This is a genomic window from Limnobacter sp., from assembly GCF_964228395.1.
Lineage (GTDB): Bacteria > Pseudomonadota > Gammaproteobacteria > Burkholderiales > Burkholderiaceae_B > Limnobacter.
The window spans coordinates 1-52,010 of record NZ_CAXQZX010000041.1 but is presented as its reverse complement, the minus strand read 5'-3'; the positions used below and the strand labels follow the sequence as shown (position 1 = coordinate 52,010).

The window sequence follows — 52,010 nt, the reverse complement described above, 5'->3', positions numbered from 1 at the left end:
GTTTTAACCTGCCCCTTGCCCTGGCAGCTTGGGCAAGGCTCGCAAAGCAAATGGGCCAGGCTTTCCCGGGTGCGTTTGCGCGTCATTTCGACCAGGCCCAGCGCAGAAAACCCGGTCACGCTGGTGCGTGCTCGGTCGCGGTCCAGAGCGCGTTGCAGCTCGGCCAACACTGCTCTTTTGTGCTCATCACCAGTCATGTCAATGAAGTCAATCACGATGATGCCGCCCAGGTTGCGCAAACGCAGTTGGCGGGCAATGCTTTGTGCGGCTTCCAGGTTGGTTTTAAATACGGTTTCTTCAAAATTGCGCGCGCCAATGAAGCCACCGGTGTTCACATCGATGGTGGTGAGCGCCTCGGTTTGGTCAATGATGAGGTAGCCGCCAGACTTCAGCTCCACTCGCCGACCGAGGGCTTTTTGCAGTTCATCTTCGATGTTGTACATCTCGAAGAGCGGGCGCTCACCCTGATGCAGTTGCAGGCGGTCTTTGACCTCGCTGGCGTAGGTGGCTGCAAACACCTCCAGGTTTTTGAAGGTCTCTTTGGAGTCAATCAAAATGGCCTGGGTGTCGCTGCTCACCAGGTCGCGCACCACGCGCTGCGCCATGGTGAGGTCTTCGTAAATCAGGCTGGGTGCGGGTTTGCTTCGGGTGAGTTCTAACATTTCGCGCCAGCGGGTGCGCAGGTAATTCACATCGGCCACCAGTTCTTCATCGGTGGCTTCCTCTGCATGGGTGCGAATAATAAAGCCGCCGGTGTTTTCGGGCAGCAGTCGGGTGAGTTTGGCGCGCAACTCTTCGCGTTCGTCTTCATTTTCAATGCGTTGAGACACGCCAATGTGCGGGTCTTGTGGCAAATGCACCAGCATGCGACCTGCCAGGCTGATTTGTGTGGTCAGGCGTGCGCCCTTGGTGCCCAAGGGGTCTTTGCTCACCTGCACAATGATGGTTTGCCCTTCAAACACCATTTTTTCAATGGCGGGTGGTGGCGTGGTGCCTTGGCGCGATTGATGGTGGTTGTAGGTGCGGTGCTCCCAGAGGTCGGCCACATGCAAAAACGCGGCGCGCTCCAAGCCAATGTCGACAAAGGCCGACTGCATGCCAGGCAACACCCGCACCACTTTGCCAAGGTACACATTGCCCACAATGCCACGTGTGGAGGTGCGTTCAATGTGCAGCTCTTGCACGGCCCCATGCTGAACAATGGCCACGCGCGTTTCCTGGGGCGTGACGTTCACCAGAATTTGTTCGTTGATCATCCCGTTGCTTCTAATGCTTTAAATCGATTGTTTTGGCGTGCTTGATTGGGCCGCCGATTGGATGTGGCGCAGCAGTTGGCCTGTTTCAAACAGCGGTAACCCCATGATGCCAGAATGACTGCCAGAAATGTGGCTGACGTATTGCCCGGCAATGCCCTGAATGCCATAGGCACCGGCTTTGTCGAAGGGCTCACCACTGGCGATGTAGGCTTGTATGAATGAATCGGGTAAATGCGTAAACCCAACCTGAGAGCTTTGCACCGCCAGGGCCACGTCGGCCAATGCGCCATTGCGGCCAAGTTTGGCCACTGCCACTGCCGTGTGCACATGGTGGATGGTGTTGCTCAGTTGCTTGAGCATCAATTCGGCTTGCTGTGGGCTCTCGGGTTTGCCCAGTATGGTGTGGTGCAGCGCCACGGTGGTGTCTGCGGCCAACACGATGCCGCTTAGCCCCTCGGCTTGCATGGCTTGTAAGGCGGTTTGCAATTTCAAGCGGGTGACGCGCTCCACATAGGGCAGGGGGGCTTCGCCAGCTTGTGGGGCTTCCAGTGCTTCTGCTTCGGCGCTGCCCTGCGCCAAATACACTTGCACGGTGAGCCCCAGGGTTTCCAGCAGGGCTTTGCGCCGAGGGCTTCGCGAGGCCAACCAAATTGTTTCGGGCAGGCCGCATTGGGATGGGTGCACGGGGGTGTTGGGCATGGGGATTACTCGCGGTGGTAGGGGTGGCCCACAACAATCGACCAGGCGCGGTACAAGGCTTCCACAGCCAACACGCGAGCCAGGGCATGGGGCAGGGTGAGGTCAGACAGCCGCCACATGCCCTGGCACTGCGCCTTAAACTGCGGGTCTAGCCCATCGGCGCTGCCTATCACCAGGTACAGGCTTTCGCTGGCGTCATGCCATTTTAAAAGCTGTTCAGCCAAGGCTTTGCTGCTCAAGCGTTCGCCGCGTTCGTCAAGCGCCAACACGCGGGCACCCGCGGGAATGGCGGCACGAATGCGTTCAGCTTCTTTGGCCAACACCAACTCAACCGGCTTGCCGCCGCTGCGGTCCTCCGGTTTAAGCTCTTTGATCGTCAGTTTCCAGTCGGCCGGGAAGCGCTTTTGAAACTGCTCCACCGCCTGCTGGGCCCACGGTTCTATTTTGTGGGACAGGGCAATGATATGCAGTTTCAAGAGTACTGGTTGCTCAAGGCGTCTTGCCCGTGAGGGAAGAAGTCGATGCCTGGCTGGGGCTTGCTCAGGCTGTGGGGGTTGAGCTTCACGCGCACAGGTTTGCCGCCCCAAATTTCTTCAAGGTTGTAGTACTGGCGAATGGCCGGTTGCATGATGTGCACCACGATGTCGCCAAGATCCACCAGCACCCATTCGCCGGTGTCCTCGCCTTCGACGCTTAGCACCTCAAAGCCGTTTTCTTTGGCTTTTTCGCGCACGTTGTTGGCCAGTGCGCGGGTTTGGCGGTTGTTGGTGGCCGAGGCCATCACGACGCGATCAAACACACCAGTGAGTTTGGTTGTGTCGAACACGGCCACGTCTTGGGCCTTGATGTCTTCTAGCGCGTCAATCACAACGCGCTGCAGTTTGCGCAAATCCATGAAATGTCTGGGAAAAGGTAATGGCCTGAATTCTAACAACTTTCAGGGCTGAGGGCGACCATAGATTGGGTTGCGCATCAGGTATTCGTAGACCGGGCCCGGCAGGCTGGCTTCAATGCGATAGCGTGCGGTTTCGGCCACCTCTGGGTTGCCCGATTGCATCAACTCGAATTGACGGCGTATGTGGGTTGAGCTGACGTTCACGGCGGGCATGGGAATGCGAAACAGGCGGTTGTGGACCAGGTGGCTTTTGAGCGCATCCGGCACCTTGAACTCGCCATGCTGCAGGCGATCTACAACGCCTATGCGAGCATAGTCAAACAGGCTGCGCCAATGCTTCCAACTGGTGAGGTTGTCCAGTTGGTCGGTACCAATCACAAAAGAAAATGCGTGGTCGGGAAACTGGTCGCACAGGTGTTCTAGCGTGTCGACGGTGTAGGTGGGCCCGCTGTGTAGCAGTTCGTGAGCTTCAAGGCGCCATGAGTGCACGCCTTCAATGGCGAGTTCTACCATGCGGCGGCGGCTTTCAGCCGGGGCCAGTTCATCGTCGGGCTTTTGCCAGGGCTGCCCCGCAGGTAAAAACCACACCTCATCGGCCATGCACTGGGCCTGGGCCGAGCGAGCCATTTGCAAATGGCCCAGGTGCACGGGGTTGAACGTGCCGCCGATGATGCAGATTTGGCGAGAGGTGCTCACACCCAGTCCCGTTCAACCAAAAAATCAGTGTAAAGCCTCGCCTCTGCGCTGCCCGCCTCGGGTTTCCAGTCGTAGCGCCACTTCACTTGCGGTGGCATGCTCATCAAGATGGATTCTGTGCGCCCACCGCTTTGCAGGCCAAACAGCGTGCCGCGGTCAAATACAAGGTTGAACTCCACGTAGCGGCCACGGCGGTAGGCCTGAAAGTCTCGCTCGCGCTCGCCATAGGGGGTATTCATGCGGCGCTCGACAATCGGCAGGTAGCCTTTCAAGAAGGCATCGCCCACGTTGCGGGTGAGGGCAAAGCTTTGTTCAAAACCCAGCTCTGAGAAATCATCGAAAAACACGCCGCCCACGCCTCGCGGCTCTTTGCGGTGCTTGAGATAAAAGTACTCATCACACCATTTTTTAAATGCGGGGTGGTAATGCTCCCCAAAGGGCGCCAGCGCATTTTTGCAGCTTTGGTGGAAGTGGCGCGCATCTTCTTCAAAGCCGTAGTAGGGGGTTAAATCCATACCGCCGCCAAACCACCACACAGACTCGCCTTGCACCGTGGTGGCTGCAAACAGGCGAACATTCATGTGCACGGTGGGCACATAGGGGTTGCGGGGGTGAAACACCAATGACACGCCCATGGCCTCAAAGCTGGCGCCAGCCAAACCTTGGCGGCTGGCGGTGGCCGAACCAGGCAATTTGTCGCCCATCACATGGCTGAAATTGACCCCGCCACGCTCAAGCAAGGTGCCTTCTTCAACCACGCGGCTGCAGCCGCCCCCGCCCTCGGCCCGCTCCCAGGCATCGCTTAAAAAAGCCTTGCCTTCAAATTGGCCTATGCCTTCGATGATGTTGGCCTGCAAACCCTGCAGGTAATTTTTGACATCTTGAAGTTGCTGCGGGGTCATGGTGCAAGCAATCCCTGTGTGTTTATTTGCGGTTAATGGCTCGATGGCCAATGTCGGTGCGGTATTGCATGCCGTCAAAACTCACGGTGTTCACCAATTCGTAGGCTTTGGCCTGCGCCTGCCGAACAGTGTCACCCAAGGCGGTGGCACACAGCACACGGCCGCCCGAGGTTATGGCTCTGCCTTCCTTTTCGACTGTGCCAGCATGAAACACGACCGCTTCGTCGCTGGGCTGGGCACGCAAGGTGATTTGGTCGCCGGTGCGTGGGGTTTGCGGGTAGTTTTGTGCAGCAATGACCACGCCCAGCGCGGTGCGGCGGTCCCACTCGGCTTCCACCTTGTCCAGGGTGCCGTCGATGGCGTGGTCAAGCAAATTCACGAAGTCGCTCTTTAGGCGCATCATGATGGGCTGTGTTTCGGGGTCGCCCATGCGGCAATTGAATTCGAGCACCTTGATGTCGCCCTTGGTGTCAATCATCAACCCGGCGTACAAAAAGCCGGTGTACACCAAGCCGTCTTTTTTCATGCCAGCAATGGTGGGGTTGATCACCTCGCGCATGACGCGGGCGTGCATGGTGGGGGTGATCACCGGGGCGGGGCTGTAGGCCCCCATGCCACCCGTGTTCGGGCCTTGGTCACCATCGAGCAGCCGCTTGTGGTCTTGACTGCTGGCCATGGCCAAGGCATTGGTGCCATCCACCATCACGATGAAACTGGCTTCTTCGCCTTCCAAAAACTCTTCAATGACCACGCGGGAGCCCGCGCTGCCCATGCTGTTGCCCAGCAGCATGTCGTCAATGGCTTGGTGTGCCTCTTGCAGGGTCATGGCCACCACCACCCCTTTGCCAGCGGCCAAGCCATCGGCCTTGATCACAATGGGTGCACCTTTGGCGTCCACATAGGCGTGCGCCTTGGTGGCATCGGTGAAGGTTTCGTATTCGGCGGTGGGAATGTTGTGGCGCTTCATGAACGCCTTGGCGTAGTCTTTGGAGCTTTCAAGTTGGGCGGCCAATTTGGCCGGGCCAAAAATACGCAGCCCACGCTGGCGGAACAAATCCACCACCCCGGCAGCCAGGGGAGCCTCTGGGCCAACCACGGTCAGGTGCACGCTTTGTTCTTGCGCAAAGTCGGCCAGTTTGGCCAGATCGCTGATGGGCACGTTTTCCATTTTGGGTTCCAGGGCGGTGCCGCCATTGCCGGGGGCCACAAACACCTTGTTTACACCCGGCGTTTGGGCAATACGCCAAGCCATGGCGTGCTCACGGCCGCCGGAGCCAATCACCAAAATTTTCATGGGGTTGTTGTCCTTATTCGTTGATGACCACGTTGGTGTACACCTGCTGCACGTCGTCTAGGTCTTCCAGCATGTCCAGCAGCTTTTGCATGCGTGCGCCGTCCTCGCCTTCCAATTCGGTCTCGGTGGCGGGTTTCATGGTGATTTCTGCGTTTTCTGCATTCAGCCCAGCGGCTTCAAATGCGGTCTTCACGGCATGGTATTCCGGCACCGGGCAGGTGACTTCAATCATGCCGTCTTCATGGGTGATCACATCGTCTGCGCCGTTTTCAAGGGCGACTTCCATGATGTGGTCTTCGCTGCTTCCCGGGGCAAACATGAATTGCCCGCAGTGTTTGAACATAAAAGCCACCGACCCATCGGTGCCCAAATTGCCGCCGTGCTTGGTTAAGGCGTGACGCACTTCGGCCACGGTGCGCACGCGGTTGTCTGTCATGCAGTCGATGATCACGGCCGCACCGGCCACGCCGTAGCCCTCGTAGCGAATTTCCTCGTAGTTCACGCCTTCAGCCTCACCCGTGGCTTTGGCGATGGCGCGGTTTACGTTGTCTTTGGGCATGTTGGCCGCAGCGGCTTTGTCCAGGGCCAAACGCAAACGGGGGTTGGCATCGGGGTCGCCGCCGCCTTGGCGGGCAGCCACGCTGACCTCACGAATAATCTTGGTCCAGATTTTTCCGCGCTTTTCATCCTGCCGATTTTTGCGGTGCTGGATGTTGGCCCACTTGCTATGTCCTGCCATGGTTAACTTTCTTTAAATGAATCAAAGAGGTGCAATTTTACCACTGCACCAGCACAAACGCTGTTGAGCGCTCGGGTTTCCATGGCCATAATCAAGCGGCGTATTCGGTTTTATTGACGTAATTTTTTCAATTCGGGAGATACCGTGAGTTTGATTAAAGATTTCAAAGCTTTTGCCATGAAAGGCAATGTGATCGACCTGGCCGTGGCCGTGATTATTGGCGGGGCCTTTAGCGGCATTGTCAAAAGCCTGGTGGACGATGTGATCATGCCCATTGTGGGCCGTATTTTTGGGAAGCTGGATTTTTCCAATTTGTATTTGCCCCTGGCCCAAGTGCCTGAGGGGGTTGCACCCACGCTGAGCGCAGTTCGTGAGGCCGGCATCCCTGTATTGGCGTACGGCAGTTTTGTGTCGGTGCTGATTAACTTCATTATTTTGGCTTTTATTATTTTCATGATGGTGCGCCAGGTGAACAACCTGACCAAGGCCTTGGCCAAAGAAGAGGCCGCTGCGCCGGCTGCCCCTGCGCCCACGCCAGAAGACATCGTGTTGCTGCGCGAAATTCGTGATGCACTGCAAAAGAAAGCCTGAGTTTAGACTGGCAACTCCAGCCTGTACGGGTTAAACTAACAAGCTGAATCTGGAGAGAAACCGGCGCAAACCTGTGCCGGTTCGCCGAAGGCGCAATCCCCATGAACGCTCAGGCCACCGTACAGGTTCAAGAATACAAATCTGGAGAGCGCTGAGCGCGGCCACCTGCCGCGTGTGTTCAGCCGCCGAAGAGGCAAGCAGCCCACCACAGCTGTGAATCTTTCAGGCAAAAGGACAGAGAGGGGCTCGCTGGCACCACCGGGTGCCAAGGCCCTCACCTCTGTTTGGAGTATTTGTCATGAAAGCAATCGTTCTGGGTGCCGGTGTGGTTGGCACCACCTCCGCATGGTTTTTGAAAAAAGAAGGCTATGACGTCACCGTGGTGGACCGTCAGCCGGCCGCCGGCATGGAAACTTCCTTTGCCAACGGTGGGCAAATTTCGGTTTCTCACGCCGAGCCCTGGGCCAATCCTGGCGCCCCCAAAAAGGTGCTGAAGTGGCTCATGAAAGAAGACGCTCCCCTGTTGTTCCGCTTGCGCGCAGATGCCCGCCAATGGCGCTGGGGCATGCAGTTTTTGCGTGAATGCACACCCGAGCGCACCCGTCACAACATCATTCAAATGGTGAACCTGGGTACTTTCAGCCGTAGCACCTTGCAAGAGCTTCGCGCCGAAACTGGCATCGAATACAACTGCCTCACCAAGGGCATTCTGCACTTCTACACCAACCCACAAGAATTCGAGGATGCGCTAGAGCCCGCGCAGATCATGCGTGAGTTTGGTTGCGATCGCAAAGTGATTGACGCCAACGAAGCCGTGCGTCTTGAGCCTGCATTGGCCAGCATCAAAGACAAAATTGCGGGAGCTACTTACACCGATGCCGACGAAAGCGGCGATGCACATCGTTTTACCCAAAACCTGGCTCAGTTGGCGGCAGACCGGGGTGTTGAGTTTAAGTACAACACCACCATTCTTGGCTTGGACATGGAAGGTGGCCAAATCAGTGGTGTGCGCGTGCGTGGCACCGATGGGCAAGTGCAGGTGCTCAAAGCCGACAAATACGTGTTGTGCATGGGCAGCTACAGCCCCATGCTGGTCAAAGACCTGGGCGTGGACCTGTTGATTTACCCAGCCAAGGGCTACTCGGCCACCCTGCAAATCACAGACCCCAGCAAGGCACCCTCGGTCAGCCTGACCGACGACGAGTACAAGCTGGTGTTTAGCCGTTTGGGCGATCGCTTGCGCATTGCGGGCACCGCCGAATTGAACGGCTACAGCACCAATCTTAACGAAGTGCGTTGCAAAGCGATTACCCGTCGCGTGATGGAGTTGTTCCCGGGCATGGCCGACCCAGAGCAAGCCGTGTACTGGACTGGCTTGCGCCCAGCCACGCCGTCGAACGTGCCCTACATTGGTTTGTCGAAAATCCCCAATCTCTACTTGAACACTGGCCAGGGCACCTTGGGTTGGACCCACTCGTGTGGCTCCGCCCGTTCTGTTGCGGCCATCATGGCGGGCAAACAGCCCGAGGTTGAATTTGCCTTCACCGGAATTTCTTCCAAGAAGGGCGAGCCTTTGGCCGTTGCCTAAGCCCCGTTTTTGCTAACATCAGCGCATTCGTCACCCAGAAGTGCCTAAAAGGATGCGCTGATGTCCAGCAAGCCAAGCCACACCCCCGGGGCAGAACCTGCCCCCGCCACCAATTTCCTGAAAAACATCATCGAGCAGGACCTGCAAAAGCCGGAATACCAAAACCGGCCTTGGGCTGGCCGGCCCGGTGGTGCCGATGTGCATGCCGGTGCGCCAGCAGACCCAGCGCCCATTCGCTTGCGCTTTCCCCCAGAACCCAATGGTTACCTGCATGTGGGTCATGCCAAGGCCATTTGCATCAACTTTGGCCTGGCCAAAGAGTATGGCGGCGCTTGCCACATGCGCTTTGATGACACCAACCCCGAAAAAGAAAGCGAAGAATTTGCTGACTCTATTCTGGATGCCGTGCGTTGGATGGGCTTTGGCTGGGAGCAGGGGGGCGAGTACAACCTGTACCATGCCAGCGATTATTTTGAGTTCATGTACCAGGCGGCTGAATTCCTGATTCAGGCCGGTTTGGCCTATGTGGACGAGCAAAGCGCCGAAGACATGCGCGCCAATCGGGGCACACTCACCCAGCCTGGTGTCGACTCACCATTTCGCAATCGCCCCGCCCAAGAAAGCCTGGCTCGCTTTCGCGCCATGCGGGCGGGTGAACTGGCCGATGGTGCCGCTGTGTTGCGCGCCAAAATTGACATGGCCAGCCCCAACATGAACATGCGCGACCCCGCCATTTACCGAATCAAACGGGCCAGCCACCACCGCACGGGCGATGAATGGTGCATTTACCCCATGTACACCTTTGCGCACCCCATTGAAGATGCCTTGGAGCGAATCACCCACTCCTTTTGCACCCTGGAGTTTGAAGACCAACGCCCCTTCTACGATTGGTTGCTTGCCAATTTGGCCCGCGAGCACACCCTGGCAGATGGCGGCAAGCTTTCGCCACTGTTGGCTCAGCCTCTGCCCAAGCAAATTGAGTTTTCAAGGCTCAACCTCACCTACGTGGTCACCAGCAAACGCAAGTTGCAGCAACTGGTCACCGACGGGCGGGTGAGCGGCTGGGATGATCCCCGCATGCCCACCATCGTCGGGCTGCGTCGCCGCGGTTATACCCCTGAGGCCCTGCAATTGTTTTGTGCCCGCATTGGCGTGTCCAAGGCCGACTCCTGGATTGACTACGCAGTGTTGGAAGGCGCGTTGCGCGACACCCTCGACCCCGTGGCGCATCGCGCGGTGGCGGTGCTCGACCCCATCCCGCTCATTTTGGACAATGTGGACGACGACTGGGCCGATCTGTGTACGGCTCCCGTGCACCCGCACCACCCGGAGTGGGGCGTGCGTCAGTTTACGATTGGCAAACGCCTGTGGATTGAGGCCGAAGATTTTCAGGAAAACCCCGAGAAAAAATTTTTCCGCCTGTACCCTGGCAACCGCGTACGCTTGCGTTACGGCTATGTGATTGAATGCACTGGCTGCGACAAAGACGAAAACGGCAAGGTGACGGCCGTGCACGCGCAGGTGTTTTTGGACAGCAAATCGGGCACCCCCGGGGCAGACAATTACAAGGTCAAGGGCAACATTCACTGGGTGGACGCCGAAGACGCACTGCCTGCCACCGTGCGCCTATACGATCGCTTGTTTACTGAAGAACATCCTGATGCGGGCGGCAAAAACTTCCTGGACAGCCTCAACCCCAATTCGCTTACCGAGGTAAAAGCCTATTTGGAAGCAGGCCTGCGCGACGCCTGGGTGGGTACTGTGTACCAGTTTGAGCGCCATGGCTACTTTGTGGCCGACATGAAAGACCACACCAACGATGCCCCGGTGTTTAACCGCACGGCCACCCTGAAAGATGGCTGGGTGAAATAGAGCAGGGTCATTCCCAAGAAATCCGGCAATGTTTTGCCGGGTTTCATCGGGTACACTAGGGCTCACTTGTGTATTCCCGAGCAGCATGGCAGGCAACCCCAACTACAACATTCGCGGCGCATTACTGACCATCCTCAATGGCATGGCGCCCGATTCCAAACACGATGCAGACATCGCACACCTTTGTCACCTCATGGAGTGGTTTAGGGAGGCGGGTGCGGATTCTGATTTCGAGATTGATCGGCGTTTTAACATGATCGCCGAGGCCTTGGAGCGCTCCAACGACCTTCGTTTGAACGTCAAGGGCTACCTCGAACAGTTTTTAAAAGAATCGCGTTATCGCTACACCTTCGCCGAACTGGGCATCTTGGGCAACGAAACCTTTGGCCAGGCCATGAAGAACCGCATCTTCCAGCGGCTGTTGCCAGCCACGGTGGAGGACAAAACGGTTCGGGAATCCCTCAGCCTCATGTTCACCAAGCCCAACGACCACGAGTGGCTGGAAAAAATCAGCGTGGGCAGCTGGGAGCGGCTGTTCCGGGTGCTGGAGTGGCTGGACCCAGCCATGCCCTTGTGGATACGCATTCAGCACGAAATGCTGGAAGCCATGGAAATGTTGGCGGTTCGTATTGCGGCCACCGGCATCGATTCCGAGGTGGTGCGATGCCTGGGCATATCAGACAGGCACACCTCGCCCTTTGTGGAGCAGTTGCTTGAGTTGCGCAGCCTGATTGCGCAGGCGCACGAAAAGTTGGGCAATCAAGCGTCGCTCGAGGATTTGGGTGACCATTTGGATGTGCTGCTTGACCAGTGCACCAAGCAAATCAAGAAGGCCTACGCGCAAGCGCGCGTGCAGGGCATTTCGGTGACCCTGAGTATGCAATTGATCCGCTTGGAGCAATCCATCGCCCGCATGCGCCGCCTGTTGCAACTGATTGGCGCATTGCCTTCCGAAAGCCGGGTGGCCAGCTGTGTTCAGTTTTTGTGTCTACTTACCCGAGAGGAAAACCGCAAGCACTCCATTGGCGACCTGTGGACCAGCATGACCGACAAGCTGGCCCTGCGCATCACCGAGCACGCCAGCCAAACCGGTGAAAAATACGCCACCGAAAGCCGGGCCGAATACTGGAAAATTGGCCGCGCCGCCATGGGTGCGGGTGTGGTGATTGCGTTTTTGTCTTTGTTCAAGGCCATCATTTCGGGCTGGCATTTGCCGCCTTTTTGGGAGGCGGTGTTTTTTAGCCTCAACTACGGCATTGGCTTTGTGATTATTCACATTCTGGGCTTCACCATCGCCACCAAGCAGCCTGCCATGACTGCAGCGCGAATTGCCGCAGCCATCGACGGGGCCAATGGCAAACTGAGTTCGGCAGACCGGGTGGTGGAATTGGTCACCCAGGTTGCCCGCACCCAGTTCATCGCCATTTGGGGCAATGTGATCCCTGCGTTTTTAACGGCATTGCTGGTGGCCGCCGGGCTTACTTTGCTGTTTGGGGCCTCACCGGTGAGTGTCGACAAAAGCAATGTCATGCTGTTGGAATTAAATCCGTTTTTGTCGGGGGCTTTGGCCCATGCAGCGATTGCCGGCATATTCCTGTTTTTGGCTGGGGTGATTTCGGGGTATTACGACAACTTGTCCATTTACCACCGCATTCCAGACCGCTTGCGCAAAGTGGCTTGGCTACGCAAACGCCTGGGGGTGGTGCGTCAGGAAAAACTTGCCGATTATCTGGGCAAAAACACGGGTGCTTTGGCCGGCAACTTCTTTTTTGGTTGCATGCTGGGTTCGGCGGGCTTTGTGGGGCTAATTTTGGGTTTGCCCATTGACATTCGCCACATCACATTCTCTGCGGCCAACTTTGCTTACGCCATTCAGGCGCAAGAGTTTGCTTTGAGCGCCGCTGCGCTGCTGCTGGCAGGCGGGTGTGTGTTGGCCATAGGCATGGTGAACTTGGGGGTCAGTTTTGCGCTGGCTTTTTACACCGCTTTGCGAGCACGTGGCGTGCGTGGTCTGGAGGGCTTTAAGCTCACCGCCCGCGTGGGTCGCCGATTCATCAACAGCCCTGCCGAGTTTTTTTACCCGCCACGGGTGGTGGGCACTGAAGGGGTTGATGGAACGCCAGCGCCACAAGCCAATGCGCAACAGGAGCAGCCTCAGGCACAAGCAGCAGACAAGGCTGCCAACGCCCGCAGCAGCGCTTAAGCTGCGTCTTCGGGACGGTTAAAGCCTTTTTTCCACTGCACATCCCGCACGCCGTGTTTGTGGTGTATCCAGCGAGCGGCCACAAACAAAAAGTCTGACAAGCGGTTTAGGTACAGCAGCAGGTCATCGGGTATGGGTGACTCTTCCCGCAGGTCGACCAGAACGCGTTCGGCCCGGCGACACACCGTGCGCGCAATGTGCGCATAGGCACTGGCGCGCATGCCCCCGGGCAGAATGAATTCATCCAGCCTGGGCAGCGGCTTGTTGAACTCTGCAATTAGCTGGTCCAGCCGGGCCACTGCTTGCGGTGGAAACACGTCAAAACCCGGCATGCACAGGGCTGCACCCAGGTCGAACAGGTCGTGTTGTATGCGCGTTAGCTCGGTGGCCAATGGCTCTGGCAAGGGCTCAGTGAGTAGCAGGCCCAAGTGCGAATTCAGTTCATCAACGTCGCCCATGGCGTGAACCCGCAGGTTATTTTTGGCCAATCGGCTGCCGTCGGCCAGGCCGGTGGTGCCATCGTCGCCAGTGCGGGTGGTGATGCTGGATAGTCGTTTGCCCATGGGTGTATGCCGTGATCTGAAAAAGTGCGAAATTCTTGGTGGCATGTGTGCAACCCGTATTGAGTGGTCGCCAGCACAGGCCTATACTTTGGAGTTTAACGCAGGGGTCCTGGCAAATCGGTTTGCCGGGTGAGAAAAACCCTCACACCTGTGCAGATAATGCTGTTTGCAGGAAGCGTTTCTTCAAGGCGCAGTCTCCGTGTGGGTCGGGCCGGGTTGAATCCTTCGCAGCAGCATTGGTTTAAACCCCGGCAGCAACAACGCCATCAGGAGTATTCATGAGCGCCAATCCCGATTTTCTAGCCGCCACCGCCCGTGTCGACGAGGCCGCTGTTCAACCCTTGCCCAATTCCCGCAAAGTGTATGTGCAAGGTTCGCGGCCCGACATTCAGGTGCCCATGCGCGAAATTTCGCAAGCCGATACCCCCACCGCGTTTGGCGGCGAGAAAAACCCGCCTATTTACGTGTACGACTGCTCTGGCCCCTACACCGACCCCAACGCAAAAATCGATATTCGCTCGGGCCTGGCCCCGGTGCGCGCCCCCTGGATTGAGGAGCGCGGCGACACCGAGGTGTTGTCTGGTCCCAGCTCTGAATATGGCATCGAGCGCTTAAACGACCCCAAGCTGGCCGAACTGCGGTTTAATCTGACCCGCAAACCGCGCCGTGCCATGGCTGGCAAGAATGTGACGCAAATGCACTATGCGCGCCAGGGCATCATCACCCCTGAGATGGAATACATTGCGATTCGAGAAAACCTGCGCCGCCAGGAGTACATCGAAAGCCTGAAGGCCCAAGGCGGCAAAACCGGCGAAAAAATGGCCCAGCTGTTGATGCAGCAGCACCCAGGCCAGTCGTTTGGTGCGGCCATTCCAGAGCAAATCACGGCCGAGTTTGTGCGCGAAGAAGTGGCGCGTGGAAGGGCCATCATACCGGCCAACATCAACCACCCTGAGCTGGAACCCATGATCATTGGCCGCAACTTCCTGGTGAAGGTCAATGCCAACATTGGCAATTCGGCGGTCACTTCTTCCATCGGTGAAGAAGTTGAAAAAATGACCTGGGCCATTCGCTGGGGTGGCGATACGGTGATGGATTTGTCCACCGGCAAACACATCCACGAAACCCGCGAGTGGATTTTGCGCAACAGCCCCGTGCCCATTGGCACGGTGCCCATTTACCAAGCCCTTGAAAAGGTCAACGGCAAAGCAGAAGACCTCACTTGGGAAATTTTCCGCGACACGCTCATTGAACAGGCCGAGCAGGGCGTGGATTATTTCACCATCCACGCGGGCGTTCGCTTGCAGTATGTTCCCCTCACGGCCAACCGCATGACCGGCATTGTGAGCCGTGGCGGATCCATCATGGCCAAGTGGTGTCTGGCGCACCACAAAGAAAGCTTCCTGTACACGCACTTTGAAGACATTTGCGAGATCATGAAGGCCTACGATGTGAGCTTTTCACTGGGCGATGGCCTGCGCCCCGGTTCCATTTACGATGCCAACGATGAAGCCCAACTGGGCGAGTTGCGCACCCTGGGCGAACTCACCCAGATTGCCTGGAAGCACGATGTGCAGGTGATGATCGAAGGCCCGGGCCACGTGCCCATGCAGCTCATCAAAGAGAACATGGACATTCAGTTGAAAGAATGCCACGAAGCCCCGTTTTACACTTTGGGCCCGTTGACCACCGACATCGCCCCGGGCTACGACCACATCACCAGCGGCATCGGTGCGGCGCAAATTGGCTGGTATGGCTGCGCCATGCTGTGCTATGTCACCCCCAAAGAGCACTTGGGCCTGCCCAACAAGAAGGATGTGAAAGACGGCATCATCACCTACAAAATTGCCGCCCATGCGGCCGACCTGGCCAAGGGGCACCCAGGCGCCCAGGTTCGCGACAATGCTCTGAGCAAGGCGCGTTTTGAATTCCGCTGGGAAGACCAGTTCAACCTTGGCCTGGACCCAGACACCGCGCGTGAATTCCACGACGAAACCCTGCCCAAGCAGAGCATGAAAGTGGCGCATTTCTGCTCCATGTGTGGCCCGCATTTCTGCTCCATGAAAATCACGCAAGATGTGCGCGAATACGCTGAAAAACTCGGCATGAACGAGCAAGATGCGCTTAAAAAGGGCATGGAAGAGAAGTCCATCGAGTTTGTAAAATCGGGCGCCCAGGTCTACCACAAGCTGTAAAAGCATCGGTTTGCCCAGCCTTGGCGTGCTCAGGCCCCATTTGGGTGCGCCCACAAGGGCAAGCTGCTGTTTTTTTTGAAAAATTGACACCGCTTCAAATGCTTTGTAGCATTGGGCGGTGTTTTTTTTTAATAGGAGTGCTCGGGCCTTTCCCGACCCTTTATGGACAGTTCCAGTTGTCGAAGTTGCTCCAACTTCTACCCCTCGCCCAGCGCGAATCCCCACACATCTTCCGGTTTTTCTCTCATTTCGCTCAAGGTTCCCGCCACACGCGCCGATGCAGGCCGATTTGTTGCGCTTGAATCCATTTCTAGTGGAGCTGCAACATGGAAGTGCTAATTTTGATTGGTCTGATTGTGACCAATGGCTTGTTTGCCATGTCCGAAATCGCTTTGGTCACTGCCCGCAAAGCCCGCTTGACCAAATTGGCCGCTGAAGGCGACTCCGCAGCCGCCGTGGCCTTAAAGCTCGGTGAAGACCCCACCAAATTCTTGTCCACCATCCAGATTGGCATCACCTCCATCGGTGTGCTCAGCGGTATTGTGGGTGAGGCCGTGCTGGCCAAGCCCCTGGCCTTGTGGATGATCAGTGTGGGTCTGGAGGAAGGCACAGCCAATGTGGCGTCCACAGCCCTGGTGGTGGTGGGCGTGACTTACTTCTCGATTGTGGTGGGTGAACTGGTGCCCAAACGCTTGGGGCAAATCAGCCCCGAGGCCATTGCACGCCTGGTGTCGCGTCCCATGCAGGTGCTGGCCATTGCCACGCGCCCCTTTGTGCTGCTGCTGTCGGTGTCCACCCGCGGTTTGTTGCGCGTGATGGGCGTGAAAGAAAACAACGACAGTGGCGTGACCGAGGAGGACATTCACGCCATGCTGGACGAAGGCTCGGTGTCTGGGGTGATTGAAAGCAGCGAACACGCCATGTTGCGCAATGTGTTCCGCTTGGACGATCGCCAACTGGGCTCGCTCATGATTCCGCGTTCAGACGTGCTGTACCTCGATATTCGCCTGCCCCAGGAAGAGAACCTGAAGCGAGTGATCGAATCGGAATATTCGCGATTCCCTGTGGTTGATGGCAGCTTGGACAAACTGCTGGGCGTTATTCATGCCAAGCAGGCCCTGGCCTATGCTGCACAGGGCAAAATGCCCGACTTTTCCAACAACCTTCAGCCTTGCGTGTTTGTGCCAGAAACCCTCACTGGCATGGAATTGCTCGATCAATTCCGTGCCAACAGCATGGACATGGCCTTTGTGATCGACGAATACGGCGAACTGGAAGGGCTGGTGACCCTGCACGATTTGATGGAAGCCCTCACTGGCGAATTCAAACCCCGCAACGTGGAAGACTCTTGGGCTGTTCAGCGAGACGATGGCTCGTGGTTGCTCGATGGGGCCATTGCCATTCTTGAATTGAAAGACACCCTCAACATCAAGACCGTGCCGGAAGAAGAAAAGGGCCGGTACCACACCCTCAGTGGCATGGTGATGTTGTTAACAGGCCGCCTGCCTGCCACCGGCGACAGCGTGGATTGGGAGGGTTGGCGTTTTGAAGTGGTGGACATGGATCACAAACGAATCGACAAGGTGCTGGCCAGCCGGTTACCTGAGCCCATTGAGGGAGAGGTGATTGGTGATGATGGCTAATTCGTTCAAGTCCCGTGCTTAAAATAAAAACGGTCTCAAAAAGAGGCCGTTTTTTATCGTAGCATGGGCCGGGTGCCCCAAAGCAGTTTTTCTTGCATTTGCCGATTGTTGCTGGCTGCCTCCGGGCTTGTGCTGTTGGCAGGGGCTTGCGGATTGGCGGTGCCAAACAGACCTTTGAGTGGGCCCACTTCGCTTTGGCTGGCAGCCACAGCGTCCGCTTGCTCTTGTTGTGTGATGATTTCGCCAGTGTAGGGGTCAATCAAGATGTCGTTCCCACCAGATGAGCCATTGTTGGTGGGCGGTGGAGTAAGCACCACAGGGTTGCTGGTGGTTGTCCTAGAGGTTGGAGTGGACTGCGCGGCGTTGGCCGAATTGCTGTTGACGGTGCGAGCAGCTTTGCTTACATGGGTGGCCTGTGCTTCGGCTTGCCCCGGGGTAAGAGCCAGTTGAGCACAGCGTTGTGCTGGCAGCTGGTTCATTTCGGTCACCATGTTGAACACGGCCTGTTCAATGACCATGCGCACGGCTTTTTGGATGGGCTCTTGCGTGCGCTCAGCCGAAGCAACGTCCACCAGGCCATCGCTAAACAGGCGGAAGTACCCCCCGTTTAATTCGGTTCCGATGATCTGTTTTTGCAGGCTCTGCACATTCACCACTTCGAGGGTTTTGGTGTTGACCACGCGCAGGTCTACGGCGACATTCATCACAAAATAGCGCGCTGCCGCACCAATGAAGCGGATGGAAGATTCAACGCTGCCACTTCGGATGTTGTAGTTCACCTCGGTGATTCCACCCACGATGTGAAAGTCTGACCCGGGCAGTGAGCCCGAGAAAATGCGGCGATGCGCATTGCTGCCTGGTTCGTCAGTGATCAGCTTGTTGTCTGAGTATTTAAGCTCCATGTCTGCAATGGAGGGGTCGAAACGCTCCACCATGGGCACGCCCGCCTTGGCCAGTGCTGAAATCACCATGAGCGCTGCACCTTGGGTGATGCGTTTGCCGTTGGTGAGGTCTTCTTTGCCAGTAAAGTCGCTGACCCTGCCCACCGCAAAGCGTTTGGCCCCACCCGGTGACTGCCCAAGCATGGGCCGAACACATTCCAGCGAACGGCTGTAGCGGGTTTTGTTTTCGACCACGCTTGCGCCATCAAAGGCAGTCACGTAATCGGCTTCGTTGAACGACGGCAAGGTGGTGCAGGCGCTGCTTAAACAGGCCAAGGCGGCCAGCAGGGCTTTTGGGGGAATGGAGGTGGGAAGCATGCGTGGGCCTTTGCGGACTTAAAAACCACCGTCGATGGTGGCGCGTTGTGAGCCGTTGTTGATCTGCGTGGCGTTGATCACCACAGTGTTGTTGTTGCCCTCGGTTTGGACGTTGATGAGGTTACCGATGGCCGTGGCTGCAAAGCCCCAACCGGGCGATTCAACTGAGGTGCGGTTGAAACGAGAGTCGCGGGTGACGCCGGCGGGTGAGTCGATGTCAGTGACGTTGCGCATACCGAAGGGGGTTTCGAAGGAGCTCACATTGCCCTCAAAGGTTTGGGCCAGGCTGGTGATGTGAAACAAAAGTGCGAACGGCAAAACGAGCAGATGCCTCATGGGGGGTCCTCAAGTAAAGAATGTTGCGCAGCAGGTGCTTGCCTGGCGCTTTGTTGCTCAAGCCTTGGGTTTAAGCAAGGCTTGAGAAGGTTCCTTATGGACGGCGCACGCCCACGGAAATGTTGTTGCCAATGGCGCTTGCATTGGCTGTGAGCTTGGTGGGGTCCCAGCGGTATTCCACCAGGGCGTTTACATTGCCCACGTTGCACTGGGCCAGAGACAGCTCTGCCAGGCTTGTGTTTTCAAGAGACAGGTTGATGTTGTTGCCCACGGCGATGGATTCCAGGGCCACGGCACCAGTCACTGACTTGGAATGCAACTGCAGATCAACCGAAGCCAGCTTGTCGCCCATATTGCTTTGGGAAATGTGACGAACCGGGGCTTTGGCCATGTTGCTGAGGTCGATGCTGACGTTGTTGCCAATGGCTGTGGCGTTGGCTGAAATGTTGCCTTTGTCGCGCATGATCACGTTATTGAGGTCGACCACCGCTGCGCTTTTGCCAGTGTTGGCTTGCACAATGATGCCGTTGTGGTTGGGGCTGAGGTAGTAGCTGGTGTCAAAGTTGACCTCGACGCCGACTTCGACCTTGCAGTCGGGGCCGGTGCAGGTGGCCGAGGCCACGCCGTGTGCAGACAGCATGGCGAGCAGCAGCGCAGTGGTTTTAAAGGGCTTTGTAAGCATGAAGAGTTCTCCGGAAGTTTGGACCTGGCTCACCAAAATGGGCCATGCATTCAATAAATGCCTAGCTTGTGTGGCGGTTGTTCAATAAAAGTTCTCGAGCGAGCTTGGGTCTGCAATTCAGTGGGGGCTTTGCCCAAAACACAGGCATTTGGGGCGTGGGCGGAGTAAAATGTCGGTTTTGTGACGTGGTGTGTGTATTGTGAACACGGTCGAGATCAAGCCTGTTGAATTTGATTTGCCCAGCCAGGCCAGCCCGGCCAGCAGTTGCAAGCCCTCCCAAGCGTGGGCCAGGGTGCCGCAGCAGCCCGCCCCAGAAGAAAAAGCCCAACTCAAAGCCGAAATCAAAAGCCTGTTGAAAGCCCGGGATGCCGTGCTGGTGGCCCACTATTATGTGGATGCCGAGTTGCAGGATTTGGCCGAAGAAACCGGCGGTTGCGTGTCCGATTCCCTGGAGATGGCTCGTTTTGGGCGCGAAAGCAAACAGGCCAATCTGGTGGTGGCCGGTGTGCGCTTCATGGGCGAGACCAGCAAAATTTTGAACCCAGAAAAGCGTGTGTTCATGCCCGATCTGGATGCCACCTGCTCGCTTGACCTGGGGTGCCCCGCCGCTGAATTTAACGCCTTTTGCGATGCACACCCCGATCGCACCGTGGTGGTGTACGCCAACACCAGCGCTGCGGTGAAGGCCCGAGCCGACTGGATGGTGACCTCCAGCATTGCCTTGGACATTGTGAGCCACCTGCATGCACAGGGCAAAAAGTTGATCTGGGCGCCCGACCGGCACTTGGGCAAATATATTCAGGCACAAACCGGTGCCGACATGCTGCTATGGCAGGGCTCTTGCCTGGTGCACGATGAATTCAAGGCCGAAGAGCTCAAGCTTTTAAAAGCGCAGCACCCCGAAGCCATGGTGTTGGTGCACCCTGAGTCGCCTGCCGATGTGGTGGCCTTGGCCGATGTGGTGGGTTCAACCACGCAACTGATTCGCGCCACCCAAACCCCTGGTGTAAGCACATTTATTGTGGCAACCGACAACGGCATTTTGCACAAAATGCGGCAGTTGGCCCCCGGCAAAACCTTGATTGAGGCTCCAACCGCGGGCAACGCGGCCACTTGCAAAAGCTGCGCTCATTGCCCCTGGATGGCCATGAATGGCCTGCGCAACCTGCGTGATGTATTAAAAACAGGTTTTGACACCGGCTTGGGTGAGGTGCAAGTGGACCCCACCCTGGGTCAACAGGCCTACCGTTGCATCGATCGCATGCTCAGCTTTGCCAAAACCCACGGAATTTCCGGGCCGCGTGGCCAAGGGCGTCTTGAAGCAGCCCACAAAGGGGTGGGGCCCGCATAATGAAAAATGAAATTTTCAGGTCGTTTGGGCCTGCCTTGGAATTGGCCTTGCTGGACAACGTGCAGCGTGCCATCACCGAAGACCTGGGCAACACCGATTGGACCGGCCTTTTGGTGCCAGAAAACAAGCCTTGCGCTGCCCATTTGCTGTGTCGCGATGCCGCGGTGGTGTGTGGGCAGCCTTGGTTTGATGCCGTGTTTGCAGCCCTCTGCCCGTCGGCCACCGTGCATTGGCTGGTCCAGGAAGGCGATTGGGTGCAGCCGGGCACTGTGGTGTGCAAAATAGAATCGCTTGCAAGGCCTTTGCTCACGGCAGAGCGCTCGGCCATGAATTACCTGCAGTTGCTCAGTGCCGTGGCCACTCGCACCCGCCACTTTGTGAAGCTGGTGGAGGGCACCCAGGCCAAAATTCTAGACACCCGAAAAACCTTGCCCGGCATGCGCCTGGCTCAAAAATACGCGGTGCGTGTGGGTGGAGGCCTGAATCAGCGCCTGGCCTTGTATGACGGCATTTTGATCAAAGAAAACCACATTGCAGCCGCGGGAGGCATACCCCAGGTGCTGGCCAATGCCAAGGCTTTGGGCGCAGCCCATGTGCCGGTTCAAATTGAGGTTGAAAACTTGCAGCAACTGGAAGAAGCGCTGGCCGCCGGTGCTGTATCGGTGTTGTTGGATAATTTTGACTTGCCCACCATGCGCGAAGCGGTCAAACGAACCGCAGGCCGCGCGTTGCTGGAAGCCAGCGGGGGGGTGAACGAATCCACCGTGCTGGCCATTGCACAAACCGGGGTCGACCGCATTTCGATTGGTTCGCTCACCAAAGACATTCAAGCGGTGGACTATTCACTGCGTGTGCTTGATTAAGCGCGACGCAGTGCTGCCCGGGCCCGGTCTAGCCCCGTTTTTTGGCCCTTTGCAGCACCGTTGGAAACGCCTTGGGCAGGGTATTGGGGTAGTCGGCACTAAAATGCAGGCCGCGGCTTTCTTTGCGGCTGAGGGCGCTGGTCACAATCAAATCGGCCACGTCCACGAGGTTGCGTAGCTCCAGAAGGTCACGGCTGACGCGGAAGTTGCTGTAGAACTCCAAAATTTCCTCGCGCAACAGTTGAATGCGGTGCTGCGCACGCTCCAATCGCTTGTCGGTTCGCACAATGCCCACATAGTTCCACATGGTTTGGCGCAGCTCAGCCCAGTTGTGCGAGATCACCACTTCTTCATCGGGGTCGGTTACCCGGCTTTCATCCCAGTCGGGCAGGCCCATGGTTTCGCGATGGGGTTTGCTCAAAATGTGCCGCGATGCGGCCTGGCCCAACACCACGCATTCCAGCAGGCTGTTGCTGGCCAGGCGGTTGGCGCCGTGCAGGCCGGTGTAGGCCGTTTCGCCCACCGCATACAAACCCGGAATGTCGGTGCGGGCATGCTGGTCGGTGACCACGCCGCCACAGGTGTAGTGTGCCGCGGGCACCACAGGAATGCCCTGCTTGGTGATGTCGATGCCAAGCTCCAGACAGCGCTTGTAAATGGTGGGGAAGTGCTTCTTGAGCTTGTCGGCGGGTTCGTGGCTGATGTCCAGGTACACGCAGTCCAGGCCGCGTTTTTTCATTTCAAAGTCAATGGCCCGGGCCACCACGTCGCGCGGAGCCAGCTCTGCGCGCTCATCGTGCTCGGGCATGAAGCGGGTGCCATCGGGCAACTTGAGCAGCCCCCCTTCACCACGCACGGCCTCGGTGATCAAAAAACTCTTGGCGTAGGGGTGATACAGGCAGGTGGGGTGGAATTGGATAAATTCCATGTTGGCGATGCGGCAACCTGCGCGCCAAGCCATGGCAATGCCGTCGCCGGTGGCTGTGTCTGGGTTGGTGGTGTAGTTGTACACTTTGCCCGCTCCCCCGCAGGCCAGCACCACGTAGGGGCAGGTGAGGGTCAGCACGCGTTGGCTGTTTTCGTCCAGCACATAGGCCCCCAAAATGCCAGCCTTTTTTTCGTTCAAGCGGTCGCCTGTGATGAGGTCGATCACCATGTGGTGCTCAAACAGGGCGATGTTGGGGTGATTGCGGGCTTTGGCTTCCAGCGTGGTTTGCACTGCATCGCCCGTGGCGTCGGCCACATGCAGAATGCGGCGCCGGCTGTGCCCGCCTTCGCGGGTCAGGTGAAAGCCATGGGGTTCGGTGTTGCTGGGGCCTTCTTCGTCTTCCCGGGAAAAAGGCACACCTTGCTCAACCAGCCAGTCAATGGCACTGGAGGCGTTTTCAAGGATGAACTGCACGGCGTCCCGCTCGCACAGGCCGCCCCCGGCCACCAGGGTGTCTTGCACATGCTCTGCCACGCTGTCGGCCGGGTCGCGCACGGCGGCAATGCCGCCTTGAGCCCATCGGCTGGCTGAGTCGGACACCGAACGTTTGCAGATGATGGCCACTTTCAGTTTGTCTGCCAATTGCAAGGCGGTGGTTAGGCCAGCCAAACCACTGCCGATGATGGCGACGTCGAATTGATTCATTTTCAAGATGCTGCTTTGGGTATGAATGCTCACAGCAACATCATATCCAAGGCGGTGTGGCCGTGCTTGGCTTAAACCACATTTTGATCGATTGGCACCTTATTTGACGCAGGCTGCAGCAGGGCGGTGTGGTTGCCCACCAGGTGCTTGATGCGGAATTCATCGAAGGGCATGGGGCGTGACAGCCAGTAACCTTGCAGGTAGTCGGCGCCCAGTTGGCGAACCAGTTCGTATTCAGCCTGGGTTTCCACGCCCTCGGTGGTGACCACCAGCCCCATGATGTGGCCCATTTCGATGGTCGATTCCAAAATGATTTGCCCATCGGTGTCGCGGTCTGCACCCTGCACCAGCGAGCGATCAATTTTAAGCTCAGTGACTGGAAAGCGCTTCAGGTAAGCCAGCGAGGAGTAGCCGGTGCCAAAATCGTCAATTGCAATTTGAAAACCCATGTCCGAAAACCGGCCCAACACGTCCAAGGCCTGTTCGGGGTCGCGCATGGCCGCACTCTCGGTGATCTCAAGCATCAAGTGGCGGGAGGCTTCGGGTTGCAGCCGGTGTAAGCGCGCCACGTACTGCACCAGAGAGAGGTCTTCCACATCCAGCGCAGACAGGTTCAGCGACAAGCGAAGGTTTTGATGCACGCACAGGGCTGCAATGTCGTAGGCTTTGCGCAGCACCAAGCGGGTGATTTCTTTGATGAGCCCGGTTTGTTCGGCCAGTTCAATGAAGCCGCCCGGGGCAATCAGCCCTTTGTTGGGGTGATTCCAGCGCAACAGCAACTCAGCCTGGTTGATGCTGTTGTTGCGCAGATTAAGTTTGGGTTGTACGTAAAAGCAAAACTGCTCGTGGGCAATGGCGTCGCGCAGTTGTGCAATCAGTTGCAGACGGTCTGCGGCGCGTTGTTCAAAACGCGGCTCAAATTCCAGCCAGGTTTGGCGGGTTTTTTTGGCCAGCTGCCGGGCAATTTCTGCCCGGCGCAACAGGGCCTCTGCACACTGCCCATGTTCAGGGTAATGGGCAATGCCTGCATGGCCTTGAAGGTCCAGTTTGTGATGGCGAAGGCGAAGTTCGCCCTGCAGCAGGCGCAGCATGGGAAACCGCGCCAGTTTGATGGCCAGCAGTCGCCGGGGTATGACCACGCAGAATACTGAGCCTTCCACCCGGGCCAATACCACGTTGTCCCGGCACACGCGGCGCGCTTTGGTGGCCACCCGAATCAAAATTTGGTCAGCCACCTCGTGGCCCAAGACCTCTTGAATGGCATCCATGTTGTCCACGCTCCAGGTGAGCACAGACAGGGGTTCACGCGCCCGGTGGGTTCGGTCGCTTAAGGCCAGTTGCAGGTACGCCCGGTTGAACAAGTGCGTGAGTTGGTCTTGGTACGCCGTGCGCCGAGCCTGCTGTTCACGCTCTTGTAGGTGTTGGGCGGTTTGGTTGATGGCATGCACCAAGGCGTTCACAGCCGACAATTTGCCAAATTGAAGCCGCACATCGAAGTTGCCTTGGGACAGTTGCTGTGCGCAGGTGGTCAGGTCGTATAAGGGTTTTAATACCCAGGCGCGCACTTTACGAAGCAGCCACCATGCAAAGGCCAGGGCCACTGCGCTAAGCCACAGGCCGTGTTCAACTGCGCTCAGGGCTGAAAGGTTGGGTATGTAGGGCATGGGCTTGCTTGTGGCAATGCATTGAAGGCATTACAACAAAGCAAGCTTGGCTTGGGCATACCGCAAGCGGGTTGCGTTGGCCGTGGTTCAGGCGGCTTGGGATTTGCGTTGGTACAGCAGGTCCCACACGCCGTGACCCAGTTTCAGGCCACGGTTTTCGAATTTGGTCAGAGGGCGATCATCGGGCCGCGGCGAAAACCCCTGGCCTGCCATGTTGGCCCAGTCTGGGGCGGCTTCAAGCACCTCCAGCATGTGGTGTGCGTAGTTTTCCCAGTCGGTGGCGCAATGTAAAACGCCATTGGGTTTCATTTTGGTGGCCAGTTTGGCCACAAACTCAGGTTGAATCAGCCTGCGTTTGTGGTGCTTCTTTTTACGCCATGGGTCTGGAAAATACAGCAGCACTTTGTCCAGGCTGGCATCGGGGATCATGTCTTGCAGCACCTCGACCACGTCGTGGGAGATGATGCGAATGTTTTGCAGCCCTTGTTCTTCAATTTTTTTAAGCAGGGAGCCCACGCCAGCGGTGTAAATTTCAACGCCCAGGTAATTGACTTGTGGATGAGCAGCCGCAATTTTTGCCGTGGTTTCGCCCATGCCAAAGCCAATCTCGAGCCAGTTGGGGGCATTTCTACCCCAGCGTTGCGCAAAATCGATGGGGCTTTGTGGCGCGTAGGCAATGCCCCACACCGGCATGCCCTGTTCAACCGCGCGTTCTTGAGCGCGGGAAATGTGCCCGCGGCGTTTAACGAAGCTGCGAATGTGTTTGTTGCGAAACGGGTTGTCGTCTTCGGCTTCTGGGGGGGGTGGTTGGGTGTTGCTTGGGGTCATGGTTTGCTGGGGGAAATCACACCCTCGGTGGGCGAGGATGGGCTGGCGGTGTAAAACTTTTTTGGCATTCTGCCCGCCAAAAAGGCTTGGCGACCTGCTTCAGTGGCCAAGCGCATGGCACGCGCCATTTGCACAGGGTGCTGAGCCTTGGCGATTGCGGTGTTCATGAGCACGCCGGCACAACCCATTTCCATGGCAATCGCGGCATCGGAGGCGGTGCCGACCCCGGCGTCTACAATCACGGGCACTTTGGCTTTTTCAAGAATCAGATGGATGTTCCAGGGGTTTAAAATCCCCATGCCAGAGCCAATGAGCGAGGCCAGTGGCATGATGGCTTTGCAGCCAATGTCTTCCAGTTTGCGGGCGGCGATGGGGTCGTCAGAGCAATACACCATGACATCAAAACCATCGGCCACCAGTTCTTTGGCGGCCACCAGGGTTTCGTCCATGTCGGGGTAGAGGTTGTTGGGGTCGCCAAGTACTTCGAGCTTGCACAGGTTGTGGCCGTCCAAAAGTTCGCGGCCCAGGCGCAGGGTGCGCACAGCATCTTTGGCGGTGTAGCAGCCTGCCGAGTTGGGCAGGTAGGTGAATTCGCTGGGAGGCAAGTATTCGAGCAGGCTTGGCTCATCGGCATTTTGGCCGATGTTGGTTCGGCGTATGGCCACAGTCACGATTTGGGCGCCGCTTTCTGTGATGGCTTGGCGGGTTTGTTCCAGGCTGGCGTATTTGCCGGTGCCCACCAAAAGCCGGCTGGTGAATTCTCGCTGGCCAACGCGCCAGGTGTCTTGGGTGCTGCTCATGAATCACTGCTCCTTGGGTTTGGGCTTAACCACCGCCCACCGCCACCACGATTTCCAGTTCGGCGCCCGCAAGCAAGGGCGTGCTGGCATGTTGGCTTTTGGGCACAATTTCACCGTTCATTTCAACCGCGATTCGCTTGCCTGCCAGTTGCAATTGCTCAAGCAGGTCGGCCACGGTGCTGCCGGGGGCCATGTGCTGAATTTTGCTGTTGACTGTAACCTGAATCATGGCGCGAACGAATGAGCTTGTGAGTTTGTTACCATCCCAATATTGTCGCACTTTAGCGTTGCAAATTCGGCAGGCAGCGCACATTCGAGGTACCCATGCATTCAACCGTTCACTTGCTCAAAAGCACTTCATTCCCCCGGGTAACGCGCCTGAAGCTTGACACCCTGCAAGTGAACCTCGGTTACCTGTGCAATCAAAGCTGCACCCATTGCCATGTGAATGCAGGCCCCAATCGCACCGAGCTGATGCAAGACGAGCAAGTGGATGGCCTAATTGCCCTGATGCAGCAAGGCTGGGTGAAACAGCTTGACCTCACGGGCGGTGCACCCGAGATGAACCCAAGGTTCAAGCGTTTGGTGGCGGCGGCCAGACAGGCCAATGTGCACGTGATTGACCGTTGCAACTTAACCATCCTGAGCGAGCCCGGTTACGAGGACCTGGCGGAATTTTTGGCGGATCATGAAGTCGAGATTTTTGCGTCCCTGCCGTGCTACCTGGAAGACAACGTCGACAAACAACGTGGCAAAGGCGTGTTTGATGCCAGCATTCGTGGTCTGCAATTGCTCAATGCGCGCGGTTATGGCGAGCAATTGTCGCTTAACTTGGTGTTTAACCCACAAGGCCCCGTATTGCCGCCCCCACAGGCCAGCCTGGAGGCTGATTACAAGCGCGTGTTGTTTGACAAATTTGGTGTGCGTTTCAACAACTTGGTGACCATCACCAACATGCCGATTGCACGGTTTGGCAGCACCCTAATTAGCAAAGGCACCTTTGATGCCTACATGAACACCTTGAAAGGCGCATACCGGGAAGACAATTTGAAGGCTGTGATGTGCCGCAGCCTGGTGTCGGTGGACTACCAGGGGGTGCTTTACGATTGCGACTTCAACCAGCAACTGGGCTGGCCCATTCGCGATGCCAATGGCCGCGCACTGACCCTGGCCGATTTGGGACGCAACAGCCTGGATTCGATTGACGTGGTGGTGGGTGACCACTGCTACGGCTGCACGGCGGGTCAGGGCAGCAGTTGTGGTGGCGCCTTGGCCGCTTGAGGGGTGCTGGTGCCCGACTTGGGCATGGCAGCCAGCGGTTGGCTGCTTGATATCAATCGTTTGGCCAGCATCAGCGCTTGTTCAGATTCGGTGGAGGCTGCCTCTGCGTAGTGCTCTATTTGCTTAAGAAGGTTGCTCCAGGCGGTTTGGTTCACAGCCATGTACTCGGCCAAACGGTGAGATTCGTGTTGGCCCATGTTGATTTTTTGGCTGGCCAGCACCAAGCCCTCGATGGCTTCTTTCAGGGCCTGTTGGCTTTGCTCCACCAGGTGCTGCAGCTGGGCATTGCGATCAGGCTCCGACAGGCTTAACTCCATCTGTGAGTCGTCGAGCCGAGTGAGCAACTGGCGACTTACCTCGCCGGCTTTGCGAAGCCCTTGGGCGGCGCTGCGAATGTCCCCACGCAAACCCTCCAATTGGCTTTGCATGATCTCCATGTGGGAGTCGGCCCGTTGGTTGCGCTGTTCACTGTTTAGCGCTGTTTTGGCCACCTGCGTGCCTTGGGCTGACAGTTGGTGGAAAGACCTGGCGAACTGCAACACCGTTTGCCCACTGTGGCGAAGCTCCTCCAATTGTTGGCCAATTTGCATCAGGGTGGTGCGATGCTCCAGTTGCTGGTTTTTGTTCAATGCGTTCAGCACGCCTTGAAGCGCTTGGTGCGCGCCGGCCAACTGGTTTTGTTGGGCTTCCTGAGTTTGAAGTGCGCGTCCAAGCAGGTGTATGCGGTGCTTCAATGCGCTGGTTTTGCGCAGGCTCCACCAGTTTAAGCCCAGGGCAGTGCTGGCCAGGCCGAGCAGGATGGCCAAACCATAGGCCACCAACAACAGGCCGTTTTGCCCCTGCTCTACATGCTGCTGAAGCGCCGCCAATTTGGGCAGGGTGTCCAGGCGCAGTTGGGCTTCTGCTTTGGCAATGCTTTGTGCATTGGTATTCACGCCCGCCACTGGCCGCGAGAGTGTCTCGATGGATTGAGTGAGCAACAACTGCAGGGTTTGGCGATGCAGGCTGCCAAACCAGTCGCTGTGGCCCTCGCGGGCGATAAACTGGCCAAACCCCAACAGTTTTTTAAGAGCCTGTGGGGCCAAGGCGTCGGTTTGGCCTTGGTTGAGTGTGTTTAATTCTTGATGCAGCGCCGCATGCACCGCCGCAATGTGGGCCAAGTGCTGTTGCTTTTGAAGGTGGCCTTGGACATGCATCCACATGGCAAACATCAGAACCAGAAGCGCAAACACCCCCATGACCAGGGCGCCTTGGCCCAACTGCCGCACAAACTTGGGCCTGACCGGGGTGGGGGCATGGTCTTCAAATGAAGGGCCTGGGCCAGGTGTTTGTGCGGTCATCAGTCCTCAAAAATTAAATTTGGGTCATCTCGAAATCTTCTTTGCGGGCGCCGCACTCGGGGCAAACCCAGTTGGGTGGCACATCTTCCCATTTGGTGCCTGGGGCAATGCCTTCTTCAGGCAAACCGGCCGCTTCATCGTATACCCAACCGCAAATCAAGCAAATCCAAGTGTTCATTCTGAGTACTTCCAAGAAAATTTTTTTCAACGGGTGGATAATACTGAGTTTGGCAGGCAATCACAAAGCCTGCGGGTTTTTTTGGGTTTTTCAATGCTTCAGCACAGGCCTTTGGTTTTGACGTTTTCGGCCTCGGACCCCACAGGTGGTGCGGGTTTGCAGGCAGACCTGCTGGCTGTTTCTGCGCTGGGTGGGCACGCACTCACGGTGGTCACCGGGCTGACCGCACAAAACACCCAAGGCGTACTTCGATTTGAGCCGACCACCGCCGACTGGGTGGCTGCCCAATTGGATGCTCTGTTGACCGATTCCCTACAACCCTGTGCATTCAAAGCCGGTGTGCTTGGCAGCCAGCATGCCGTAGACGCCCTGCTGGGTGTGAAGGCCCGTTGGCCCGGTGTTCCATTGGTGGTGGACCCCGTTCGTGCTTCGGGGCGGGGCGATGGTTTTGGGGCCGAGGCGTTGTTTGAGTACCTCAAAACGGCGCTGTTTCCTGTGGTGGACGTGTTGACCCCCAACTGGCCCGAGGCGCAGGCTTTTACCGGGCAAAGCCAGCCTGAAGCCGCTGCCCAAGCGTTGCTGGGCATGGGCTGCAAAGCGGTGTTGCTGAAGGGTGAGCACTTGCCTGGCGGGCAGGTGGTCAATTCTTTGTACACAATCAATGCCGCCCCGGTGGTTTGGCCCTGCGAGCGGTTGCCCGGGCAATACCATGGTTCGGGGTGTACCCTGGCCAGTGCATTGGCCACCTTGCTTGCCCTGGGGCAGCCTTTGGAACACGCCACAGGCTTGGCCCTGGACTACACCTGGCACACCTTGGCGCACGGATTTGATGTGGGTGAGGGGCAGGCCATACCCGACCGATTATGGAGAGCGAAGCCATGAACAACGCAGCGCGCATTGAAGGCGTCTATGCCATCACGCCGGAGCTGGGTGGGGCGTGGACCGAGGATGCCTTGCTCGAATGTGTGCAAGCCGCTTTGCAAGGGGGGGTGAAGTTGCTGCAATGCCGCCAAAAAGCATGGGCGGAGCCGCAGTTGCGGGGCTTGGTGGGGCAATTGTTGGGCCTTTGCGAAACACATGGCGCCGGCCTGATTGTGAACGACGCGCCCTCGGAATGGTTGGCGGCTTGGCCGCAGGCCTGGCAGAACAGCCCCAGCCTGTTGGGCTTGCACCTGGGCCAGCACGATGAGCCTATTTCCACCGCCCGCGCTCACTTGCCCCTGCCTTGGGTGCTGGGGGCTTCTTGTTACAATCGCATCGAAGTGGCCCAGCAGGCGGTGGCCCAGGGTGCAAGTTATGTGGCTTTTGGTGCTGTGTTTGCAAGCCCCACCAAACCGCAAGCAGTGCGGGCGCCCTTGGCCTTGTTTCAGCAAGCCAGCGCGTTGGGGGTGCCCAGTGTAGCCATTGGCGGCATTGGCGTGGTACACCTGCCTTTGTTGAAGGCCGCTGGTGCCAATGCCGTGGCCACGGTGAGTGGTTTGTTTGGCGCACAGCCCAATCCGCATGAAGTAAAACACAACGCCCGTTTGTGGGTGAAAACCTTTGAATCTGGAGTAGCACAATGAGTCGCAATGCAGCGCTGTTTGAAAGAGCCCAACGCACCATTCCCGGTGGTGTTAATTCCCCGGTGCGGGCATTTCGATCGGTGGGTGGTACTCCCCGGTTTTTTAAGCGCGCCAGCGGCCCGTATGTGTGGGACGCAGATGACAAGCAATACATCGACTACATTGGTTCGTGGGGCCCCGCTGTGTTGGGGCATGCACATCCCGACGTGATCAAAGCGGTGCAAGACGCCGCAGTGAACGGCTTAAGTTTTGGAGCGCCCACCGAGGCCGAAATCGTCATGGCCGAAACCTTGTGCCAAATGTTGCCCTCGCTGGAGCAAGTGCGTTTGGTAAGCTCCGGTACAGAAGCCACCATGAGTGCCATTCGCCTGGCCCGTGGTTTTACAGGCCGCCCCACCATTGTGAAGTTCGAAGGCTGCTACCACGGCCATGCAGACAGCTTGCTGGTGAAAGCAGGCTCTGGCTTGCTCACCTTTGGCAACCCCACCTCGGCGGGTGTGCCCGAAGATTTTGCCAAACACACCCGTGTGCTGGACTACAACAACGTGGAGCAATTGCACGAATTGTTCAAAGCCAGCGGTGACCAAATTGCTTGTGTGATTGTGGAGCCTGTGGCCGGCAACATGAATTTGGTGAAACCCACGCGCGAGTTTTTAACCGCTTTGCGCGAGCTTTGCACCCAGCATGGAAGCGTGCTTATTTTTGATGAAGTGATGACCGGCTTCCGTGTGGGCCCGCAGGGCGTGCAAGGGGTGTATGGCATTACACCGGACCTCACCACGCTGGGCAAAATTATTGGTGGCGGCATGCCTGTGGGCGCTTTCGGTGGGCGCAAAGACATCATGGGCTGCATTGCCCCCTTGGGCCCGGTTTACCAGGCGGGCACCTTGAGTGGAAACCCGGTGGCGGTGGCCGCTGGCTTAACTACACTTTGCCTGCTGCAACAACCTGGGTTTTACGAAACCCTGGCCACGCAAACACGCAAGCTGGTGGAGGCGTTCAACACCACGGCCTATGCCCATGGCGAGACCTTTTGTGCAGACAGCATTGGTGGCATGTTTGGTATTTATTTTAGTGAAAAAGTGCCGGGCAGCTTTGCAGAGGTGAATGCCTCAAACCGTGAGCGATTCAACCGCTTCTTCCATGCCATGCTGGATGCGGGTGTTTACTTGGCGCCCTCGGCGTTTGAAGCTGGCTTTGTGTCGGTGACGCACAATGACGATGTGATCGAGGCCACTCGAGTGGCCATCGACAAAGCGTTCAGTGCGATTGCCATTCAAGGGTAAAGCGCCTCGCAACTCAAAAAGGCTGCACTAGCAATCCCTGTGCGCAGGCGAAAGCGCGATGGAGACCAGGCAGTGGGGTTCGGATTGAGAAAATCCAAACGACAATTCGCCCCAAGTGAATTCATGTTTGTATGCGATCTGCTCGTGCTCCGAATGCCCTCTCGGCACTTGAATAAGTTGCAGAGGCTGATACAGATTTTCAACACTTGATTTACTGTAGCAAGAACCCGATATCTGAATGATCAAAAAGCCTGTGCTTTTACTCTTGGGGCCGGGTTGGCGAAACTCGATTTTTTCAAGCAATAGCCCCCTCACCGTCCCGACATGAGAGGCTTGGAAAACCTGGCTGTACTCATCAGATTCTGTACCATTGAGCACCAGTGCCTTACCAAGCGTCGATTGGATTTTCTCTAGGGTCAATCCTTTGCTTGATGTGAAACCCTGAATTAGGTGGCCGAGTTCCTCAGATTGATTCATTGCTATTGCATCCGACGTCAGAATGGAAGTTGTTACGCACATCAAAGTACACAGAAACACTTGAACATGAGATCGCATTTTTTGGATTCTTGGCTATTTACCATAATGTTTGTCATACCAACCACCGTAGTACTTGATGTAATTCTCTCCAGTGGTGGAGGTTATCTCCTTTTGTCCGACTATTTGTCCAAGCTCGCGAATCGCTTTCGCTTTGTTGCCATTTTTCAAGAATGCGTCATAAATTCTTGAATACTCGGCGTGATTTGCTTGATTGCCAGCGATGCCTATATTGGGCCCACCATTGGTAAGAATTTCGCGCTGGACCTGTATGTTTTTCATGGTTGCAGCACCCTCATCGTCCAGTACATCGTTCAAATAAGACTGTCTTGAAGAAACATCATTTTTAGGTCCGTGCATGGCATGACCTACTTCATGGGCCAAGACTTGAACCAAGTTTCTTGGGTCGTTTTTGAGGTTTGAGTCTAGCAGTATTGTGCGCGTTGATCGGTTTAGGCTTGACCCCTGGCCAACTGGACCAAATTTGATTTTGAAATCATGCGCTCTTATGTGATCAAGATCCTTAATCAAGGTGGGTGATTTTGCAATAAGTTGGTCGACTGATGCACCCAGTCCACTTTATATATTTTTGTTCGAATCATCAGGCGCTGGTGCTGTGACACCCGCAGCGGCTGCGATCAAGGTGGCGCCGCAAGCGGTTTTGTGGCCATGCAATGCAAGTGGAATGTTGTTGGCGGTAACAGACCCCAAACCTTCCACAATGGTGAAGGAGTGCGGTTTGCAAAGCGGGCAGGTGACCATGTCGCCCAGGCGGGCCACAGGGATGCCGTTGACGGTGACATTGGGGCTTCCAGAAACCACCACCCCGCCGTGGGAGGTGGTGTCGCCCACCAGAATTTGGGCGCGGCCATGGATGAGGGGCCTGTTCGACATGCGGGGCGTGTGCGTTTGTAATGCCCTTCAGTGACAGCGTCGCATTGATGGTTCACAGGCTGCTTGGTTCTGCATGGCATCACCCATACGAGGTGAGCAGGGGCTGTGTTTATAACCCTGCAGGTGTGCTGATTACACTGGTGACCTTTTCAATTCTTTGGAGCTTGTGTCAATGCCAGCAGATTTATTTTTGAAGGTGGGCGGTATTACTGGTGAGTCGGTTGATGCAAGCCATGCAGGCGAGATGGAACTGCTCACTGCACGTTGGGGCATGCAAGTGGCGGTGGGCATCAATGGCGGTATGTTGGCGCCTGCGGGTAAGTCAGAAATAAAGGCCCTTCGGGTTGAAAAGCGTGTTGACCGAGCATCGCCAACCCTGCATGCCCAAACTTGTGTGGGTCAGCATTATGACTCCATGGTGCTCACCAAACGCAAGCAGGGATTGGTGCCACTGGAGTATTTGCGCATCACCTTCAAGGATGTGATTGTGAGCGATATCGATATTTCGTTGGGTGCCGGCGAAGACGGCGATTTGGAGGTGGTCACTTTCGCATTCAGTGAATTCAAAGAAGAATACAAGCCGCAACTTGGAGACGGTGCGGGCAGCGCCTGTGTGGCAGCTGGGTATAACTGCGTAAAACGAATCAAGTTTTAGAGCTGGCGAGGTAAGCTTGGTACGCCTCAATGTGCTGGTTGAATAACCGTAGATTGAGTGCTCGTATGGGCGCCGGGAGGTGGTGCTTCACGTAGTCGTGGCGCCATTTGAGCCTTTGATCAAAATTTCTCAAAACAAACTTTTTACTGGCTTTCCCTTCGTGGGCTATAAGGTAAATGACCTGCCCCAAAGTCATGAAAGTCAAACCCCAGAAGTATCCACTAGGAATCATGACCCCCACTTTTGCGATAAGGTTTTTTACTTGAGTTGTCTCTGCCGAAACGGAGGGAACAAGAAAAAGCTGCAGCATGATCAACCCTACGATAAACAAAACGATGGCCAACGTCTTAATGCCTCGTGGGGCCTCACTTGTTTCAAAGCAGTGAGCTGAAGAGTAAATGTTGATGCTCATGAGGCAAACCGGCTCTGTCGGGGAGTCTTTATGTTTTTCCAGCCTAATGTGTGTATCCAAGTAGGCCCATGAGAATCCAATTATTGCTGCTACCAGCGAATAAAATGCGTTGAAGAAACGAGCCTGATCCGACTCAAAAAGATTTGATCCAATTCGCCAAGCCAACAACTCCGGAAAGGTGAAAATCACAGACAGAGGAGTAAGCGCAAGAATGCCAATGACAACTGATGAGAGTGTTACAGAGGGCATGACAAACACGGTGTAATACAGCCAAACATACGCTGTCAGCGACGCACTTAAAAAGACGATTAGCCAGGTTACGACAGACCATTCCAAAGCCCACGCTAGCGGGGTGGCGACCCCAAATCCAAGCCCTAACCCCACACATAGTGCGGAAAGCAGAAAGTCATAAAAAGGCAGATAGGGCTTTAACATGCAGGTCACACTCCAAACAAGGTTTTTGTTTGTTCCTCGATTAGTGAGGAGCGAATGCCCGCAGCGGTCATCTTTTGGAGCTGGCGAGGTAGGCCTGGTACGCCTCAATGTGCTGGTTAAATAACCGTAGATTGAGTGCCCGTATGGGCGCCGGGAGGTGGTACTTCACGTAGTCGTGGCGCCACTTCAGTTTGTCATCATGATTGCAGTGGCTCAGTGATTCAAAGCCGTACCGATTACAAAAGGCCGCTATGTGAATATTTTCGCCAATCAGAATTCCAGCGTGCATGTGCAAAATTAGCGTGATTAATGCCAAAGCCACGTGTAGAACAATCGCACTAATATACTTGGGGTGTGGCGGGCTTAAATTTGTCACTCCCACCCACACAACCAGCCCGGCAAGGATGCTCATCAGCAAGATGAGCCCCCAAATTTTGCTGATGGTTAGTTGGGTATCGTAACTGTGGTTATTCGGATATATCCACATGAGCCAAAGATCAATCCAGGGTTTGTTTGTGTAGGCTTTGATAGTTAGGGTCGATCGAGCATTTCGATATGCAGTCCATGCGGAAGTAATCAGGACCAGCAGACTAAATGTGAAAAATTTCCACGGCCAATGGGGTTCACTCGACTCGCTAATCTTGTTGCTCCAACTGAGAACCAAATCGCCCTGAAAAGTGAAAACGCTGAAACAGTAGATGCCAAAAAAGGTCAGTGGGATGAGTGTGTTTGCACTTGGCTTCATTCCAAACTCGATGTGATACACCATCGTAAAAGCCACAATTAAGCAAGCCATTGCCAAAGCACTGCCTATGATGAAATTGATTTCATGGACGTAAATGAATAGATGCACTGTGCTGAATGTCAGCATGCCGAAAACAGCGAGCACTTTTCTAAAAAAGATGAATTGCGTTGTCTGAGTTCCTAACATGTCTTGTGTCTCACACTGGCTTAGGAATTACCAAACAATGATTGGGCTTTGTGCTCAATCTGTATTTTGAGGTCGGAGGTATCGTAAAACACCCCAATAAAAACCGCACTCAAGAGGCCAATAACAACGAGTGGTGCACCTGCTAAACCGAAAATGACGGCGGCACTCACACCTGCTGCATAACCTCCCGCCAAAGCAAGTGCGTTGCCGGTTTGATTTTTTACAGAATCCACCGCAAATTGCTTGTAGTTGAATTTTTGATCCAACTTGGCGTGGTGGTTGTAGTTGTTCAAAACGTCAGTAATCAGCGTGGGGGCAAAGGCCAGCGCTCCACCCGCCTTGATGGAGCCCAGCCAGGGGGCACCTTGCAGCCTGCGTAACTCCCACAATTCGTCAGACATTTGACGGCTCAAGCTTTGCACCTTGCCGTATTTGAATGCATCTTTGCCCAAGGACTTGCTGCGGATGTTCTTGCTAATCGCTTGGTATTGGTGTTTTTCGAGCAGGGTGATTTGTTTGGCATTGGGCTGGCGTATGCGTAGCATTACATCGGCGTGTTTGCCAAATTGGTTTGGTCCCTTTAAACCCACGACTTTAAGTTCTACACCGTTACCTAGCTTGACTGTACGGGCTTTGCCGCTGGCCATCATGGCCCCAAACTCTTTTTGAAGCTTGCCGGTAAACCGCGCCTTCACCAGCGCTTCAATGAGGTTGGCCAAATTGCCGGGGAGGTTGTTGGGACCAAACAATTGCATTAACAAGGCGCTGGTGAGTGCTCCCCTTTCAACTGCGGAAACCAGGGTAGATGATTGGTGGGCGTCCAAATGGACGGTCATCATCATGACCCCAGCCACGGGGTCTTGCTGCATCACTTGGGGCAGCATGGCCAGGCTGACTTTGGCGTCGGGTTCAAAGTGGCCCAAAAAATCCATTTCCTGATGCAGGTAAAGTGGTGTAGAGCCATCGTGGCCATTGAGCGCACGGGTAAAGGCCAGTTGAAGGGACTGGGCGCGGCGGCGCAGGTGGTCTTCGTGGAAGGTGCTGGCTGGGGAATTCATGCCGCTGAGGGTTCAAGAACAATAAGGCCTTGCAGTATGAAGTAAAGCAGCGAAGGAGTAGAAATGCCAAGCCGGGTCTGCTTGGGGCGGGGGATGGAGCGTGCAGATGCCCTGAATGCCCGCCCTGCAGGGAAACAGTCCGGCTGCATTAAGCAATATGTAAAACAGCTTTTTGAGCAAATCGACCGCAATACCCAGGCATGGTCTACTTTGAAAACCACTCTTCGTCGATGGCATGTAGCATTTGCTCGGGTGTGATCTGCTGTGTCATGCGTCCGCGTAGCATGCGGCGATGTTCAAAGGATTTAGCCCCCCGCGCCGTGACTTTATCCTTGAGCTTGGCCACATACTCCTCACCAACATGGCTGTTGAAGGTGTTGAACAGCACGACATGTAGGCCATCGAATCGGTTGTGCTCAACAAAGGCCCAGATTGGCGGTGCTGGACTGTACAGCCACACAGGAGAGCCGAGCCAAACCGTATCAAATGGCGCCAAGTCTATCGTCCGCGGTGTGATTTCTGGCAGTAGATCGGTCTGCGATCGCCGCGCATTTGCGTCATTGAGCGCTTGTGTCAGACCGAGCAAGCCTAGTTCGTAGTCAGGCGCATTCAAGGGAAAAAGTTGCGCTTGAAGTCGCTTGGCAACATGTCTTGCTGCGAGTGCCGTGTTGCCCGAACGCGAGAAATACACAACTGCTGTGCGGGAGGTGTTGATTGGGGCTGCTACATAGGGTTGCTTGCCCAACAAGTTCTCGGCCTGTCGACTCTCAATCCAGGTCACGGCGTAAAGGTAGCAAAACACCGAACCCAACATAACCGCCACAGCGGCAAAAATCCAGTACATCGCAGTCATCAGTTTTCTCGACATGGTGTTTTGTTATGGCTCAAAGGAAGGCAGGTTTGTCAGCATCCGTATTGGGCTTGTTCACGCCAACGTTGGCTCGCACCAGCCGCTCGGGGTGTTGCACCAGTTCGACCACCAATGCAGCCACACTCTTGCGGGACACTTCTGTGCCTTTAAACGGTTCGTTACGGGTGGTGATTTCGAAGTCCACTTCATTGTCGTCCTGCAACCAGGCCGCCCTCAGAATGGTGAAGTCCATATCCGAAGCCTCGATCAGATCCGCAGATTTGCGATAGGGTGGCAGGTACTGCCCTATTTCGCGCCGGTTCCAGTCACCAAACTGGCCCGGTACCTCGTCATAGATGCCAAGCGAGTTGATGAAAATCAGCCGCTTGACACCCTTTGCCCTCATGGCTGTCAAAATGCGCTCCGTCTGCACATCCACGTCTCCGGCCAAGTTCGCATAGACAACATCTTGGCCTTCCATGATGTTGGCCAGGAGCTTTTTGTCCATCACATCGCCAATCACAACCTTGGCATTCGGTGGCTCTTGACTACTCAGCCTCTTGGGATCGCGTATTAGCAGGGTTTGCTCGATGTCTTTGTGCTCGCCCAGCATCTGGACGACCCATCGGGCAATTTGTCCACTCGCACCCAGAATCAACACTTTGGTCATAAGGATAGCTCCGTCAACTCGGTCATTAAAGGTTCTTCTGGAAGAAGGGAAGCACTTTGGCCAATGCCTGACCGACCGGGTCTGGCTGGTCGTACAGGTCGTAGTGTGATGCGCCTTCAACAACGACCAACTCCTTGACCTTCGACGCAGCACGGCCATAAATCTCCAGGCCGTCGCGGTAAGCGCCAAAGCCTCCCGGCTTGTCACCGACCACCACCATCAGCGGCGTTGTCAGCAGGGTTTCTGCCAGGTGAAAGCCATCCCAAAGAACGGAGGCGGCGCGGCGAGAGAACATGGCGCGTGTGCCTGCGTGGTCATTGATGCAGCGGTTGCGGTAATAGTCGGTGGCACCGAGCACGTCAATGTCTGTTATGCCAGCCTCATGGGCCACATTCAACGAGGGTGGAATCAACTGGTCTACCTGCGGTGCATCGCCTCGGGCCTCGGCAGTGCGCTGCCGTGCCATCGCTTCCATCTGCCCAATGGGGTCGAAACCACTAAAGCCCTCGCGACACAAGCGACCGAAATTGACGCCTGTGATGCTAACCACTGCCTTGATGCGCCGCTCAATCATCGTTGCATTGATGGCATAACCACCGCCACCGCAAATCCCCAGGGTTCCGATGCGATCGGCATCGACATAGGGCAACGTCACCAGGTAATCCGTGACGCGGCTGAAGTCTTCTACGGCCATGGCCGGGTCTTCGATGTAGCGTGGCAGACCGCCGCTCTGCCCTTGTGTGCTGCGGTCGAAAGCGATCACAACAAACCCGGCTTCTGCCAGCGCTTTGCCGTAGACGTTGCCGGCTGTCTGCTCTTTGCAGCTGCCAATAGGGTGTGCGCTGATGATTGCTGGGTACTTTTTGCTTTCGTCGAAGTTTGGCGGATAGTACAGGTCAGCGGCGATGTCCCAATAAGTGTGCTTGATTTTTACGCTTTTCATCATATTTCTCCTCAATCAGATCTGGGTTGTCTTTATGCGGCAATGGTGCGCTTGAAGAATTTGGTCAGCTCATTCACCGCTTCACGAACATAGTCAGGACCGTCATACATCGACATGTGATTGGCACCTTCAACCACGTGCATGTGTTTGTCTTGGCTGGCCGCCCGGGCAAGCAGGTCTTCACTCATCCATTTGCTACCGGCCACACTGCCTGCAATGGTCAAGATGGGTTGAGTCAAAAACGCTTCCGCTTTGTTGTAGGCGTCGTAGGTGATGATCTGGTTCAAGTTGCGAGCCAGGGCAAAACCCGGAGCATTGGGGTGTTGGGCACGGGGGGTGTGGTAATACTCCCATGCTTCTTCCAGTTCCTTGTTGGGCGCGTCTTCCTTGCGCATGGGGGCCAATGGAATCGTCGCGTAATTGGATTCAGCCACGTCGCGGCTACGCGCTTGAGAGCCAAAGTCCAAATAGGCTGCTGCGTCGGCATCCTTCACATTGTTGTCCCAGCCGTTTCGGAACATGGAGCCAATATTGACTGCGCTTACCGTTGCAAGTGCCTTGATCCGGCGATCGTTAATGGCGGCGTTGGCTGCATAACCACCGCCTGCACAAATGCCCATGGCTGCAATTCTTGAGGGGTCAACAAATGGCAGGGTGGTGAAGTAATCAACGATTGCGCTGATGTCTTCGGTGCGTACGTATGGGTTCTCAAGCTGACGAGGCTCGCCAGTGCTTTCACCTTGAAATGAAGCATCGAAGGCAATGGTCACAAAGCCTTGCTCTGCAAGCTTTTGGGCATACAAGCCTGCTGTTTGCTCTTTAACGCCGCCACCCGGGTGGGCCACAACAATGGCGGGGTACTGCGTGCTTGGGTCAAAGTTTTTAGGGTGGTTGATGACTGCTGCCAAAGTGATGTTTTGGCCATTGAAGTTTTGAATTTGAATCTTTTCCATGATCTGCTCCTTGAGTTGGTTCAAAAAGTGTGCGTCGTGGAAAAAATTCTAAGGTTATACTTTGTTTAGATAAATATGTTTTAAATTAAATCACTGTTTAGCGAATCTATACAATATGAAGCTTACCCCGGCCATTCTGCCTTCTCTTGGATATTTCGTTCACATTGCCCAACATCGAAGCTTTACCAAAGCGGCGGCTGAAATGGAGGTCACGCGAGCGGCCCTCTCACAACAATTGAAATCTTTGGAGACGCAATTGAATGTGCGCCTTTTGAACCGCACAACACGTGATATTTCATTGACCGATGAGGGGCAGCACTTGTTTGATGTTCTGCTGCCCGCTTTCAGGGCCATGCAGCGAGGGCTTGAGGCCACTCAGGAGGCACAAGTAGAACCCTCTGGGCTCATCCGAATCAACACCTCACGGGTTGCTGCCCGACTTCTGATTGAACCGAATTTGTCTGAGTTTCTTGCGTTGTATCCGAAGTTGAAAATTGAATTGATGATGAATGAAGGCTTCTCCAATATTGTGGCTGAAGGCGCCGATGTCGGAATTCGAATGGGAAAAAGCCTAGATGAACACATGGTGGCGGTGCCCGTTACCCCTAATCTTGAAATGGCAATCGTTGGCTCACCCGATTACTTTGAGAAACATGGAGTTCCACAGTCTCCTGAGGACTTGATGCAGCACAATTGCCTGGCCTACAGATTCACAACCAGTGGGGCAATCGATAAATGGAGTTTTTCGAAACCGAAGCACGCCGATGAATCCGTGGTTTTTGAGCCCAATGGAAATGCCACATTCAACGATGATGAAAGCATGATTCAAGCCGCGCTTCAGGGAGTAGGCTTAATCCAGCACATCGACTTGTGTGTGAGAAAACATCTGGCCGAAGGCCGACTGGTACGGGTCTTAAAAGATTGGTGCAAACCATTTTCTGGTTTCTACATTTACGTGCCGTCTCGCGCCCAGATGCCAGCCAAGACGAGAGCACTGATTGATTTTTTGTTAGAAAAAAGGCAAGGGCTGGAGACTCAGAATATTGCTCGCTAACCTTCACTCCTCCACCTTCGCTTTTTTCACCACGGCATACCGCTCCAGCGTTTTTTTGCGGGCCACGTCGTGCTCTACAACGGGCCGGGGGTAGGTCTGACCCAGCACCACACCAGCCATTTGCAATTCAAAGGGTGGGCATTCGGCTGGGTTGTGAATGTGTTTGTTCGACAGCTTGGCCAGTTCTGGGCAGTATTTGCGGATAAATTTACCGTCGGGGTCAAATTTTTCGGACTGGCTGTGCGGGTTAAAAATTCGGAAGTAGGGTTGTGCGTCGCACCCACTGCTGGCGGCCCACTGCCAGCCCCCGTTGTTGGCCGACAGGTCAAAGTCATTCAAGTGGTCGGCAAAGTACTGCTCGCCCCAGCGCCAGTCGATGCCCAGGTCTTTGGTTAAGAAACTGGCGGTGACCATGCGCAGGCGGTTGTGCATAAAGCCGGTTTGGTTGAGTTGGCGTTGGGCGGCGTCCACCAGGGGGTAGCCGGTTTTGCCATCGCACCAGGCCTTGAACAGCTTTTTTGCTTTTTCATCGCTGTCCCATTGAATGTGGTCGTACTCGGGTTTGAATGCATGTTGTGCTGCATCGGGCCGGTGGAAAATGATCTGGAAATAAAAGTCGCGCCAAATGAGTTCGTTCAGCCAGCCCATGGCGCCCTCGCTGCCGCTGGTGCGGAAGCGGTCGTAGGCGGCCTTGGCCAAACGTCGAATTGAAATGGTGCCAAAGCGGTTGTGCACGCTGAGGTAGCTCACCCCTTTAATGGCCGGAAAGTCGCGTTTGTCTTTGTATTTGTCGATGCGGTCCAGAAAGTCTTCAAATGCGTCCAGGGCGCCTTCTTCACCGGGCTTGATCATATCCAGCAAGTTGGTGCGTTCAAAGCCCATGTCTTCCAGCGTGGGCGCAGGCAGGTTGTTCACGGGTGACAATGCCCCCATGCGTGCCTCGCTGGGGTAGGGGGTGAGGTGGAACTCATCAAGCTTCTTGAGGCAGGCGTTTTTATAGGGGGTGAACACACTGAAAAACTTGCCCCCTTGAGTGAGCACCTCGTCTTCTTCAAAAATAGCCTGGTCTTTAAATCGGAACAGTTCTACACCCTCGTTTTTGAGTGTATTGGCCACCTCGGCATCGCGTGAAATGGCTGCGGGCTCGTAGTCTTTGTTGGTGAACACGGCCTGCGCTCCCAGCTTCTTGACCAGTGCCGGGATGGCCTGCTCAGCATGCGCGTGTAGCAGGTGCAGGTCGCCGCCAAAGCTTTGCAGCTTGCTTTTAAGCGCCATGCAGCTTTCCCAAATAAACTCCACCCGGCGGTCGGCCTTGTTGGGCAGCTTGTCCAGAATGGTTTTGTCGAAAACAAACACACAGTGCACCTGCTTGCAGTGCTTTAGGGCATAAAACAGGGCAGCGTTGTCGTGGGTGCGCAGGTCGCGCCTAAACCACATCAGCCCGGTGGCGTACTGGCTTGGGCGGGGTTGGGTGGACAAGGGGTGATTTTGTAGTGTGGGTGCTGGCATGGTACTGCTTGGGTTGGGGTAAAACAGGGCAAAAAGGCATTACAATTTTGGCATGAGCCAGCCCCAAAACACCACCCCCAATGAATTTAGCCTGTCCGGTCATTTTTTGATCGCCATGCCCAACATGCTCGACCCCAGTTTTGCGGGGTCGGTGGTGTATTTGTGTGAGCACTCGTCCAAAGGGGCCATGGGTTTGGTGATCAACCGCCCAACCGACCTCGACATTGTGGCCCTGCTCGAAAAAATCGAGCTCGAAGTGGAAGGCGATTTGCCCCAGCACTTCCCCGTGATGGCGGGTGGCCCAGTGGCCGCCGAGCGTGGTTTTGTGTTGCACACGGCCCCTTTGCAGTGGAATTCTTCCTTGCCGGTGAATGATCGAATTTCCCTCACCACGTCCAAAGACATTCTTGAGGCAGTTGCCAAGGGCCAAGCCCCCAGCCAGTGGCTGATTACCCTGGGCTACGCCGGGTGGGGCGAGGGGCAGCTTGAACAAGAATTGGCTCAAAACGCATGGCTTACCGTGCCGGCCAACGACGACATTTTGTTCAACACACCACTAGAAGAGCGTTTTGCCAGTGCCTACGGTTTGCTGGGCATCGACCCCTCCTTGTTAACCGGCGCAGCGGGGCACGCTTAGCACCATGCACACTTCAAAACCCACGTTGTTTTTGGCTTTTGATTTTGGTTTAAAACGCATCGGTGTTGCCTTTGGAAACGCGCTCACCAAAACCGCCCAAGGCGTTGGCGTGGTGGAAGCCGAACAAGAAACCCAGCGTTTTGCCCGCATTGAACAACTGATTGCCGAGTGGCAACCCGAGGGCTTGGTGGTGGGCGTGCCCCGTCACCCCGATGGTCGCGAGAACGAGCTCACTCAACGTTGCCTGCGATTTGCGCGCCAATTGGAGGGCCGTTTTGGCTTGCCCTGCGCAACCGTTGATGAGCGCTACACCAGCGCCATCATAGAGCGTTGCATGGGTGGGGCTGCGGCCCGCTCCAACAAGGGGCGGGTGGACATGGGCAGCGCTTGCCTTATTTTGGAACAGTTTTTTCTGGAGGGGCAATGAACCTGCCAAACCCCGAAAGCCTATATGCCCGCCTGCGCGACCAAATCGACAAGGCCTTTCCAGACCGCAGTGCCTTGGGTTTGATCGGGGTGCACAGCGGTGGCGCCTGGATCGCTGAGCGTTTGCACGCCGACCTGGGTTTTGCCCTGCCTTGTGGTTTTTTGGACAGCGCCTTTTACCGTGATGATTTTTCTCAGCGAGGCCTGAAAGACGACCCCAAGCCCGCCGAGGTGCCTTTTGATGTGGAAGGCCGAAGCATTTTGTTGGTGGACGATGTGCTCTACACCGGGCGCACCACACGGGCCATTGTCAACCATTTGTTCGACTATGGCCGCCCTGCAAAAATTGAGCTGGCCGTGCTGCTAGACCGGGGCGGTCGGCAGTTGCCCATCGATGCCCAGTACGTGGGCATGCATTACCAACTCAAACCCAATCAATCGTTTGTGCTGACCCGCGATGACCAGGGCGCTTTCCGCCTGGATCTGGAGGTAAAACCAATTGAATAACCCGCAACTGAACGCCGCCGGGGAACTGATCCACCTGTTGAGCATCGAGGGCTTGCCCAAGGCGATGATTCATCGCATTTTGGACACAGCGGAGTCGTTTTTGTCGGTCACCGACCGTGAGGTTAAGCAGGTACCGCTGCTGCGGGGCAAGTCGGTGTTTAACGTGTTTTTCGAAAACTCCACCCGCACCCGAACCACCTTTGAAATTGCGGCCAAGCGATTGTCCGCCGATGTGGTGAACTTGAACATCGGCTCTTCGTCCACCAGCAAGGGTGAAAGCCTGCTGGACACCATCGACAACCTGGCTGCCATGTCGGCAGACATGTTTGTGATGCGCCACTCGGAAAGCGGCGCCCCCACTTTTTTGGCGCAGCATTTGAACAGGGTGACCGGCGGCAGTATTCATGTCATTAACGCGGGCGATGGGCGCCATGCCCACCCCACCCAAGCGCTGCTGGACATGTACACCATTCGCCACTACAAGCAAGATTTCACCAAGCTGCGTGTGGCCATTGTGGGCGATATTTTGCACAGCCGCGTGGCGCGTTCCGATATTCATGCGCTCACCACCCTGGGGGTGCCAGAGGTGCGCGCTGTGGGGCCGCGCACACTGTTGCCTGGCCATTTGGAGACCATGGGCGTGCGCGTGTACCACGATCTGGTGGAGGGCATTCGGGACTGCGACGTGGTCATCATGCTTCGCCTTCAAAAGGAGCGAATGACAGGTGCTTTGATCCCCTCGGCTCAAGAGTATTTCAAGCACTTTGGCCTGACCGAAGAAAAACTGCGGGCAGCCAAGCCCGACGCCATTGTGATGCATCCCGGCCCCATGAACCGTGGCGTAGAAATTGACTCTGCGGTGGCTGATGGACCCCAAAGCGTGATTTTGAACCAAGTGACATTTGGCATCGCCGTTCGCATGGCGGTGATGAGTATTTTGGCCTCCAGCAAGGGCACCAGCCACTGAGGCCAACTGAGTAAAAAGGACAAGCAATGCGCGTGTTGATTTCGGGCGGACGAGTGATAGACCCCAGCATCGGTGCCGACGGGGTAATGGATGTGGCGGTGGCTGCTGGCCGCGTGGTGGCTGTGGCCGCCCCGGGCGACATACCTGCCGACTTTGCCGCCGGGCGTGTGATTGACGCCAGCGGCATGTGGGTTCTGCCTGGGCTGGTGGATTTGTCTGCCCGCCTGCGCGAGCCTGGTTACGAGTACCGCGCCACCCTTGAAAGCGAAATGGAAGCTGCGATGGCCGGTGGGGTAACCTCGCTGGTGTGTCCACCCGACACCGACCCTGTACTCGACGAGCCTGGCCTGATTGAAATGCTGAAGTTCAAAGCCCGGCAGTTAAACCTGGCCAAGGTGTATCCCCTTGGGGCGCTCACCACAGGTTTGAAGGGCGAAACCCTCACCGAAATGGCCGAGTTGAACGAGGCGGGTTGCGTGGGTTTTGGGCAAGCTGAAAAGCCGATTGGCGATTTGCGCGTGTTGTTGCAGGCCATGAAGTACGCCCGCAACTTTAACTTCACGGTGTTTTTGCGCCCCAATGAACCCAACCTCAGCCGTGGGGGCGTGGCCCACGCGGGCGCGTATGCATCGCGCATGGGATTGAGCGGTGTGCCTGTGATGGCCGAGACCATTGCCATGGAGGCCTACTTTGAGTTGATTCGCAATACAGGCACGGCCATGCACATTTGCCGGGTAAGCTCCGCCAAGGGGGTTGAACTGGTTCGCCAGGCCAAAAAAGAAGGCCTGCCCGTCACCTGCGATGTGAGTGTGCACCATGTGCACCTCACCGACATGGATATCGGGTTTTTTGACCCCAATGCACACTTGGTGCCGCCCCTGCGCGAACAACGTGACCGTGATGCCATTCGAGCAGGCTTGCTGGATGGCACCATCGACGCCATTTGCTCAGACCACACGCCCGTGGACGACGATGCCAAGCTGCTGCCTTTTGCAGAAAGCGAGGCTGGGGCCACGGGCCTGGAGTTGTTGTTGACCCTGACTGTGAAATGGATGCGTGAGCAACAGGTGCCCGCCAGCCGCATGGTGGAATTGCTCTGCAGTGGCCCAGCCAACATCATCAAAGTGCAGGCAGGCAGTTTGCGCCCGGGGATGCCGGCCGATTTGTGTCTGTTCAACCCCGATGTGGATTGGGTGGTGGGTCCCAACAGCTTGATCAGCCAAGGCAAGCACACCCCGTTCAATGGCTTTCCCATGCAGGGCAAGGTGCAGCTCACCATGGTCAACGGCAATCAAAGCTACAGCACGCTTGAAAAAGAGCGCATTCAGGTGTTGGCCGCTTAAATGGATTCGCTTCGAAAAGCCTGGGTGCTGGCCCGCCTGGTGGCCCATTTGCTGGGGGGCTTGTTGCTGGCATTGCTGGCATGGCCGCTAATTGGTACCCCCCAGCGCAAGCGAACTGAACAATGGTTTGCCAAAAAACTCCTGAGCATTTTGAAGGTGCAAGTGCAGGCCAGCTACGAAAGCACGCAAGCCAACTACGCGCTGCACGGGCCGTATTTGCTGTACAGCAACCATGTGTCTTGGCTGGATATTTTTGCCTTCAATGCCGTAGAGCCTGTGACATTTATTGCCAAGGCTGAAATTTCGAAGTGGCCCATTGGTGGCACCTTGGCCAAGCGCAGCGGCACGCTGTTTATTGAACGAGGCAAGCGGCATGCGGTGCGGGATGTGATTCAGGCGGCGGTGCAAGTGATCAAAACTGGGCGCAGCGTGGCGGTGTTTCCTGAAGGCACCACGGGCACAGGGCAAACCCCTTTGAATTTTCACAGCAATTTTGTGCAGCCTGCCATTATGGCGGGTGTGCCCTTGTTGCCCGTGAGTTTGCAGTACTGCAGCACCGATGGGCGCTTTAGCGAAGAACCGGCTTTTGTGGGCGAACAAACCCTGATGCAAAACATTGCGGTGCTGTTAAACAGCCCCAAGGGTTATGTGGTGAAGCTGCACTTCCACCACCCCATGCCCACTGAGGGGCAAACCCGGCACGATTTAAGCGACCTGGCCTACACTCAAATTGCGGCGCACTTGGCGGGCAACCTCGACTAGCCAACACGGACCAGCCACCCAGCCACTTTAAGGCACGGTGGCTGCCGGGGGCTCTAGCGCATCCACCTGGAAAATTTGAAGATCATCCAGGCGCAGGGCGGTTAGCTTGCCACCCCACACACAGCCGCTGTCCAGGCAAAAGCCAGCGGGGTTTTTCAATTGGTTCAGGGTGGACCAGTGCCCAAACACAATCGGGCCTTCCTGTTGCGCCGGTTTGCGCTCAAACTCAAACCAAGGCTTTAGGTCGGGCGGGGCGTCTTTGGGTTCCAGCTTGAATTTGAAGTCCACTTTGCCATCGTCGCGCAGCATGCGCATGCGGGTAAATACATTGACGACCAATCGCAGGCGATCCTCCCCTTCAAGCGCATCATCCCAGCGGTTGGGTTTGTTGCCGTACAGCACGGCCATGAAATTTTGCCAATGTGGGCCACTCAGCACGCTTTGCACTTCGGCCGACAGTGCCAGCGCTTTGGCGTGGCTCCATTGCGGCAATACCCCGGCGTGCACCAACAAGGCTTTGTTGGGGGTGGGCAATTGCAAGGCCAGCGGTTGTTGGCGCAGCCAGTCAATCAGCGTGCGACCATCGGGAGCATTGACCACCTCGGCAATGGTGTCCGAACTGTGTTGCCTGCCCACGCCGCACCACAGCGCCAGCAAATGCAGGTCGTGGTTGCCCAGCACCGTGTGGGCCGAGGTGCCAAGGCCACGTATAAACCGAAGGGTGTCCAGCGAGCGAGGGCCGCGGTTGACCAGGTCGCCAGCAAACCACAGGGTGTCGGTTCTTCGGTTAAACGAAATGTGCTGCAGCAGGTGCTCTAGGGAGCTTAGGCAGCCTTGCACGTCGCCAATTGCATAGTGGGCCATGGGTGAAGCGTTTTGCGGACCATCAAAAGTTGTATTATGCCCGCAGAGCCTTGAGCACACAGCCCCATCGGCCTTAAGCTACTTCAAACCTTTCCAAACTATTTTTGTATATTGGGTGCCCGCATGACCATTTCCCCTTCAATTTTTAAAGCCTACGACATCCGCGGCATTGTGGATGACACCCTGACCGAAGACGCCGCCTACGCTGTGGGTCGCGCCCTGGGTGCGTTGGCTTTGGAACGTGGCAAAACCGAGGCGGTGGTGGGGCGCGATGGTCGATTGTCGGGCCCTCGCCTGTGCAAGGCCTTGGCAGATGGATTTCAAGACGCTGGGGTGGATGTGGTGGATGTGGGCATGGTGGCCACGCCGCTGGTGTACTTTGCTACCTTTTTGTTGGGCAACGGCACGGGCGTGCAGGTTACAGGCAGCCACAACCCACCGCAATACAACGGCCTCAAAATGATGGTGGCGGGCGAAACCCTGTACGGCGAGACCATCCTGGGCTTGCTGAAATGGATTCAAACGCAGCAGCCCACCCGGGGCACGGCGACGGGTGTCAAGCGCGGCAGCTATCGCGAGTTGAACGTGTGGCCCGATTATTTGAAGAACATCGTGGGGCACATCAAGCTGGAGCGCCCCATGAAAATCGCCGTGGATTGTGGCAACGGCGTGGCGGGAGCTTTTGCACGAGAGCTTTATGAAGCCTTGGGTTGTGAAGTGCAAGAGCTGTTTTGCGAGGTGGATGGCAATTTTCCGAACCACCACCCAGACCCTGCTCACCCGGAAAACCTGCAAGACCTGATTGCCGCGGTTAAACGTGGCGATGCAGAAATCGGTTTGGCCTTTGATGGCGATGGCGACCGCCTTGGGGTGGTCACCAAGGATGGCGAAATTATTTACCCAGACCGCCAGTTGATTTTGTTTGCCCGCGATGTGATTGCCCGCAACCCGGGTGCCATGGTGATCTATGACGTGAAGTGCACACGCCATGTGGCCAACGCAGTGAAAGAAGCCGGTGGTGAGCCACTGATGTGGCGCACGGGGCATTCTTTGATCAAGGCCAAGCTCAAAGAAACCGGGGCACCCTTGGCCGGTGAAATGAGCGGGCATGTATTTTTTAAAGAGCGCTGGTTCGGTTTTGACGATGGCTTGTACGCGGGCTGCCGCTTGTTGGAGATTTTGTCGCGCAGTGCCGACCCCTCGGCCGAGTTGAATGGCTTGCCAAACTCCAGCAGCACGCCTGAATTGCAGCTAAAAACAGCCGAGGGTGAAAACTTTGCCCTGGTGAGCCAGTTGCAAGCGCAAGGGGAATTCCCGTCTTCTGAGCGTGTGGTGACCATTGATGGCGTGCGTGCAGAATATCCCGATGGTTTTGGCTTGGCCCGTCCGTCGAACACCACGCCAGTGGTGGTGATGCGTTTTGAGGCCGACAACGATGCCGCCCTGGCCAGAATCCAAGGGGAATTCAAGGCCGCCATTTTGAAAGTGGCCCCTGGGGTGGCCTTGCCCTTTTGAGGGAAACAAGCACCCCGTGGTGGGTGCATGGTGTTGATCAAGAGACGCGGCTTTACCAAGCATTGGCGTAACTTGAAAGTAACTTGTGCGTTTTTGACAACAGACCCAAAGCCAGCTTGTTTGGCTTTGGGTTTTTTATTCTAAATTGGTGCGGCGCGGCAGCTTGCAGGCTGGAAAGCGAACGCCCGTGCGATTTTCACCCAAATCGAGTGTTTGCTCTAGGGTGGATGTGAGCGATGTAACCCGCGGGTTTCGAGGAAAGCCTCGAAAAATGGACTTGAAAGGCGGGGAGGGTGGTTGCAAACTGAGGTCTCACATCCCTCCTCCTTTGCTTCTGAGGTTTGCCCGGTTAACCATACCGGGCATTTTTTTTGCCCTTTTTATTGCGTGGCAATATGCCCTGAGGCTGGGCATCAAAATCCATTTCGGTTAGCATGGCGCCTGTCGAGCCAACTGGGGCCGCTGTGAGCACCTACACCGTCAAAGAAATGTTTTACACCTTGCAAGGCGAAGGCGCCCAAGCCGGCCGTGCGGCGGTGTTTTGCCGATTTGCCGGGTGCAATTTGTGGAGCGGTCGGGAAGAGGACCGCGCACAGGCGGTGTGCAAGTTTTGCGACACCGATTTTGTGGGCACCGATGGAGTGGGCGGCGGCAAGTTTAAATCGCCGCAAGCCCTGGCCAAAGCCATTGCCGCCACCTATCAGGGAAGCCATGCTGGCCAGCGGCCTTATGTGGTGTTCACGGGCGGGGAGCCCACCCTGCAATTGGACGACGCGCTGATTAAGGCGGTTCACGCCGAGGGGTTTGAGATTGCCATTGAAACCAATGGCACCTTGCCTGTGCCGCCGGGTGTGGATTGGATTTGTGTGAGCCCCAAATTTGGCAGTGAACTGCTGCAAACCCATGGCAACGAGATGAAAGTGGTGGTGCCCCAGTTGGGGCAAAACCTCGACGCATTGGGCGAGCTGGCTTTTGAACATTTTTTTGTGCAGGCCATGGACCACGCCGATGCGCACGTACGCGCCCGTAATCTGCAAACGGCCATTCAAACCTGCCTGAGCAAACCCCGCTGGCGCTTAAGCGTACAAACCCACAAAGTGATTGGAATGCCATGAAGGTTTTTAAGCAATTTGCATTTGATGTTGCCCACCAACTGCCAGACTGGCCGGGCCTGCACGGCCATAGCTACACCGCCGAGGTGTGGTTTGAGGGGCCCGCGACCGATGGCTATGTGGTGCCTGAAAGCCTGCTGAGCGAGCAGGTGGAGGCGGTGCGAAAGCGCTTGGACCACTCTTACCTGAACGACTTCATCGACATGCCAACCTCTGAGAACATCGCCCGTTGGATCTGGGATCAATTGCGGCCTAAGGGACCATTGGTGATGGTCAAGGTATTTCGTGGGTCGATTGGCTTTGGGGTGGTGTTTGATTTGGCCGATGCGAGGGCTGAGGGGCGGGTGCTGTAGAGCAGCGTATTGGTGCCGGCTTGCTACTGGCCGTTGGGCCTGGGGTTGGCCCTTTGGAGTGTTGTGCGCCGCGCTTCTAGGCTGAGGCAGCCCAAGCCACTGGGCCTGGGATCAGCCCGTGTATCCCTTCTTGTCCCTTCCGAGGGGGCATGCAAGGCGAAAGTGTCGCCATTGCATCCGATTCGGTTTCCCGCCAAGCGTGGGCTTGGGCGGGAAACACGCCTCGGCCCCTCGGCGTGGGCCAAACCGGGCGGGCTGCCCTGAATCGGCCTGCGCGGCCTGTGCCACCCCAGCCCCGGCGCTGCGCTTGGCCACGCCGGTGATTCGCGTAGCCGAAGTCCACGCACACGCTGCAGCAAAGCCATGCTCGCATGCCACCTGAGCCGCCTTCGCTTGCCCAGAAGCCAGCAGGGGCCATTGCCCC

Annotated in this window: 55 protein-coding genes and 1 riboswitch; of the genes, 23 read left to right on the top strand and 32 right to left on the bottom strand. The window is 56.2% G+C overall.

Features of this window, described 5'->3' with window-relative positions; genetic code table 11:
• The 8 genes from ACEQU8_RS03210 to ACEQU8_RS03175 all read right to left on the bottom strand — a co-directional run.
• Nucleotides 1-1,253: ribonuclease E/G (locus ACEQU8_RS03210; RefSeq protein WP_370261420.1), on the bottom strand; the 1,253-nt coding region annotated here is incomplete at its 3' end.
• Between the two features lie 21 nt (nt 1,254-1,274).
• Nucleotides 1,275-1,955: a nucleoside triphosphate pyrophosphatase gene (locus ACEQU8_RS03205; RefSeq protein WP_370261418.1), complete on the bottom strand. Its 681-nt coding sequence runs from the start codon at nt 1,953-1,955 to the stop codon at nt 1,275-1,277.
• 5 nt (nt 1,956-1,960) lie between these two features.
• The gene (rlmH, locus tag ACEQU8_RS03200; RefSeq protein ID WP_370261417.1) at nt 1,961-2,431 is read right to left on the bottom strand and encodes a 23S rRNA (pseudouridine(1915)-N(3))-methyltransferase RlmH; all 471 of its coding nucleotides are present in this window, start codon (nt 2,429-2,431) and stop codon (nt 1,961-1,963) included.
• Complete coding sequence (gene rsfS, locus ACEQU8_RS03195) at nt 2,428-2,850, bottom strand: ribosome silencing factor (protein ID WP_370261416.1); 423 nt, start codon at nt 2,848-2,850, stop codon at nt 2,428-2,430. The genes rlmH and rsfS overlap by 4 nt, the downstream gene beginning before the upstream one ends.
• Before the next feature lie 42 nt (nt 2,851-2,892).
• A complete protein-coding gene (nadD, locus tag ACEQU8_RS03190) occupies nt 2,893-3,546 on the bottom strand; it encodes a nicotinate (nicotinamide) nucleotide adenylyltransferase (RefSeq protein ID WP_370261415.1) in 654 nt (217 codons plus the stop codon).
• Nucleotides 3,543-4,448, bottom strand: a complete 906-nt coding sequence (gene hemF, locus ACEQU8_RS03185; protein ID WP_370261413.1) for an oxygen-dependent coproporphyrinogen oxidase — start codon at nt 4,446-4,448, stop codon at nt 3,543-3,545. Before hemF ends, nadD begins: the two co-directional genes overlap by 4 nt.
• A 22-nt stretch (nt 4,449-4,470) precedes the next feature.
• Nucleotides 4,471-5,742 (bottom strand): phosphoribosylamine--glycine ligase, encoded by a 1,272-nt coding sequence (gene purD / locus ACEQU8_RS03180; protein ID WP_370261411.1) that lies wholly within the window; start codon nt 5,740-5,742, stop codon nt 4,471-4,473.
• A gap of 13 nt (nt 5,743-5,755) precedes the next feature.
• The gene (locus ACEQU8_RS03175; RefSeq protein WP_370261409.1) at nt 5,756-6,481 is read right to left on the bottom strand and encodes a YebC/PmpR family DNA-binding transcriptional regulator; all 726 of its coding nucleotides are present in this window, start codon (nt 6,479-6,481) and stop codon (nt 5,756-5,758) included.
• A gap of 144 nt (nt 6,482-6,625) precedes the next feature.
• Here ACEQU8_RS03175 and mscL point away from each other — a divergent pair, with 144 nt between their 5' ends.
• The 4 genes from mscL to ACEQU8_RS03155 all read left to right on the top strand — a co-directional run bounded on the left by mscL (nt 6,626) and on the right by ACEQU8_RS03155 (nt 12,735).
• Nucleotides 6,626-7,072, top strand: a complete 447-nt coding sequence (gene mscL, locus ACEQU8_RS03170) for a large conductance mechanosensitive channel protein MscL (RefSeq protein WP_370261408.1) — start codon at nt 6,626-6,628, stop codon at nt 7,070-7,072.
• Between the two features lie 131 nt (nt 7,073-7,203).
• Nucleotides 7,204-7,320: riboswitch (glycine riboswitch) on the top strand.
• 50 nt (nt 7,321-7,370) lie between these two features.
• Nucleotides 7,371-8,660 (top strand): D-amino acid dehydrogenase, encoded by a 1,290-nt coding sequence (locus tag ACEQU8_RS03165; protein WP_370261406.1) that lies wholly within the window; start codon nt 7,371-7,373, stop codon nt 8,658-8,660.
• A gap of 60 nt (nt 8,661-8,720) precedes the next feature.
• On the top strand, nt 8,721-10,532 hold the full coding sequence (locus ACEQU8_RS03160) for a glutamine--tRNA ligase/YqeY domain fusion protein (protein ID WP_370261405.1): 1,812 nt from the start codon (nt 8,721-8,723) through the stop codon (nt 10,530-10,532).
• 85 nt (nt 10,533-10,617) lie between these two features.
• Nucleotides 10,618-12,735 carry a recombinase gene (locus ACEQU8_RS03155; RefSeq protein ID WP_370261403.1) on the top strand — a complete coding sequence of 706 codons (2,118 nt, stop codon included), beginning with the start codon at nt 10,618-10,620 and terminating at the stop codon, nt 12,733-12,735.
• On the opposite strand, the gene ACEQU8_RS03150 is transcribed toward ACEQU8_RS03155, so the two are convergent.
• Nucleotides 12,732-13,298: a cob(I)yrinic acid a,c-diamide adenosyltransferase gene (locus tag ACEQU8_RS03150; protein WP_370261402.1), complete on the bottom strand. Its 567-nt coding sequence runs from the start codon at nt 13,296-13,298 to the stop codon at nt 12,732-12,734. The genes ACEQU8_RS03155 and ACEQU8_RS03150 overlap by 4 nt on opposite strands.
• A gap of 278 nt (nt 13,299-13,576) precedes the next feature.
• Between ACEQU8_RS03150 and thiC the strand changes: the two genes are divergently transcribed.
• Nucleotides 13,577-15,493 (top strand): phosphomethylpyrimidine synthase ThiC, encoded by a 1,917-nt coding sequence (gene thiC / locus ACEQU8_RS03145; protein ID WP_370261401.1) that lies wholly within the window; start codon nt 13,577-13,579, stop codon nt 15,491-15,493.
• A gap of 326 nt (nt 15,494-15,819) precedes the next feature.
• Nucleotides 15,820-17,136 (top strand): hemolysin family protein, encoded by a 1,317-nt coding sequence (locus ACEQU8_RS03140; RefSeq protein ID WP_370261399.1) that lies wholly within the window; start codon nt 15,820-15,822, stop codon nt 17,134-17,136.
• Between the two features lie 53 nt (nt 17,137-17,189).
• On the opposite strand, the gene ACEQU8_RS03135 is transcribed toward ACEQU8_RS03140, so the two are convergent.
• The 3 genes from ACEQU8_RS03135 to ACEQU8_RS03125 all read right to left on the bottom strand — a co-directional run bounded on the left by ACEQU8_RS03135 (nt 17,190) and on the right by ACEQU8_RS03125 (nt 19,413).
• Nucleotides 17,190-18,395: a CsgG/HfaB family protein gene (locus ACEQU8_RS03135; protein WP_370261398.1), complete on the bottom strand. Its 1,206-nt coding sequence runs from the start codon at nt 18,393-18,395 to the stop codon at nt 17,190-17,192.
• An 18-nt stretch (nt 18,396-18,413) separates the two neighbouring features.
• Nucleotides 18,414-18,731 (bottom strand): hypothetical protein, encoded by a 318-nt coding sequence (locus ACEQU8_RS03130; RefSeq protein WP_370261397.1) that lies wholly within the window; start codon nt 18,729-18,731, stop codon nt 18,414-18,416.
• Between the two features lie 94 nt (nt 18,732-18,825).
• Nucleotides 18,826-19,413 (bottom strand): hypothetical protein, encoded by a 588-nt coding sequence (locus ACEQU8_RS03125; RefSeq protein ID WP_370261396.1) that lies wholly within the window; start codon nt 19,411-19,413, stop codon nt 18,826-18,828.
• Nucleotides 19,414-19,612: 199 nt separating this feature from the next.
• Between ACEQU8_RS03125 and nadA the strand changes: the two genes are divergently transcribed.
• Both nadA and nadC read left to right on the top strand, forming a co-directional pair.
• On the top strand, nt 19,613-20,764 hold the full coding sequence (gene nadA, locus ACEQU8_RS03120; protein ID WP_370261394.1) for a quinolinate synthase NadA: 1,152 nt from the start codon (nt 19,613-19,615) through the stop codon (nt 20,762-20,764).
• The gene (nadC, locus tag ACEQU8_RS03115) at nt 20,764-21,627 is read left to right on the top strand and encodes a carboxylating nicotinate-nucleotide diphosphorylase (protein ID WP_370261393.1); all 864 of its coding nucleotides are present in this window, start codon (nt 20,764-20,766) and stop codon (nt 21,625-21,627) included. Before nadA ends, nadC begins: the two co-directional genes overlap by 1 nt.
• Before the next feature lie 28 nt (nt 21,628-21,655).
• Here the strand turns inward: nadC and nadB are convergent, their stop codons facing one another.
• The 5 genes from nadB to thiS all read right to left on the bottom strand — a co-directional run bounded on the left by nadB (nt 21,656) and on the right by thiS (nt 26,778).
• The gene (nadB, locus tag ACEQU8_RS03110) at nt 21,656-23,260 is read right to left on the bottom strand and encodes an L-aspartate oxidase (protein WP_370261392.1); all 1,605 of its coding nucleotides are present in this window, start codon (nt 23,258-23,260) and stop codon (nt 21,656-21,658) included.
• A 71-nt stretch (nt 23,261-23,331) separates the two neighbouring features.
• Nucleotides 23,332-24,924 (bottom strand): putative bifunctional diguanylate cyclase/phosphodiesterase, encoded by a 1,593-nt coding sequence (locus ACEQU8_RS03105; RefSeq protein ID WP_370261390.1) that lies wholly within the window; start codon nt 24,922-24,924, stop codon nt 23,332-23,334.
• Between the two features lie 87 nt (nt 24,925-25,011).
• On the bottom strand, nt 25,012-25,752 hold the full coding sequence (gene trmB / locus ACEQU8_RS03100; RefSeq protein ID WP_370261389.1) for a tRNA (guanosine(46)-N7)-methyltransferase TrmB: 741 nt from the start codon (nt 25,750-25,752) through the stop codon (nt 25,012-25,014).
• On the bottom strand, nt 25,749-26,552 hold the full coding sequence (locus tag ACEQU8_RS03095) for a thiazole synthase (protein ID WP_370261388.1): 804 nt from the start codon (nt 26,550-26,552) through the stop codon (nt 25,749-25,751). The genes trmB and ACEQU8_RS03095 overlap by 4 nt, the downstream gene beginning before the upstream one ends.
• Nucleotides 26,553-26,577: 25 nt before the next feature.
• On the bottom strand, nt 26,578-26,778 hold the full coding sequence (gene thiS, locus ACEQU8_RS03090) for a sulfur carrier protein ThiS (RefSeq protein ID WP_370261421.1): 201 nt from the start codon (nt 26,776-26,778) through the stop codon (nt 26,578-26,580).
• Between the two features lie 98 nt (nt 26,779-26,876).
• On the opposite strand from thiS, the gene arsS reads away from it, so the two are divergent.
• Nucleotides 26,877-27,833, top strand: a complete 957-nt coding sequence (arsS, locus tag ACEQU8_RS03085; RefSeq protein ID WP_370261386.1) for an arsenosugar biosynthesis radical SAM (seleno)protein ArsS — start codon at nt 26,877-26,879, stop codon at nt 27,831-27,833.
• Here the strand turns inward: arsS and ACEQU8_RS03080 are convergent.
• Nucleotides 27,797-29,173, bottom strand: a complete 1,377-nt coding sequence (locus tag ACEQU8_RS03080) for a hypothetical protein (RefSeq protein ID WP_370261385.1) — start codon at nt 29,171-29,173, stop codon at nt 27,797-27,799. The two genes, arsS and ACEQU8_RS03080, sit on opposite strands and share 37 nt — an antisense overlap.
• Nucleotides 29,174-29,186: 13 nt before the next feature.
• Nucleotides 29,187-29,351, bottom strand: coding sequence for a rubredoxin (locus ACEQU8_RS03075; RefSeq protein WP_305561755.1), 165 nt, complete (start codon nt 29,349-29,351; stop codon nt 29,187-29,189).
• Between the two features lie 117 nt (nt 29,352-29,468).
• Between ACEQU8_RS03075 and ACEQU8_RS03070 the strand changes: the two genes are divergently transcribed.
• Genes ACEQU8_RS03070 through hemL form a run of 3 tightly spaced genes read left to right on the top strand, consistent with a single transcriptional unit; the run spans nt 29,469 to nt 32,202 of the window.
• Complete coding sequence (locus ACEQU8_RS03070) at nt 29,469-30,233, top strand: hydroxymethylpyrimidine/phosphomethylpyrimidine kinase (RefSeq protein ID WP_370261383.1); 765 nt, start codon at nt 29,469-29,471, stop codon at nt 30,231-30,233.
• On the top strand, nt 30,230-30,916 hold the full coding sequence (locus ACEQU8_RS03065; RefSeq protein ID WP_370261382.1) for a thiamine phosphate synthase: 687 nt from the start codon (nt 30,230-30,232) through the stop codon (nt 30,914-30,916). The genes ACEQU8_RS03070 and ACEQU8_RS03065 overlap by 4 nt, the downstream gene beginning before the upstream one ends.
• Nucleotides 30,913-32,202, top strand: a complete 1,290-nt coding sequence (hemL, locus tag ACEQU8_RS03060) for a glutamate-1-semialdehyde 2,1-aminomutase (RefSeq protein WP_370261381.1) — start codon at nt 30,913-30,915, stop codon at nt 32,200-32,202. The genes ACEQU8_RS03065 and hemL overlap by 4 nt, the downstream gene beginning before the upstream one ends.
• Nucleotides 32,203-32,229: 27 nt before the next feature.
• Here hemL and ACEQU8_RS03055 read toward each other — a convergent pair whose 3' ends face one another.
• The 3 genes from ACEQU8_RS03055 to ACEQU8_RS03045 all read right to left on the bottom strand — a co-directional run bounded on the left by ACEQU8_RS03055 (nt 32,230) and on the right by ACEQU8_RS03045 (nt 33,630).
• Complete coding sequence (locus ACEQU8_RS03055) at nt 32,230-32,679, bottom strand: hypothetical protein (RefSeq protein ID WP_370261379.1); 450 nt, start codon at nt 32,677-32,679, stop codon at nt 32,230-32,232.
• 93 nt (nt 32,680-32,772) lie between these two features.
• Complete coding sequence (locus ACEQU8_RS03050; protein WP_370261378.1) at nt 32,773-33,120, bottom strand: hypothetical protein; 348 nt, start codon at nt 33,118-33,120, stop codon at nt 32,773-32,775.
• A gap of 195 nt (nt 33,121-33,315) precedes the next feature.
• Nucleotides 33,316-33,630, bottom strand: a complete 315-nt coding sequence (locus tag ACEQU8_RS03045; RefSeq protein WP_370261377.1) for a PAAR domain-containing protein — start codon at nt 33,628-33,630, stop codon at nt 33,316-33,318.
• Nucleotides 33,631-33,802: 172 nt separating this feature from the next.
• Between ACEQU8_RS03045 and ACEQU8_RS03040 the strand changes: the two genes are divergently transcribed.
• Entirely contained in the window at nt 33,803-34,285 is a 483-nt protein-coding gene (locus ACEQU8_RS03040) for an Hcp family type VI secretion system effector (protein ID WP_370261376.1), read from the top strand.
• On the opposite strand, the gene ACEQU8_RS03035 is transcribed toward ACEQU8_RS03040, so the two are convergent.
• From ACEQU8_RS03035 to ACEQU8_RS03005, 7 genes are all read right to left on the bottom strand, one after another.
• Nucleotides 34,275-35,132: a hypothetical protein gene (locus ACEQU8_RS03035; protein ID WP_370261374.1), complete on the bottom strand. Its 858-nt coding sequence runs from the start codon at nt 35,130-35,132 to the stop codon at nt 34,275-34,277. The genes ACEQU8_RS03040 and ACEQU8_RS03035 overlap by 11 nt on opposite strands.
• A 67-nt stretch (nt 35,133-35,199) precedes the next feature.
• The gene (locus ACEQU8_RS03030) at nt 35,200-36,063 is read right to left on the bottom strand and encodes a hypothetical protein (RefSeq protein WP_370261372.1); all 864 of its coding nucleotides are present in this window, start codon (nt 36,061-36,063) and stop codon (nt 35,200-35,202) included.
• Nucleotides 36,064-36,083: 20 nt separating this feature from the next.
• Nucleotides 36,084-37,121 carry a hypothetical protein gene (locus ACEQU8_RS03025; RefSeq protein WP_370261370.1) on the bottom strand — a complete coding sequence of 346 codons (1,038 nt, stop codon included), beginning with the start codon at nt 37,119-37,121 and terminating at the stop codon, nt 36,084-36,086.
• Nucleotides 37,122-37,326: 205 nt separating this feature from the next.
• On the bottom strand, nt 37,327-37,974 hold the full coding sequence (locus ACEQU8_RS03020; RefSeq protein WP_370261368.1) for a flavodoxin family protein: 648 nt from the start codon (nt 37,972-37,974) through the stop codon (nt 37,327-37,329).
• A gap of 31 nt (nt 37,975-38,005) precedes the next feature.
• The gene (locus ACEQU8_RS03015; RefSeq protein WP_370261366.1) at nt 38,006-38,641 is read right to left on the bottom strand and encodes an SDR family oxidoreductase; all 636 of its coding nucleotides are present in this window, start codon (nt 38,639-38,641) and stop codon (nt 38,006-38,008) included.
• Nucleotides 38,642-38,666: 25 nt separating this feature from the next.
• The gene (locus tag ACEQU8_RS03010) at nt 38,667-39,584 is read right to left on the bottom strand and encodes an alpha/beta hydrolase (RefSeq protein WP_370261365.1); all 918 of its coding nucleotides are present in this window, start codon (nt 39,582-39,584) and stop codon (nt 38,667-38,669) included.
• Between the two features lie 32 nt (nt 39,585-39,616).
• Complete coding sequence (locus ACEQU8_RS03005; RefSeq protein ID WP_370261364.1) at nt 39,617-40,537, bottom strand: alpha/beta hydrolase; 921 nt, start codon at nt 40,535-40,537, stop codon at nt 39,617-39,619.
• Between the two features lie 115 nt (nt 40,538-40,652).
• Between ACEQU8_RS03005 and ACEQU8_RS03000 the strand changes: the two genes are divergently transcribed.
• The gene (locus tag ACEQU8_RS03000; protein ID WP_370261361.1) at nt 40,653-41,591 is read left to right on the top strand and encodes a LysR family transcriptional regulator; all 939 of its coding nucleotides are present in this window, start codon (nt 40,653-40,655) and stop codon (nt 41,589-41,591) included.
• Between the two features lie 3 nt (nt 41,592-41,594).
• Here the strand turns inward: ACEQU8_RS03000 and ACEQU8_RS02995 are convergent, their stop codons facing one another.
• A complete protein-coding gene (locus ACEQU8_RS02995) occupies nt 41,595-43,100 on the bottom strand; it encodes a deoxyribodipyrimidine photo-lyase (RefSeq protein ID WP_370261360.1) in 1,506 nt (501 codons plus the stop codon).
• 52 nt (nt 43,101-43,152) lie between these two features.
• Between ACEQU8_RS02995 and ACEQU8_RS02990 the strand changes: the two genes are divergently transcribed.
• Genes ACEQU8_RS02990 through ACEQU8_RS02965 form a run of 6 tightly spaced genes read left to right on the top strand, consistent with a single transcriptional unit; the run spans nt 43,153 to nt 47,742 of the window.
• Nucleotides 43,153-43,737 (top strand): YqgE/AlgH family protein, encoded by a 585-nt coding sequence (locus ACEQU8_RS02990; RefSeq protein ID WP_370261359.1) that lies wholly within the window; start codon nt 43,153-43,155, stop codon nt 43,735-43,737.
• A gap of 4 nt (nt 43,738-43,741) precedes the next feature.
• A complete protein-coding gene (ruvX, locus tag ACEQU8_RS02985; RefSeq protein WP_370261358.1) occupies nt 43,742-44,164 on the top strand; it encodes a Holliday junction resolvase RuvX in 423 nt (140 codons plus the stop codon).
• Nucleotides 44,161-44,670, top strand: a complete 510-nt coding sequence (gene pyrR / locus ACEQU8_RS02980) for a bifunctional pyr operon transcriptional regulator/uracil phosphoribosyltransferase PyrR (protein WP_370261356.1) — start codon at nt 44,161-44,163, stop codon at nt 44,668-44,670. The genes ruvX and pyrR overlap by 4 nt, the downstream gene beginning before the upstream one ends.
• Nucleotides 44,663-45,637: an aspartate carbamoyltransferase catalytic subunit gene (locus tag ACEQU8_RS02975; protein WP_370261355.1), complete on the top strand. Its 975-nt coding sequence runs from the start codon at nt 44,663-44,665 to the stop codon at nt 45,635-45,637. The genes pyrR and ACEQU8_RS02975 overlap by 8 nt, the downstream gene beginning before the upstream one ends.
• Nucleotides 45,638-45,663: 26 nt before the next feature.
• On the top strand, nt 45,664-46,980 hold the full coding sequence (locus ACEQU8_RS02970; RefSeq protein WP_370261354.1) for a dihydroorotase: 1,317 nt from the start codon (nt 45,664-45,666) through the stop codon (nt 46,978-46,980).
• A complete protein-coding gene (locus ACEQU8_RS02965; protein ID WP_370261352.1) occupies nt 46,981-47,742 on the top strand; it encodes a lysophospholipid acyltransferase family protein in 762 nt (253 codons plus the stop codon).
• A gap of 27 nt (nt 47,743-47,769) precedes the next feature.
• On the opposite strand, the gene ACEQU8_RS02960 is transcribed toward ACEQU8_RS02965, so the two are convergent.
• The gene (locus tag ACEQU8_RS02960; RefSeq protein WP_370261351.1) at nt 47,770-48,606 is read right to left on the bottom strand and encodes a symmetrical bis(5'-nucleosyl)-tetraphosphatase; all 837 of its coding nucleotides are present in this window, start codon (nt 48,604-48,606) and stop codon (nt 47,770-47,772) included.
• A 123-nt stretch (nt 48,607-48,729) separates the two neighbouring features.
• Between ACEQU8_RS02960 and ACEQU8_RS02955 the strand changes: the two genes are divergently transcribed.
• The 3 genes from ACEQU8_RS02955 (at nt 48,730) to ACEQU8_RS02945 (ending at nt 51,586) form a co-directional block, all read left to right on the top strand.
• A complete protein-coding gene (locus ACEQU8_RS02955) occupies nt 48,730-50,121 on the top strand; it encodes a phosphomannomutase/phosphoglucomutase (RefSeq protein WP_370261350.1) in 1,392 nt (463 codons plus the stop codon).
• 434 nt (nt 50,122-50,555) lie between these two features.
• Nucleotides 50,556-51,236 (top strand): 7-carboxy-7-deazaguanine synthase, encoded by a 681-nt coding sequence (gene queE / locus ACEQU8_RS02950; protein ID WP_370261349.1) that lies wholly within the window; start codon nt 50,556-50,558, stop codon nt 51,234-51,236.
• Nucleotides 51,233-51,586 (top strand): 6-pyruvoyl tetrahydropterin synthase family protein, encoded by a 354-nt coding sequence (locus tag ACEQU8_RS02945; RefSeq protein ID WP_370261347.1) that lies wholly within the window; start codon nt 51,233-51,235, stop codon nt 51,584-51,586. The genes queE and ACEQU8_RS02945 overlap by 4 nt, the downstream gene beginning before the upstream one ends.
• 111 nt (nt 51,587-51,697) lie before the next feature.
• On the opposite strand, the gene ACEQU8_RS02940 is transcribed toward ACEQU8_RS02945, so the two are convergent.
• Nucleotides 51,698-52,010, bottom strand: a 313-nt coding sequence (locus ACEQU8_RS02940) for a hypothetical protein (protein WP_370261346.1), incomplete at its 5' end; no start/stop codon positions are given.

Bases quoted from the DNA above. Each gene is read 5' to 3' on its own strand.
- ACEQU8_RS02995 (WP_370261360.1), bottom strand. From the start codon at position 43,100: ATGCCAGCACCCACACTACAAAATCACCCCTTGTCCACCCAACCCCGC.
- ACEQU8_RS02945 (WP_370261347.1), top strand. From the start codon at position 51,233: ATGAAGGTTTTTAAGCAATTTGCATTTGATGTTGCCCACCAACTGCCA.
- ACEQU8_RS03055 (WP_370261379.1), bottom strand. From the start codon at position 32,679: ATGAATCAATCTGAGGAACTCGGCCACCTAATTCAGGGTTTCACATCA.
- ACEQU8_RS03135 (WP_370261398.1), bottom strand. From the start codon at position 18,395: ATGCTTCCCACCTCCATTCCCCCAAAAGCCCTGCTGGCCGCCTTGGCC.
- ACEQU8_RS03000 (WP_370261361.1), top strand. From the start codon at position 40,653: ATGAAGCTTACCCCGGCCATTCTGCCTTCTCTTGGATATTTCGTTCAC.
- ACEQU8_RS03040 (WP_370261376.1), top strand. From the start codon at position 33,803: ATGCCAGCAGATTTATTTTTGAAGGTGGGCGGTATTACTGGTGAGTCG.
- pyrR (WP_370261356.1), top strand. From the start codon at position 44,161: ATGAACCTGCCAAACCCCGAAAGCCTATATGCCCGCCTGCGCGACCAA.
- ACEQU8_RS03150 (WP_370261402.1), bottom strand. From the start codon at position 13,298: ATGGGCAAACGACTATCCAGCATCACCACCCGCACTGGCGACGATGGC.
- purD (WP_370261411.1), bottom strand. From the start codon at position 5,742: ATGAAAATTTTGGTGATTGGCTCCGGCGGCCGTGAGCACGCCATGGCT.
- ACEQU8_RS02965 (WP_370261352.1), top strand. From the start codon at position 46,981: ATGGATTCGCTTCGAAAAGCCTGGGTGCTGGCCCGCCTGGTGGCCCAT.
- ACEQU8_RS03160 (WP_370261405.1), top strand. From the start codon at position 8,721: ATGTCCAGCAAGCCAAGCCACACCCCCGGGGCAGAACCTGCCCCCGCC.
- nadB (WP_370261392.1), bottom strand. From the start codon at position 23,260: ATGAATCAATTCGACGTCGCCATCATCGGCAGTGGTTTGGCTGGCCTA.
- ACEQU8_RS03175 (WP_370261409.1), bottom strand. From the start codon at position 6,481: ATGGCAGGACATAGCAAGTGGGCCAACATCCAGCACCGCAAAAATCGG.
- ACEQU8_RS03165 (WP_370261406.1), top strand. From the start codon at position 7,371: ATGAAAGCAATCGTTCTGGGTGCCGGTGTGGTTGGCACCACCTCCGCA.
- ACEQU8_RS03155 (WP_370261403.1), top strand. From the start codon at position 10,618: ATGGCAGGCAACCCCAACTACAACATTCGCGGCGCATTACTGACCATC.
- ACEQU8_RS03005 (WP_370261364.1), bottom strand. From the start codon at position 40,537: ATGGAAAAGATTCAAATTCAAAACTTCAATGGCCAAAACATCACTTTG.
- hemL (WP_370261381.1), top strand. From the start codon at position 30,913: ATGAGTCGCAATGCAGCGCTGTTTGAAAGAGCCCAACGCACCATTCCC.
- ruvX (WP_370261358.1), top strand. From the start codon at position 43,742: ATGCACACTTCAAAACCCACGTTGTTTTTGGCTTTTGATTTTGGTTTA.
- ACEQU8_RS03010 (WP_370261365.1), bottom strand. From the start codon at position 39,584: ATGAAAAGCGTAAAAATCAAGCACACTTATTGGGACATCGCCGCTGAC.
- ACEQU8_RS03035 (WP_370261374.1), bottom strand. From the start codon at position 35,132: ATGTTAAAGCCCTATCTGCCTTTTTATGACTTTCTGCTTTCCGCACTA.
- queE (WP_370261349.1), top strand. From the start codon at position 50,556: ATGGCGCCTGTCGAGCCAACTGGGGCCGCTGTGAGCACCTACACCGTC.
- ACEQU8_RS03065 (WP_370261382.1), top strand. From the start codon at position 30,230: ATGAACAACGCAGCGCGCATTGAAGGCGTCTATGCCATCACGCCGGAG.
- rsfS (WP_370261416.1), bottom strand. From the start codon at position 2,850: ATGGATTTGCGCAAACTGCAGCGCGTTGTGATTGACGCGCTAGAAGAC.
- hemF (WP_370261413.1), bottom strand. From the start codon at position 4,448: ATGACCCCGCAGCAACTTCAAGATGTCAAAAATTACCTGCAGGGTTTG.
- ACEQU8_RS02955 (WP_370261350.1), top strand. From the start codon at position 48,730: ATGACCATTTCCCCTTCAATTTTTAAAGCCTACGACATCCGCGGCATT.
- ACEQU8_RS03140 (WP_370261399.1), top strand. From the start codon at position 15,820: ATGGAAGTGCTAATTTTGATTGGTCTGATTGTGACCAATGGCTTGTTT.
- ACEQU8_RS03020 (WP_370261368.1), bottom strand. From the start codon at position 37,974: ATGACTGCGATGTACTGGATTTTTGCCGCTGTGGCGGTTATGTTGGGT.
- thiC (WP_370261401.1), top strand. From the start codon at position 13,577: ATGAGCGCCAATCCCGATTTTCTAGCCGCCACCGCCCGTGTCGACGAG.
- ACEQU8_RS03105 (WP_370261390.1), bottom strand. From the start codon at position 24,924: ATGCCCTACATACCCAACCTTTCAGCCCTGAGCGCAGTTGAACACGGC.
- ACEQU8_RS02970 (WP_370261354.1), top strand. From the start codon at position 45,664: ATGCGCGTGTTGATTTCGGGCGGACGAGTGATAGACCCCAGCATCGGT.
- arsS (WP_370261386.1), top strand. From the start codon at position 26,877: ATGCATTCAACCGTTCACTTGCTCAAAAGCACTTCATTCCCCCGGGTA.
- ACEQU8_RS03080 (WP_370261385.1), bottom strand. From the start codon at position 29,173: ATGACCGCACAAACACCTGGCCCAGGCCCTTCATTTGAAGACCATGCC.
- ACEQU8_RS03130 (WP_370261397.1), bottom strand. From the start codon at position 18,731: ATGAGGCATCTGCTCGTTTTGCCGTTCGCACTTTTGTTTCACATCACC.
- ACEQU8_RS03125 (WP_370261396.1), bottom strand. From the start codon at position 19,413: ATGCTTACAAAGCCCTTTAAAACCACTGCGCTGCTGCTCGCCATGCTG.
- ACEQU8_RS03095 (WP_370261388.1), bottom strand. From the start codon at position 26,552: ATGAGCAGCACCCAAGACACCTGGCGCGTTGGCCAGCGAGAATTCACC.
- ACEQU8_RS03025 (WP_370261370.1), bottom strand. From the start codon at position 37,121: ATGAATTCCCCAGCCAGCACCTTCCACGAAGACCACCTGCGCCGCCGC.
- nadC (WP_370261393.1), top strand. From the start codon at position 20,764: ATGAAAAATGAAATTTTCAGGTCGTTTGGGCCTGCCTTGGAATTGGCC.
- ACEQU8_RS03075 (WP_305561755.1), bottom strand. From the start codon at position 29,351: ATGAACACTTGGATTTGCTTGATTTGCGGTTGGGTATACGATGAAGCG.
- ACEQU8_RS02990 (WP_370261359.1), top strand. From the start codon at position 43,153: ATGAGCCAGCCCCAAAACACCACCCCCAATGAATTTAGCCTGTCCGGT.
- ACEQU8_RS03030 (WP_370261372.1), bottom strand. From the start codon at position 36,063: ATGTTAGGAACTCAGACAACGCAATTCATCTTTTTTAGAAAAGTGCTC.
- trmB (WP_370261389.1), bottom strand. From the start codon at position 25,752: ATGACCCCAAGCAACACCCAACCACCCCCCCCAGAAGCCGAAGACGAC.
- ACEQU8_RS02960 (WP_370261351.1), bottom strand. From the start codon at position 48,606: ATGGCCCACTATGCAATTGGCGACGTGCAAGGCTGCCTAAGCTCCCTA.
- ACEQU8_RS03045 (WP_370261377.1), bottom strand. From the start codon at position 33,630: ATGTCGAACAGGCCCCTCATCCATGGCCGCGCCCAAATTCTGGTGGGC.
- ACEQU8_RS03015 (WP_370261366.1), bottom strand. From the start codon at position 38,641: ATGACCAAAGTGTTGATTCTGGGTGCGAGTGGACAAATTGCCCGATGG.
- ACEQU8_RS03205 (WP_370261418.1), bottom strand. From the start codon at position 1,955: ATGCCCAACACCCCCGTGCACCCATCCCAATGCGGCCTGCCCGAAACA.